The sequence below is a fragment of the Oceanobacillus jordanicus genome (assembly GCF_022095695.1).
In the GTDB taxonomy this organism is placed as follows: Bacteria; Bacillota; Bacilli; order Bacillales; family Amphibacillaceae; genus Oceanobacillus_B; species Oceanobacillus_B jordanicus.
This window is the reverse complement of record NZ_JAIFZM010000005.1, coordinates 57,672-115,342: the sequence shown is the minus strand read 5'-3', so window position 1 is coordinate 115,342 and position 57,671 is coordinate 57,672. Positions and strand designations below refer to the sequence as shown.

The following is a 57,671-nucleotide window of genomic DNA, read 5'->3' as shown; positions in this document are numbered from 1 at the left end:
GGATAAAATAACAGCTTTTTTCACTAAACGCGGAACCAATATGACACCGAATAATCGGAAGCAGGCGCGAGTTTTTGCAGGAGCTAGCGTATTGGAAAACCATGCTGGGATGGCACCTGGTATGATTGTCACTTATGAAGAGAAAACGTGGGTTTTTCTTCCAGGAGTTCCAAGAGAGATGAAGCATTTGGCCAGTACTTCTGTTTTCCCTTATTTGCAGAATTTGACTGGTGAAAAGCAAGTTATCAAATCAATGATCTTAAAGTTTATCGGAATCGGAGAGTCCCAGCTTGAGCATGAATTATATGATTTAATTCAAAATCAAAGCAACCCTACTCTCGCACCGCTAGCGCAAGAAAGTGGTGTTGTAATCAGGCTGACTGCCAGACATAACTCCGAAACAGAAGCCAATTCTTTACTAGAACAAACAAAAGCACAAGTAGAGGATCGACTCGGGGAATATCTTTTTGGTGTCGATGAGCAAACGATCGAGCAACAAATAATAGATTTACTCAAATCTAGTGGTAAGACGATCGCTGCAGCGGAAAGCCTGACGGGCGGAATGTTTACTGATAAACTCGTCTCTATTTCTGGTGCTTCAGCTGCCTGTAAGGGTTCAATTGTATGCTATGACACGGATGTAAAAAGGAAAGTACTTGGAATATCAGAGGAAGTCCTCGTAGAAGACGGGACTGTTTCTGAAGCTTGTGCAGAACAGATGGCTGAGAAGGTCAGTGGTTTGCTGGGTAGTTCATTTGGAATTTCATTTACTGGAGTTGCGGGCCCTATGTCAATTGAGGACCACCAACCAGGTACTGTCTTTGTTTCTATATACGACCACGTAAATAAACGCTCTGAAACCAAAGGTTATCATTTTCATGGTGATCGCAATTCAGTAAGACATCGGGCGACAATTAAGGGATTAGAATTTCTTTTTAATTATTTAAATTCCACTATTGAGTAGGTTGTATGAGGAGTTAATTTAATTCTAGCTTGGCCTTCATACTGTAAAATGCTATTTTTTCCAAAAGAACCATATTAAAAAAAGGGAACATTTATTCGTTTTTTTCTTGGCAAAAGGTAAAAAACAATGTATGATGTAAATAGAAGAACTGAAGGAGGAGTACGTTGTGAGCGATAGAAAACAAGCGTTAGATATGGCGTTGAGACAAATAGAGAAGCAATTTGGTAAAGGATCAATAATGAAACTTGGGGAGCAAGAACAAAGGAAGATAGCAACCATTCCAAGTGGATCACTTGCTTTAGATGTTGCATTAGGAATAGGTGGATACCCGCGCGGACGTGTTATTGAAATATATGGCCCGGAATCTTCAGGTAAAACGACTGTTGCTTTACATGCCATTGCAGAGGCTCAGCAAAAAGGTGGACAGGCTGCTTTTATTGATGCAGAGCATGCACTTGATCCAATCTATGCAAGAGCACTTGGTGTTAACATTGATGAATTGCTGTTATCACAACCAGATACTGGGGAACAAGCACTGGAAATAGCTGAGGCACTTGTGAGAAGTGGTGCAGTAGATATCGTCGTAGTGGACTCAGTTGCTGCCCTTGTACCGAAAGCGGAAATAGAAGGTGAAATGGGTGACGCCCATGTTGGACTTCAAGCTCGTCTTATGTCACAGGCACTCAGAAAGCTATCTGGAGCAATTAACAAGTCAAAAACAACTGCTATCTTTATTAACCAGATTCGTGAAAAAGTAGGTGTTATGTTCGGTAACCCTGAAACTACACCAGGTGGTCGTGCACTAAAATTCTATTCATCTGTAAGACTAGAAGTTCGCCGTGCAGAGACATTGAAGCAAGGCAACGATATCATGGGGAATAAAGCTAGAATTAAAGTAGTGAAAAATAAAGTAGCTCCACCTTTCAAACAGGCGGAAGTAGATATTATGTATGGTGAAGGTATATCCAGAGAAGGGGAGATCCTTGATATTGGTTCAGATCTGGACATTGTACTGAAAAGCGGTGCTTGGTATTCCTATAATGAAGAAAGGTTAGGCCAAGGTCGCGAAAATGCGAAGCAATTCCTAAAGGAAAACACAGACATAACGACTGAAATCCACGAAGCAATCCGTCAACATTATAAGTTGGATGAAGAGCCTGAAGAAGCTGAAGAGGTTAGCCAGGAAAGTTTTGATGTGTAAGCAGGAAATGAAAAATTTAGTAGTGTTCTATTAAACTAATGCCGGACGATATTTCGAAGCTAATTCGAATATGTCCGGTTTTCTTTATAAGGTTTAAGCTTGAGTATTACAGTTTAGTATTTTCTCTATATGGCTATATTTTAGTTATGAGAGTGGTAAAAAGAGGTCCTATCGAGCTAATTACTTCCTATTAAGTAAGAGAAATAAAAGCGTTTCTTTTATTTCCTATTAGGGTAAGGAAATAGTTTGTGACGTTTCCTTGACATTCCTTATATAGACAATTAAAATTAAATATGTATAAATTTATAATTTATATTATATGAATTATTGTTCTTTTGCATTTGAAAACGGTACATGCCGACAATAATGATTTGTAAAACTTAATAGCAATAGGAGGTGAAATTATGGACAATCCTATCTTTATAATCATCTCCATTTTGCTCCTAATCGTCGGTATTGTTGTTGGTTATCTGATTCGTAAATCTATTGCTGAAGCTAAGATCTCCAGTGCAGAAACCTTAGCTAAACAAATAGTGGATGAGGCACATCGAAATGCAGATGCCGCTAAAAAAGAGGCACTTCTTGAAGCGAAGGATGAAAATCACAAGCTTCGTCAGCAGACAGAAGACGAGTTACGAGAACGTCGTTTAGATGTACAAAAGCAAGAAAATCGTCTGATGCAAAAAGAAGAAAATCTGGACAGAAAAAGTGATACAGTAGACAAGCGTGAGCTCATGTTAGAGAAAAGAGAACAGTCACTAACAGAAAAACAACAACAAATTGAAGAAATGGAAAGCAAAGTGGAAGCTATGAAGCAGGAGCAGCAAACAGAGCTTGAGCGCATTTCAGGATACACGACCGACCAGGCAAAACAGGTTATCTTAGAGCGTATTGAAAAAGATGTTGCGCATGAATCCGCACTAATGATCAAGGAAGCTGAGAATCGTGCGAAGGAAGAAGCAGACAAAAAGGCGAAGAATATTCTTTCCCTTGCCCTGCAACGCTGTGCAGCAGACCACGTTGCGGAAACAACCGTTTCTGTAGTGAATCTTCCAAACGATGAAATGAAGGGGCGTATAATTGGTAGAGAAGGACGTAATATACGTACACTGGAAACATTAACTGGAATTGATCTTATTATAGATGACACCCCTGAGGCGGTAATTCTATCTGGATTTGATCCAATTCGTCGTGAGACTGCCCGTTTGGCACTTGAAAAACTTGTACAGGATGGTAGAATTCACCCTGCAAGAATTGAGGAAATGGTTGATAAATCCAGACGTGAAGTGGACGAATATATTAGAGAGATCGGTGAGGAAACAACATTTGAAGTTGGTGTGCATGGTCTTCACCCGGATCTGGTTAAAATACTTGGTCGACTGAAATACCGGACAAGTTATGGACAAAATGTCCTTAAGCATTCAACAGAAGTTGCTTACTTATCTGGATTGCTTGCAGCTGAATTAGGAGAAGATGAAACATTGGCTAGAAGAGCCGGATTACTTCATGATATCGGAAAGGCAATTGACCATGAAGTAGAAGGTAGCCATGTTGAGATTGGAAAAGAATTAGCGATGAAATACAAAGAGCACGAAGTTGTCATTAACTCAATTGCCTCCCACCATGGTGACGAGGAACCTACCTCCATTATTTCTGTCCTGGTTGCTGCTGCGGATGCACTATCTGCTGCTAGACCTGGTGCAAGAAGTGAAACACTTGAGAATTACATTAAGAGGCTGGAGAAACTGGAAGAGATATCTGAATCCTTTACGGGAGTAGAAAAATCTTTTGCTATCCAGGCAGGAAGAGAAATAAGAATCATGGTTAAACCTGACGAAATTGATGACATCGAATCGGTTCGTATCGCTAGAGACATTCGAAAACGAATTGAAGGTGAACTTGATTATCCTGGACACATAAAAGTTACGGTAATCAGAGAAACCAGGGCAGTTGAATATGCAAAATAATGCATAGCCAAACAAAAAAAGCGGTCATTGACCGCTTTTTTTGTTTGGTAAAAAGTTATCTGGTTGGGTTGTGGCCAATTAAAGTTGCCTTTCATACCAAAGGGATTAGAAAATGGCTACGTTTTGACAATAGAAAGTTTATATGAAAAACTAAATATAACTAATAGAGATGGGATGAACTATTTATGAAGATATTATTTATTGGTGATGTAGTAGGTTCACCGGGAAGAGACATGGTACAGGATTACTTACCGAAATTAAAAGAGAAATATCGCCCGACCGTGACAATTATCAATGGTGAAAATGCTGCCTCCGGAAAGGGCATTACAGAAAAAATTTACAAGCAATTTCTAGAATGGGGCGCACAAGTCGTTACCATGGGTAACCACACATGGGATAAGAAAGAAATCTTTGAGTTTATTGATGACGCAAAATATATGATACGTCCTGCGAATTTTCCTGAAAATAATCCAGGGAAGGGTATTGTTTATTTGAATGTAAATGGTACGGAAATAGCAGTTATTAATATGCAGGGCCGCACTTTTCTACCTGTTATAGATGATCCATTTCAAAAAATGGACCTTTTAATTGAAGAGGCAAAGCAACGTACGAATATTATTTTTGTTGATTTTCACGGTGAAGCTACAAGTGAAAAGCAAGCGATGGGATGGTATGTGGATGGAAGGGTAAGTGCTATAGTTGGTACGCATACACATACACAAACAGCAGATGAACGTATTTTACCAGGGGGAACAGCATATATTTCAGATGTTGGGATGACAGGGCCATATGATGGAATCCTTGGAGTAAATAGAGAAGCTGTTATGAAAAGATTTCTTACATCTATGCCGGTGCGTTTTGAAATTACGAAAGAGGGAAGAACACAATTAAATGGATTCGTTGTTTCAATTGATAAGAATAGTGGGAAAGCAACTAAAGTAGAACGGATCATGATTAATGAGGATCACCCATTTTTTGGCTAGTCTTTGAATCTGTGAATTATTTGTCCATACTGTAATAAGCTAACATCTCCAAGAATATAGTAGAAATAGAACTACAATAGCAAATAAAGGAGGTACTAGTAATGGAAGTATTAAAAGTTTCAGCTAAATCAAGTCCAAATTCAGTAGCGGGCGCACTCGCGAATGTCCTAAGAGAACGTGGCACAGCGGAAATCCAGGCAATTGGTGCTGGTGCACTAAACCAATCGGTAAAAGCTGTAGCTATTGCAAGAGGGTTCGTAGCTCCAAGTGGAGTGGATTTAATCTGTATACCAGCATTTACGGATATTATGATTGATAATGAAGAAAGAACAGCCATTAAACTTATTGTAGAACCGAGATAAATAGAATAACCGATATTACCTCCCGCAATTTAGGGAGGTTTTTATTATGGTAGAAATAAGCTTAAAAGAGATAGTTTAAGGGAGAAAGTATGGGGTGGGACAATTTTAATACAAGCACTTTGCCAAAAAGATGAAAAAGTGCTCCATGCTTTTGATCCTCTAGCTTCGATCGCCAAAAACTAGTCTACTTCGCAAATCGCCATAAGATAAAGAAGACTTGCCGACTGGTGTAAACTAGAGGCCTAGTCGCACTTATACCCGGAGGGTGAAAGTCATTATCGATTTTTAAATTAAAGTAGGTCGGACTAAAATCGGCCTTGCCGGCCAACGCCGACATACCCCTTTTGCAGGGGCATAATTCCTTTATCTCAGTTGATTTACTACAGTCGCTCTACGCTTTTGTTCAATAATATTGTATATTTTGCTTGTAGCATTTATACTGTAATATTGTATAGGTATAGTTTGGTGTGGAAACATGAAAGGGGTCTTTTAAATGAACGAACAGCAACGAAAAGAACAGTCGCAAATAGTCAATCAGGCAGATGCCGCGGACAGAAAATCCGGACTGGAAAAACCTTTACATGAAAAAACAAGTGCTGATTTTGCAAAATACTTTGAAACTACTTATGAACCACCTAATTTAAATAAAGCTCGAAAGCGTGGCCGGGATAAAGTAAACGTTCACTATGATTTTGCTATTCCTGAGGACATGGAGCGAATTGGTGAAGGAAAGAAATTTTTAATACGTACATATGGATGTCAGATGAATGAACACGATACAGAAGTGATGGCGGGTATCTTAACCGAAATGGGATATGAGTCAACTTCTGATACAAATGAAGCAGACATTATTCTACTAAACACTTGTGCCATCAGAGAAAATGCTGAAAACAAAGTGTTCGGTGAGATTGGCCATTTAAAACCTTTAAAAGTAGAAAAGCCTGATCTTATCCTAGGTGTTTGCGGTTGCATGTCCCAGGAAGAATCTGTTGTAAACCGTATACTGAAGAAGCATCAGCATGTGGATCTCATCTTTGGAACGCACAACATTCATCGCTTGCCACATTTAGTGAAAGAAGCAATGTTTGGCAAAGAAAAGATCGTAGAAGTGTGGTCAAAAGAAGGCGATGTTATAGAGAATCTTCCTAAAGCAAGGAAAGGAAAAATCAAAGCATGGGTAAATATCATGTATGGTTGCGATAAATTCTGTACCTACTGTATCGTTCCCATGACCCGAGGAAAAGAAAGAAGTCGACGACCTGAGGATATTATACAAGAGGTACGTCACCTTGCTGCCCAAGGCTATCAGGAGGTAACATTGCTGGGGCAAAATGTTAACGCCTACGGTAAAGATTTTGAAGATTTAACCTATGGTCTTGGTGACTTAATGGATGACATGCACAAAATTAATATTCCGCGGGTACGCTTTACGACTTCCCATCCACGCGATTTTGACGACCGTCTAATTGAAGTATTGGCCAAAGGTGGTAATTTACTAGATCATATTCACTTGCCAGTACAATCAGGAAGCAGTGAGATCTTAAAGAAAATGAATCGAAAGTATACGAGAGAGGAATACCTTGAACTTGTAAGGAAAATACGTGAAGCAATGCCAAATGCGACATTAACAACTGACATAATCGTTGGGTTCCCAAATGAAACAGATGAACAATTTGAGGAAACAATGACGTTAGTTGAAGAGGTTGGATTTGAGGCAGCGTATACGTTTATCTACTCACCTCGTGAAGGTACACCTGCTGCAAGAAAAAAAGACGATGTACCAGAAGAAGTGAAAAAACAGCGCCTATATCGTTTAAATGATCTTGTTAATAAGCAGTCGGCAGAGTCAATGAAAACCTATACAAATAATAAAGTTAAAGTGCTTGTAGAAGGGGAAAGTAAGAAAGACCCTGACGTACTAGCAGGATATACAGAAAAAAATAAATTAGTCAATTTTAAAGGGCCGAAGTCTTCGATTGGCAGTATTGTAGAAGTTGAAATTACAGAAGCAAAAACATGGTCTTTAAACGGTGTGATGGTAGAAAATACAGTAGAGGTGAACTAATATGGCAGAATATACACGTACACAAGTATTAGAAGAAGCAAAAAGACTTGCATCAATGCTTGCAAATACAGAAGAAATTGATCGCTTTAAGCAAGTAGAAGCAAAAATAAATGAAAATCAAAAAGTGCAAAAATTAATCACAAAGATTAAAGCATTGCAGAAACAAGCAGTAAACTTTCAGGCTTATGAGAAAAGAGAAGCGTTAAAACGTATCGAGGAAGAAATTGATCGTCTGCAAAATGAAATTGACGAAATTCCAGTAGTTCAGGAATTTAAAGAAACACAAATTGTGGTAAATGATGTATTACAACTCGTTTCTGGAACGATAGCCAGAGAAGTTACCAATAATGTCATTGAATCAACAGGCGGTGACCTTTTAGCAGGAGAAACTGGGTCAAAAGCAAAAAAGAATCATAGTTGCAGTAACTAATTACGATGAAAGAGACGAAGCAGTCTCTTTCTTTTTTTATTTCCAAACCGCATCCTGACACTTCTCAATCACCCTAAAATTGGTTTCTTTTCTTTTTTCACAAATAGCTATGCACTTTAGGTATTTGTCTTGCATAAAATGAGAATGAAAAAAGAGGAGGTAAAAGTAATTATGACTTTTCTTGAAAAAGACTATAGAGAAATCATTACAAAAGCCGTTTGTGGAAAAGGAAAAAAATTCACGCAAGCTTCTCATTCCATTACGCCATCTCATAGACCATCAAGCATCCTAGGGTGCTGGGTGATCAATCATTTATACAATGCTAAGAAGAAGTCCGAAGACACTGTTGAAATTAATGGGAGCTATGACATCAATGTATGGTATTCCTATAATGATAATACTAAAACAGAGGTCGTAACGGAGAGGGTTACCTATACGGACATAATCCCGCTTTCTGTTAAAGATGATAAATGTATCAATGATGAGTTTGACGTAATCGCAAAAGTTACACAGCAACCAAACTGCCTGGAATGTAAAATTGCAAGTAAGGGACACAAAATTGTTGTCGAGATTGAAAGAGAATTTGTTGTTCAAATTATCGGTGAAACAAAAATCGCTGTCCGTGTTGATCCTTCTGAGAACAACTATGATGACGATGAAGACAATTGGGATTTTGAATTAACTGATGATGAACTGGAAGAAGTTGAACCAGATTTCCTTCATCATAAAGACTAATAAAAATTACGAGGGATAGTCTCTCTCGTAATTTTTTGTTTTTAAATAAGTTTTCTAATTAGCCAAATATAATATTTTATCCCGGTGCAGTCGTCCGTAAGTCTCCCCCTTCAAAACATGAAGTAAAACCGTTAAGTTTTAAGTGGGTGTAACGGACGCTAACACCCCGATTCGTTTCAACTAACAAGTGGGGGAAGGACGAAAACCCCCACTGATTGAAGTTTCACTTTATCTAGTTAGAAGCTTCTTGGAAATTCGTATGAGTAAGGGGATGTATGCTATACTATAGCTAGTATAAGATACGTTTTGGAGGATGAAACATGGCAAAATATACACCCATGATGGAGCAATACTTACAAATAAAAGCAGCTTATAAAGATGCCTTTTTATTTTTTAGATTAGGTGATTTTTATGAGATGTTTTTTAATGATGCAATAGAAGCTGCAAGAGAGTTAGAGATAACCTTGACCAAAAGGGATCCTGGGCAGAAAGAGCCCATCCCCATGTGTGGTATCCCATACCATGCAGCAGCTAATTATATAAAAATTCTTGTGGAAAAAGGTTATAAAGTTGCCATCTGTGAACAGGTGGAAGATCCTAAGACGGCTAAAGGTGTTGTGAAAAGGGAAGTTGTTCAACTTATAACTCCTGGAACAGTCATGGAAAGCACTATGCTTACCGAGGGAGAAAATAATTATATTGCCAGCCTCTCTCACTTTGAAGATGGCTCTTTTGTGATAGCTTACAATGACTTATCTACAGGAGAGAATCGACTTGCCCTTATCGAGGAAGGGTTTGAAGCGGTCATCCATGAATTTTACAACCAGCCGATCAGAGAAGTAGTAATTCCATCTACACTGCCCGAAGGCTTACAAAGTCAATTGCGAACACGCCTGCAGGTCACATTATCCTATCAGGACGAAGTCAAATTTAGTGCGGAGTATCGCGACCTTAGTGAGAATCTCAATGATGAACGGTTAATGACAGCATTCAGCAGACTGCTCAATTATGTGCAAGACACGCAAAAACGGTCCCTTGATCATTTAAAACAAGCAGAAATCATTAATCGAAAAAATTATCTCTCGTTGGATATGTACTCGAAACGAAATTTGGAATTAACCGAAACGATAATGAAAAAGGGAAAACAAGGAAGCTTGCTCTGGGTTTTAGATAAGACCGTAACGGCAATGGGATCCCGCATGTTGAAGAAATGGCTTGAACGCCCATTACTACACAAGGAGAAAATTGAGGAAAGACTTGATGCAGTATCGGCATTTTATGAGCATTTTCTAGAAAGAGATACATTAAGGGAAACATTGAAATCCGTCTATGACCTTGAAAGACTAGCTGGTAGAATCGCTTTTGGTAATGTCAATGCCAGAGATCTCCAACAGTTAAAGCTGTCCCTAGAAAAGATTCCAGGTATAAGAGAATCCCTAAATCAAATAGATCAAAAAGAGGTTGTAAACCTTGCAAATGATCTTCATTATCCGGAACATTTAGTAACGTTATTGAATGAAAGCTTGGTAGACGATCCGCCCGTTTCCATAAAAGAAGGATCTATCATTAAAGATGGATACAATGAACAGCTTGATACGTATCGTTATGCGTCAAGAAATGGAAAACAGTGGATTGCTGAACTGGAACAGAGAGAGAAGCAAGAGACGAATATTAAATCACTTAAAATCGGCTATAATCGTGTATTTGGTTATTATATTGAAGTGACACGGGCGAATCTTCACCTCCTACCGGAAAATAAATATGAACGGAAACAGACTCTAACCAATGCAGAGAGATTTATCACACCAGAATTAAAAGAAAAAGAACAACTTATATTAGAAGCAGAAGAGAAAAGCGTTGAACTTGAATATCAGCTCTTTTTAGAAATTCGGGAAAAAATCAAGGGACATATTCCAGAGATACAATATTTGGCTGACATAGTCAGCAGGATAGATGTTCTTCAAACCTTTGCTACAGTTAGTGAAGTAAATAATTTCAAACGACCAAGTTTTAGCACAGAAAAGCTTGCTATCAAAAATGGCCGTCATCCTGTCATTGAGCAGGTCATGCGTGACGGGAATTTTGTACCAAATGATGTGGAATTGGATGCTGAGAAAAATGTGCTACTTATTACTGGTCCAAACATGTCAGGTAAAAGTACGTATATGCGGCAACTTGCCTTGACGGTCATCATGGGACAAATTGGTTGCTTTGTTCCTTGTGATGAAGCTGAATTATTATTATTTGACCAGATATTTACTAGGATTGGAGCTGCTGATGACCTAGTCTCAGGACAAAGCACGTTTATGGTAGAGATGCTTGAAGCAAACCATGCCATCTCGCATGCAACAGATAAAAGTTTGATTTTACTAGATGAAATAGGTCGGGGAACAAGTACATACGATGGAATGGCGCTTGCCCAGGCGATTGTCGAGTATATCCATGATAATATTCATGCTAAAACATTATTCTCCACCCATTATCATGAGCTCACTTCATTAGAAAACTCACTGGATCGCTTGAAGAACATTCATGTACGTGCAGAGGAGTATGAAGGAAATGTTGTCTTTCTCCATCAAATTAAAGAAGGTGCAGCAGACGAAAGTTATGGAATTCATGTAGCAAAGCTTGCTAATCTTCCGGAAACTTTAATTGAACGTGCAAATCTTATATTGCAACAGCTAGAAGGGGAGCAAAAGGAAACGAAAGCGATAGAAGATTTACCAGCGTCTGATCAACTGTCCTTTTTCGTAGAAGAAAAGCGTGAAACTTCGAACTCCCGTAGTGAAAATAAGCCGATAGATGCGAAGCTGTTAAAACAATTACAAGAGCTTGACTTATTTGACATGACACCAATGGATGCCATGAATACTTTGTATCAGTTACAGAAAGAAGCAAAAAGCACGAAGTAGAAAGGAATGTTAGTATGAGCATTGTGCAAATGCCCGATGTGTTAGCGAATAAGATTGCTGCTGGTGAAGTAGTAGAACGTCCTGCTTCTGTCGTAAAAGAGCTGGTAGAAAACAGCATCGATGCAAATAGCACATGGATAAAAATAGATATATTGGAGGCAGGGCTTCAGCAAATTAAAATTACCGATAATGGGGATGGAATGGCAGAGGATGATTGTGAGCGCGCCTTCCTCCGCCATGCAACAAGTAAGATAAAAGATGAGAACGATCTTTTTCATGTAAGGACATTAGGATTTCGTGGCGAGGCGCTAGCTAGTATTGCCTCTGTTAGCAGACTTACCATTCAAACGTCGCAGGGTGAGGAGGCGGGCACACTTCTCCAACTAGAAGGTGGCAAGGTTACACGTAAAGCGAAAAGTGATGCACGCAAAGGCTCGGAGATTCTTGTTGAAGATCTATTCTTTAATACGCCAGCTAGATTAAAGTATATGAAAACAATCCATACAGAACTTGGTCATATAACAGACCTACTAAACCGGTTATCGCTTTCCCATCCTGAAATTCGTTTTGAAGCCACCCATAATGGGAAAGGCCTGTTTAAATCCCCTGGCACAGGTGACCATTTACAGGTCATTTCAAATGTATATGGTATGGGAATTGCCAAGCAAATGCTTTGGATAGAACGGGAGACACTGGATTTTTCAATTAAAGGCTACATTGCCAAGCCTGAAGTGACTAGGGCATCAAGAAGTTATATATCTACCATGATCAATGGTCGCTATATTAGAAGTATTCCACTGTCTCAATCAATTCTAAGAGCCTATCATACTTTATTGCCAATTGGAAAATATCCTATCGTTGTACTAGATATTAAAATGGATCCAATCCTTGTCGATGTGAACGTTCATCCAACGAAGCTTGAAGTACGTTTTAGTAAAGAAAAAGAATTGTTCCAGCTTATAGAAGAGACCATACGGGAAAGATTTAGACAACTAACGTTGATTCCGGAATTACAATCAAAGCCTATTGCAAGAGAAAAAACAGTTCAAAATACGATGGATTTTGAACAGAAAAAAGCAGAATCAGTATCAGACCAAACTTGGAACAACATGGATACAGTTCGAGAAAACATTTTTAATCAAGAGCAAGCAGCGGTTAAAACAGAACCTCTGACAAGCAAGCCTTTCGAAGAAGCCGAAGAGCAAAAGAACCGAAACGTGTATACAGAGGAATTGCCAGATAAAAAACTGTCCGAAACCGAAATCGACAGCACGGAACCTAAACAACAAGCACAACGAGTGCCGATGATGTATCCAATTGGACAACTCCACGGTACCTACATTATGGCACAAAATGAAAACGGGCTTTATATGGTGGACCAGCATGCCGCCCAAGAACGCATTAAATATGAATTTTTTAAAGCAAAACTTGGAAGTACGAACAACGAGGCCCAAGAGCTCTTGTTGCCATTAACCTTTGATTTCTCTAAACAGGAAGCGATATTTATTGAGCAATATAAAGCAGATTTAGAAAAGGTTGGCCTGTTTTTTGAGTCCTTTGGACAGCATACTTATGTGATTCGCTCACACCCTAATTGGTTTCCGAAAGGGTTTGAAGAAGAGGTTATCAGGGAAATGATGGAGCAAATAATGGCGGATGAACGTATCAATATCGAGTCGATTAGAGAAGAGGCCGCTATTATGATGTCTTGTAAGCGATCGATTAAAGCAAACCATTATTTAAATCAGGAAGATATGTTTCGCCTCCTTGAAGACTTAAGAGGAACCACGGATCCATTTACCTGCCCTCATGGACGGCCAATTATTGTGCACTTTTCTTCTTATGAGCTTGAAAAAATGTTCAAAAGAGTTATGTAAAAATGAATAAACCGAATCCGCCTCGCAGATGATAGAAAAAAACGATCACCGAGGTGGATTTAATGGAAAATCAAAGACTTATTAATTTTCTCAATCAATTATTGTCCAATCATTTTGTCCTATATGTCAAATTACACCGATATCATTGGTATGTGCAAGGAAGACATTTCTTTACATTGCACGAGAAATTTGAAGAAATGTACACAGATGTTGCGGAAGATTCGGATGAAATTGCCGAGAGAATTTTAATGATAGAGGGAAAACCGCTTGCTACTATGAGTATGTATCTTAAAGAAGCGACATTGGTGGAAGCCAGTGCAGATGACAAAGAAAGCGAATTAATAAGTCAGTTGTATGATGATCTTACACAACTTAATAAGGAAATCCGCTCAAGTGGCCTTAAACTTGCAAGAGAATTGGAGGATGGCCCCACAGAGGATTTACTTTTAACGATCCAAGCAAAAACGGAGAAAAGATGCTGGATGCTTAGAGCGTACATGGCATATGATTAAACATTTAGGATTTAGGGGATAATAATGGAACAAACAGTAATCGCGATAATAGGTCCAACAGCAGTTGGTAAAACGAAACTCAGCATTGAGGTAGCAAAACGATTTGACGGAGAAATTATTAGCGGGGATTCGATGCAAGTTTATAAGGGTATGGATATTGGGACTGCCAAGGTGTCAAAAGAAGAGATGGAAGGTATCCCCCATCACATGATAGACATTAAGGAGCCTTGGGAATCTTTTTCTGTTGCTGAATTCCAAGCAAGTGTTAAAAAGCACATAGAGGAAATTAGCTCAAGACATAAATTACCCATTCTCGTAGGAGGAAGCGGTCTGTATGTACAGGCTGCTTTATATGATTACAATTTTGCCAATGTAAAGCGAGACATTACCATCTCAAGGAAGCTGGAAAAACAAATGGAAGAAGATGGAGCGAATGTCCTGTACAATAGGTTAAAAGAATTGGATCCAGTTCAGGCTGCAAAGACGCACCCAAACAACGCTAGACGCGTTATTCGAGCGCTTGAAATCTATGAAACAACGGGAATGACTATGTCAGAGTGGCAAGAAACACAGCAGCTAACTTCTCCATATCAGCTGCATTTAATTGGGTTGGAGATGGATAGAGAGCTCTTATACGACCGAATTAATCATCGGGTAGATCTCATGGTGCAACAGGGATTGGTAAAAGAGGTTCAAACTTTGTATCAAAGGGGATATACAGATAAGCCTTCAATGAAGGGGATTGGTTACAAAGAGTTTATTCCTTATTTTGAAAATCACCAGTCTCTTGAGGAAGCAATCGAAACGCTAAAGCAGAATTCTCGCAGGTTTGCAAAACGACAGTATACATGGTTTAGAAACAAGATGGATGTCAATTGGTATTCGATTAAACCCGAAGAGGCTAGGGAAAATTCTAGACTTATTTTACGCGATATTGCAGGATTTCTTCAAGAAAGATAGAAATGAATATATAGATAGAAAAGAGGAGGAAGGAAAATGGCGCAAACAGTAAATATTCAGGACCAATATTTAAACCAATTGAGAAAGAACCATATTGCGGTGACTGTGTTTCTGACAAACGGTTTTCAATTACGTGGAGTAGTGAAAGCATTCGATAATTTCACCGTTCTTTTAGAAACCGACGGAAAACAGCAGCTGATATTTAAGCATGCAATTTCCACATTCGCTCCTGTCAAAAATGTAACGTTGGAAAAAGAATAAGTAAATTTGTGGCTGGGACATAACGTCCCAGCCTTTTTAAAACACGAACAATACTAAACTAACTGCTTAATTACCGCTCTGGAAAATACTTCGCTTTCCGTGGGCACGGCCTTAGTCTCCTCAGAAGCAAAAATCGCTTCTTGCGGGGCCTTCGGACTCGTGCTGTTCCCACTGGAGTCTCCGCATTTTTCCTTCGCTAAAGTGTGATTCAGATATAGAAAAATTAGGGGCTATCCAGATGTATTCGAACTTTTTCTGCAATAACTCGTTTGAACATCAGTTTTTTCTTGTTTAATATTCTTATGTCCCAGCCTCTCTTCATTTGCTCTTTTATTAGCTGCGTTCCTAAGATTATTGGGCTAATGTCACAACTTTTATGCCTCCGCGTATAATGAAATGACGGAGGGGTGAAGGCATGGAAACACAGTTAATGCGTAGTAAAAGCAACCAAATCAACATTATTCTTCAGGATAGAAAAGAGGAAATTAAGGCAATACCAAATAAGCAAAATCGAATGGCTGAGAGTAATTCTTTTAAACACATTGACAGTGAGTTTTCCTCATTTGTGGGGTTGCATGAACTAAAGCAGAAGATAAAAGAAGTCTATGCTACGGTAGTAATCAATGAAAAACGAAAGCAAGCAGGTTTATCGTGTTCTAAACAAGTACTTCATATGCTTTTCAAAGGCAATCCGGGAACAGGAAAAACAACCGTTGCTCGCAAGCTCGCCAAAATTTATTTTGATATGGGCCAATTATCAAAAGGTCATTTTATTGAAGCAGAAAGAGCAGATTTGGTTGGGGAATACATCGGGCAGACTGCTCAAAAAACAAGGGCGCTTATTCAAAAAGCAATGGGCGGGATCCTATTTATTGATGAAGCCTATTCGCTAGCGCGCGGTGGTGAAAAAGATTTTGGGAAAGAAGCAATCGATACGTTAGTTAAGCATATGGAGGACTATCAAAACGACTTTGTTCTTATTCTTGCGGGCTATCCTTCTGAGATGGAACGATTTCTTTCTTTAAATCCAGGACTCAAATCACGTTTTCCGTTCATTCTGGATTTTCAAAACTATGAAGTTTCCCAGTTGATGGAGATTGCAACCCAAATGGCGGCTGAACGTGAATATAGATTTACAAAGGAAGCAAGATATGAACTAAGGGAACGGCTTACGAGAAAGATGCAAGAGGAGGAGCGGAACTTCTCCAATGCACGTTATGTTAGAAATGTGATAGAGCATGCTATCCGTATGCATGCTGTAAGGCTTCTTACAGAAGAACATTTTACAACGCACGATTTAATTCATCTAACGCGAGAAGATCTTTCAAGCAATAACTAGCTAGTCTCAATTTTGTACTCGATTGCCAATTTTGGTAAGATAAAACTAGCGAGAACACTGAAAACAATACACTCATCGAAAGAAAGGATGCAGTTATGTCCGAAAAAATTCTTATAATTGCCGTAAATAAAAAGCAACAAAATGAAGCAAAATTCCAGTCCTCTTTAGATGAGCTTATTTCCTTAAGTGAAACAGCGGGTGGGAATGTAGAGTCTATAATGACTCAAAATAGAGATCGAATCGACCCTGCTCACTATATTGGTACAGGGAAAGTACAAGAAATTAAGGAAGCCATCACAGAATTTGGTATAGATTTAGTTATTTCCAATGATGAATTGTCAGCTGGCCAATTGCGGAACCTAGGGGCAGAATTTGGTGTGCGGATAATTGACAGAAGTCAGCTAATTCTTGATATTTTTGCCCAGCGGGCGAGGACCAAGGAAGGTAAGCTTCAAGTTGAATTAGCGCAACATGAATACACTTTGCCAAGACTTCGAGGTCAGGGGATTGAAATGTCCCGTCTGGGAGCGGGTATTGGTACGAGAGGGCCAGGTGAAACCAAACTTGAATCCGATCAACGTCACATAAGAAGAAGAATCTATGATATTAAAAGAAGACTAGAAACGATTGTTCGTCAACGGGAGCAATACAGAAAACGGAGAAAATCAAATGAAGCTTTTCAAATTGCCATTGTCGGGTATACCAACGCAGGGAAATCAACGTTGTTTAATCGTTTGACAAATAGTTCATCGCTTGAGGAGAATCAATTGTTTGCTACATTGGATCCACTAACACGGCAAATTCAATTACCTTCTGGTTTTCAAGCGCTTATTACCGATACAGTGGGCTTTATGCAAGACTTACCAACGGCCTTGATTGCCGCCTTTCGTTCCACGTTAGAAGAAGTGAAAGAAGCGGACTTTTTATTACATGTCGTGGATGTTTCCCATCCTGATCAGGAACAGCAACAAGATACGGTTATCAAGCTTTTAGATGAATTGGATGCTGGTTCCATTCCCATGCTTACTATCTACAATAAAGAAGACCGTCTGAATGGGGAAGAAGTTATCCCCATGCAGCATCCTTACTTCTTCATGAGCGCTTATCAACAAAAAGATATTGATAATATGCTCTCTAAAGTAGAAACGATTTTGCAAGAAATATGGAAACCATACAATGTCCAACTAGGTCCTGAGGAAGGAAAACAATTAAACAGACTAGAGCAAGAAACACTTATCATACGAAAAGAGTTTGAGGAAACAACAAACCGGTATGTATTACAAGGCTATATCAAACAAGATCACCCTTTAAGGGGCTTTTTAGAGGAGTAAAGACATTACATGATTAGAGATATAATACAAAAGACAGAAGAAGATTGTGCTATTCACCATAAGAGTATTGAAGAAGTTCGAGAAACAAATCAGAAACGAGTACTAGATGCCTTTAAAAAACACCGGGTTAGTGACAGCCATTTTCATTCAACAAGTGGTTACGGGTACGACGACATAGGAAGAGAGACACTCGAAGCTGTCTATGCAGATGTATTTGGTGGCGAGGATGCGCTTGTAAGGCCGCAAATTGTATCAGGTACCCATGCTATTACAACAGCATTATTTGGACTCTTAAGACCAGAAGATGAATTACTTTACATTACGGGCAAACCTTACGACACGTTGGAAGAGGTTATTGGCATTCGTGGTGAAAATACAGGTTCACTAAAAGAGTTCCGTATCCAATACAACCAAGTTAATTTAAGGGAAAATGGAACGGTGAACTACCAGGGTATAAAAGAAGCTATTTCTAATCAAACAAAGGTTATAGGTATTCAACGGTCAAAAGGATATGATGATCGCCCCTCCTTTACGATTGATGAAATAAAAGAAATGATTTCTTTTGTTAAAGAGATAAATGAAAATCTTATTGTATTTGTTGATAATTGCTACGGGGAATTTGTAGAGAGAAGAGAGCCATTGCATGTGGGGGCAGATATTATTGCTGGCTCTCTTATAAAGAACCCAGGCGGGGGGATTGTAAGGGCTGGTGGCTACCTTGCGGGAAATAAAGAACTAATTGAACAGTGTGCTAACCGTTTAACAGCACCTGGTCTAGGAAAAGAGACGGGGGCGACTCTTCATACGCTTCAAGAAATGTTCCAAGGTTTCTTTCTCGCTCCGCATATTGTGGGAGAAGCGTTGAAAGGTGCAGTTTTCACTTCTCGCTTTTTAGAACTGGCTGGTTTTGAGACAAGCCCGCACTACCAAGAGAAAAGAACAGACCTTATTCAATCCGTCACCTTCAGGGAAGAGCAGCCGATGGTACGCTTTTGCCAGGAAATACAGCGGAACTCGCCAGTGAATTCTTATGTCACTCCATACCCTAGTGAAATGCCCGGTTATGAAGATAAAGTGATTATGGCAGCAGGTACATTTATTCAAGGGGCAAGTATTGAATTGTCAGCTGACGGCCCATTAAGACAACCATTTACAGCCTTTGTTCAAGGAGGCTTAACGTATTCACATGTTAAGCTAGCGCTAGTAGCAGCTGTGGAGACATTGACAAAAGAAGGTTTGATAAAGAAAAGTTAGGGTATTAAAAAGAAGTAGAAGTTTAATTGTGTGAGAAAACCTAACATCAGGTTGACATATTACCTGACATCTCATATAATATAACTAATTCGTTACAAGGGGGTCATGAATTGAATGATCAAGATAGACGTTCCATGCCCTTATTTGCAATTGGTATTGTAATGAAGCTTACAGAACTAACTGCAAGACAAATAAGGTATTATGAAGAGCATGATCTAATCCATCCAGAAAGAACAGGTGGAAATCAACGGTTATTTTCTTTTAATGATGTAGACAGATTACTTGAGATCAAAGACCTCTTAGATAAAGGCCTAAATATCGCAGGGATCAAGCTCATGCTTCAAGAGGAAATGGTCGAGACAAAAGAAGTGTTGCCAAAGCCAACATCAAACGAATTGTCAGACAAGGAACTTCGGAAAATTTTACGAACAGAACTTACTGATGCGGGCAGACATGGTAAAACAAACCTGCGCCAAGGTGAATTATCCAGATTCTTTACCAATCATTAATATTAATAATGTATAGAAAATATGGATACATAGCTTAGCTTATATAACCATATTTTTTATTCAAATATATAAATTATTAGGAGGAGAAGGAATGGGAAAGAAATTATCAAAAGATGAAATCATGAAACAAATTAAAGAAGAGAACGTGAGGTTTATCCGTCTTCAATTTACAGACATGCTAGGGACAATCAAAAACGTTGAAATCCCACTAAGTCAATTAGATAAAGCATTAGATAATAAAATGATGTTTGACGGTTCTTCTATCGAAGGATTTGTTCGCATTGAAGAATCTGATATGTATTTATATCCTGACCTGGATACCTTCGTTGTATTCCCATGGACTTCAGAAAAAGGTAAAGTTGCCCGTTTTATCTGCGATATTTACAAGCCAGACGGCACGCCATTTGAAGGGGACCCACGCTATAATCTAAAGCGTAACCTTAAGAAAATGGAAGAGCTAGGGTTTGATGCTTTTAATATTGGTACAGAGCCAGAATTTTTCCTTTTCAAATTAGATGAAAAAGGAGACCCTTCCCTTGAACTAAATGATAGAGGTGGCTATTTTGACTTGGCTCCTACTGATTTAGGGGAAAACTGTCGTCGTGATATCGTACTTGAACTTGAAGAAATGGGCTTTGAAATCGAAGCATCCCATCATGAAGTTGCACCTGGACAGCATGAGATCGATTTTAAATATTCTGATGCTGTGAAACATGCTGATGATATTCAAACTTTTAAACTAGTAGTTAAAACAATTGCTAGAAAGCATAATTTACACGCTACATTTATGCCGAAGCCATTATTCGGCGTTAACGGATCTGGGATGCATGTTAATATGTCTCTATTCAAAGACGGTAAAAATGCCTTCTTCGATGAAAAAGGAGATATGCAACTAAGCGAAACGGCTTATCAGTTTATTGCAGGCACAATCAGTCATGCGAAAAGCTTTACTGCTGTTACGAATCCTACAGTGAACTCATATAAAAGATTAGTTCCTGGCTATGAAGCTCCTAGTTATATTGCATGGTCCGGTTCTAACAGAAGTTGTCTAATGCGTATTCCAAGTTCACGTGGAATTAGCACACGGGTAGAAGCGCGTAGTGTTGACCCATCTGCTAATCCGTACTTGGCATTATCATCCTTACTAGCAGCAGGCCTAGACGGAATTGAGAAGAAAATGAAAACACCAACTGCCGTAGACCGCAATATTTATGTTCTTACAAAAGAAGAGCGTGAAGAAGCTGGAATCGAGGATCTACCTAGCACATTAGCTGGTGCACTTGAAGAACTTAAAAAAGATGAGGTTATCGTAAACTCACTTGGTGAACACTTATTCGAACATTTTGTTGAAGCAAAAGAAATCGAATGGGAGATGTTCAAAACGCAAGTGCATCCATGGGAAAGAGAACAATATTTAAGCACGTACTAAGCTTTTACGGCTTTTAAGTATGCAACTATTTTAAATGTATATTAAAAATACCGTCCATCCATGGGCGGTATTTTTTAAAATAAATTTTTGTAGAAATTACACTTGAATTCTTGATTGATTTAGAGATTAAAGGGAGATAGAGCAGGTGTCCCATAATGCAGGCACTCTATCCTTTCGTTTAAAATGTCAAAACATTCCTATGCTTCTAACGATTTCATTTGTCTAATATTTTAGACTTATGGTAAAATAAATCTACATTTCTCGACTTAAATTGCGAGATGAAAATTCAGAATGTTATTAATCATGTCGTTAATCAATCTTTAAGTCCAACAAAGGGGGAACTAACATGAATAAATTTGTTGCAAACTATTTATCTACCAATCGGAATACTTTTGAACAGGTGAGTAGCTTTATTTACTACCATCCAGAAACAAGATTTGAAGAATATGAATCAGCTTCCTATTTTGCTAAGGCTTGCGAAGAACAAGGCTTTCTTGTTGAACGTAATGTTGCTGGGATAGAAACGGCATTTATTGCTACATATGGCGAGGGTAAGCCTGTAATAGGATATCTAGGAGAGTTTGATGCACTTTCAGGCTTAAGTCAGAAGCCTAATGAAACGAGTTATCAACCTTTAGAGAAAGATATTGGACATGGCTGTGGTCACAATTTGTTAGGTACAGGGGCGTTTGCTGCTGCATGTGCTGCAAAAAAATACTTAGAAGAAAATAACCTGCCAGGTACTGTGAAATTTTTTGGCTGTCCAGGAGAAGAAGGCGGTTCAGGAAAGACATTTATGGTAAGAGAAGGTGTGTTTGATGGCGTCGATGCTGCGCTTACATGGCACCCCTCTCCTGCAAATGCGATTATGAGTTTATCAAGCTTGGCAAACTATCAAGTTTCATTTAAATTCAAAGGCATTTCATCTCACGCTGCAAACACGCCACATTTGGGTCGAAGTGCATTGGATGCTGTGGAACTAATGAACGTGGGCGTTAACTATTTGCGAGAGCATATTGTGCCAGAGGCACGTATTCATTATGCTGTGACAAACACAGGGGGGATATCCCCAAATGTGGTTCAAGCAAATGCCGAGGTACTATACCTGGTAAGAGCTCCAAAGGTGGCACAAGTGGATAGCATTTTTCAAAGAGTAAAGAAAATTGCTGAAGGTGCTGCACTCATGACAGAAACTGAAGTAACAATTGATTTTGATAAGGCATGTTCTAATTATATTCCCAATCGTTCACTTGAGAAAATTTTATATAAAAAATTTACCGAGGTGGGGGTACAAAAGCCAACAGATGAAGAGAATGCTTTTGCAGAGAAATTATGGAATACCTTTACAGACGGTGAGAAAGAAAATTTCCTAGATCCAATGAAAGGTTTTGGTTATGTTGGAGATGGTAGTGAGTTTGCTGGTAAGTATTATTCTGACTCTATTTCGCCTTATCATGAATCCAAGGAAATTCTTGCTGGTTCTACAGATGTTTCAGATGTAAGCTGGGTCGTCCCAACAGCTCAATTATCAGCATCCACTTCTGTGCTGGGTACTGCTTTACACACATGGCAAATGACAACACAAGGATTAAGAAACTATGCATTAAACGGTATGTTCCGCGCCGCAGAAACAATGGCCTTAGCTGGTATTCAGCTGTTTAACAGCCCAGAAGACCTACAAAACATAAAAGAAGAATTCAAGGCATTTAAGAAAGCCAATCCATACAGCAATCCTATTCCTGAGGGTGTAAATCCTTCAAAGTTGCATGAGAAATAGGCTTTCAGGCTTTCCAAATAATTAGATCGTAATATTAGTGTAGAATGCGAGGGATATTATGGAAAAGAGGCGTGGTTTATTTCAAAGATTTTTAGATTTGGTGGAAAAGGTAGGGAATAAGCTACCGGATCCGTTTATTTTATTTATTGGCTTATCATTATTAATGATCGTTGTTTCCTATATATTTAGTTTGTTTAATGCTTCTGTTGTGCATCCAGGTACAGGGGAAGAGCTAGAAATTCAAAATTTGCTATCAGGTGAAGGGTTGCAGTTTATCTTAACTTCCATGCTCGATAACTTTACTGGTTTTGCTCCACTGGGACTTGTTCTTGTCATGATGCTAGGAATTGGTCTAGCTGAGAAGGTTGGACTGATGGATTATGCCATCAGAAAAACTATCTTGAGTTCACCTCCAAGTTTAGTTACTTATACGGTGGTATTTGTGGGGATTCTTGGAAACCTAGCCTCTGATGCTGCAGTTGTATTGATACCACCACTTGCTGCGATGGTGTTTTATAAAGTTGGACGGCATCCATTAGCTGGATTAGCTGCAGGCTTTGCCGGGGCAGGAGCTGGATTTACGGCAAATATCTTTATCGCCGGGACAGATGTATTGTTAGCAGGAATCTCCACGGAAGCAGCAGCCATCCTTGACGATTCTCTGGTGATCACACCTGTAGATAACTGGTACTTTAATATTGTATCTGTATTTATTATGACAATTGTTGGGGGACTCGTTACTACTAAATTTGTTGAACCACGTTTGGGGGAATACAAAGGAGGAGCCGTTGAAGAAGAGAACAGTGAAGAATTAAAAAATGGCGGGAAAGGGTTCCGTAATGCGCTTATTGCTGGCCTAGCATACATAGCGATTATTTTGACGATCATACTTTTACCAAATAGCCCGTTAAGGGGTGAGGATGGTAGTATTGTTCCTTCTCCTTTCTTAGATGGTATTGTTCCAATCGTTTTAATATTCTTTGTGGTAATTGGTGTTACGTTTGGTATAACAGTAGGTAAAATTAGATCTGGTAAGGATGTAGGAGACTACATGGCCGACTCTATTAAAGACATGTCGGGTTATATCGTTTTAGTGTTTGCCATTGCCCAGTTTATTGCATATTTTAATTGGTCAAATCTAGGTACATGGGTAGCAGTTAATGGCGCTGATTATCTAAAGGATATTAATTTTACAGGTATTTGGTTGATTATTGGCTATATCATATTTACAGCATTAATGAACTTCCTGATCACTTCAGGGTCTGCCAAGTGGGCAATTGAAGCTCCAGTATTTATTCCGATGTTTATGCAACTCGGTTATCATCCGGCCTTTACGCAAGTTGCGTACAGGGTGGCAGATTCTTCAACAAATATTATTACACCATTGTTCCCGTATATGGTTATTATTCTGGCGTTTATAAAAAAATACGATAAAAAAGCAAGTATAGGTACTTATATTTCATTAATGCTACCGTATAGTATTGCGTTTTTAACTACTTGGATTATATTAATTCTAGTATTTTACTATTCAGGACTACCATTTGGTCCAGGAATATACCCGTTCTTATAGAAGGAGGAGAGCAGTATGCAACAATTAGGAGATAAATTAATTAAGTGGCGCCGAGATTTCCACCAATATCCAGAGACAGGTTTTTTGGAAATGAGAACAGCATCTATTGTAGCCTCTATTTTAGATGAGCTTGGTTTCCAATTGAAAATGGGAAAGGAAGTTATGTCTGAGGCAGACTGTATGGGAAAACCAACTGAGGAGGAAACAAAGAAACATTATCAATGGGCACAAAAAAATGGGGCGATTGGTGATTATCTTCATCTCTTTTCTGAAGGCTATACAGGAATAGTTGCCACACTAGATACAGGTAAGAAAGGTTCTGTCATTGCATTTCGATTTGATATGGATGCATTGGATATTTTAGAGTCAAACAGTAACGAGCATTTCCCGCGCAATGAAGAATTTAGCTCAAAAGTTCACGGGAAAATGCATGCCTGCGGTCATGACTCCCACACCGCGATGGGTTTAGGCCTCGCCACCCTGCTTATTGAAAATAAGGACCAACTTAAGGGGAAAATAAAATTAATATTTCAACCAGCTGAGGAAGGCACACGAGGAGCAAAAGCTATGGCGGCAGCAAATGTAGTGGAAGATGTTGATTATTTCGTCGCTACCCATATTGGGGTCGGTGTTCCGCATAAGCAGTTCGTTGCTGCCAATAGTGGTTTTCTTGCGACCTCCAAGTTAGATATCAGCTATACTGGTAAAGCAGCTCATGCCGGAGGAAGTCCTGAACAAGGGAAGAATGCACTCTTGGCAGCAGCCGCTAGTGTGCTAAGCCTTCATGGTATATCACGCCATTCAGGAGGAGCTACCAGGATAAATGTTGGGCAGCTTGAAGCCGGTGCAGGTAGAAATATTATTGCCAACCATGCTAGCATGAAAGTAGAAACACGAGGAGAGACTTCTGAAATAAATGAGTATGTGAAAGAACAGGTCACATCCATCGTCAGTGGAGCGGCTACCATGTACCAAGTAGAACATAAGATCAAAACAGTAGGAGAGGCACTAAGCTGTAAATGTTCGTTGGACCTAGCAGGTATCCTCCATCAATGTGCCGAAGCATCCCCAGATATTGAAAAAAGTCGACTGGAGGATAACACACCAGGAGGGTCAGAGGATGCGACCTATTTTATGAACGAAGTGCAGAAAAATGGCGGAAAGGCAACCTACTGTGTATTCGGAACAGAACTGGCTGCAGGCCATCATAATGAAAAATTTGATATTAAAGAAGACACGTTATTACCTGCTGTTAACATTCTTTTCCAATCAGCCAAAGTAATAATGGAACAATAAAAAACAGCTGCCCTCGAGGTAGCTGTTTTTTTATTAATAGAAAAAGATAAGTTGGTGTTGTTGAGATGCGAGTACCAGGTACTACGCGTTGCTCGATTTAATGGATATTGCGATATAAACCAATTACTTTACCTAGTATTGTTACATTATCATATAAAAGCGGATCCATCGTTGCATTCTCAGGCTGGAGGCGAATGTGGTCTTTTTCTTTAAAGAACCTTTTCACTGTTGCTTCATTTTCATCTGTCATCGCAACAACTATATCACTGTTTTGTGCTGTGTTCTGCTGTTTTACGATAACCATATCCCCATCAAGTATTCCTGCTTCGATCATACTTTCCCCTTCGATAACCAATACGAAAAGATTATCATCAGGTCCGGCACTTGTGGTTGGTAGAGGAATAAATTCCTCGATGTTTTCAACTGCTGTAATAGGTAGGCCTGCTGTTACTTTCCCAATTACAGGAGCATAGCGAGCTTCTTCTCTAGGGATATTGTTTCCTTCCGACAAATCCAGTATTTCAATTGCTCTTGGCTTAGTCGGATCTCGTCGAATGTATCCTTTGCTTTCAATTCTAGATAAATGTCCATGCACTGTAGAACTTGAGGCAAGTCCAACAGCTTCGGCTATTTCCCGGACGGAAGGCGGATATCCTTTTTTTGTTACTTCGTCTTTAATATAGTCTAAAATCATTTGCTGACGTTTTGATAGTTTTGACATAAATTTTTCACCTCGCCCATAAGATTAATTATTAATAGTTTACCATTTGATTCCACATAAAGCAAACATTCGTTCGAGAAAAAGCCTTGACAGGATCATATGTTCTGCTATAATTAAAATTACAAATAAGCGAACAAAGGTTCCTATTTAGAAAAGGAGGGAATGAGACTATGTTTAGTAAACTTACAAAAACGGATTTGTTTTATATAGTTGCCTTTGCCTTGACGCTGGGATTCCTGTACTTTACTATGATTACGAGTTAATTGGTTTAAGAAGGAGTAAGCGTGTTGAATGCAATTATCTACTGTCGCGTGAGTACCGACAAACATACCCAAGAGACCTCTCTTGCTAGACAAAAAATAGAGCTAACGGGATTAGCAGAACGCTATAATTTTAATGTAATAGCTTGTATAGAAGAACAGAAGAGTGGCTATGAGATAGAGCGAAATGGCATATTTGAGATGCTCGATATATTTGCAGCTAAAGATGCTGACTGCTTACTGATCCAGGATGAAACTAGACTAGGGCGTGGGAATACCAAAATTGCGTTGTTCCATCAACTTCAAAAGCTCCATATAGATGTATATACAGCAATGCATGATGGGAAGCTTGAACTATCAGAATCAGACTCTATGGTTTTGCAAATTGTTGGGATAGTGGAAGAATACCAACGCAAAATTCACAATGCAAAGATTAAAAGAGGAATGAGACGCGCAGTAGAACAAGGGTATAATCCTGCTGAAAATCTCAAAAACCAGCATCATGCGCCAGGGCGTGATAGAGTTGACTTTCCTATAGAAGAAGTGGTTAGACTTAGAGAGAAAAAACTTACATTTGAAGAGATTACGAGTACATTAAATGGAATGGGTTACCCTGTTTCAAAAGCGACGGTCCATCGGAGGTATAAGGAACTGCAAGATACTTGAATATAAGCCTTAATAGGCGTAAAATAACTAAGCAGGAGCTAATGGCTCTTGTTTTTTGTTGTATTCAGACGTAAAATAGTTTTTTAAAAGATAAAGCTTAATAAGATCTTAGACAGCCGAAAACATTGGCACAATTACGACGATGAAGTTTGTAAAATCCCAGGGGTATTCAGACTTGTGTAATAGATAATTGAAAAGGAGGTAAAGCCATGTTATCTCAGGATAAAATTGAGCGAATTAATTCACTGGCGAAAAAGGCTAAAGATACAGGTTTAACTGAGAAAGAGAAGCAGGAACAAAAAGAGCTCCGTGAAGAATATCTAAACAATGTAAGAAGCTCTTTTAAAAACCAGTTTAAATCCATGACAGTTGTGGATCCTAAAGGAAACGATGTTACACCAAAAAAAGTGAAAGACTTGCAAGAGAGAAATAAGAAACACTAATTTTGTACCATACTACGACAAAAATCAGCCCTTTTATAAGGAAGCCTATCCGTTTTAACTTGTTCCTGGATGGGTTTCGTTATAGAATGAGGAGGAAACAACCAGTAGTTATCTTTGAAAGGGGCTAAACAATATGTCAAACAACATAGAACAAAATTCAATTACTACAATCCGTACATTATCTATTGATGCAATCGAAAAAGCGAACTCTGGTCATCCTGGACTTCCAATGGGAGCAGCTCCAATGGCCTACACGCTATGGACTGATTTCATGAACCACAATCCTAAAAACTCAAAATGGTTTAATAGAGACCGTTTTGTTCTTTCAGCAGGCCATGGATCTATGCTTCTATATAGTTTGCTTCATTTATCTGGTTATAACGTGTCGATGAATGACTTGAAAGAATTTCGTCAATGGGATTCTAAGACACCAGGCCATCCAGAAGTACATCACACAGACGGTGTAGAAGCAACAACTGGTCCACTAGGTCAGGGGATTGCCATGTCAGTTGGGATGGCGATGGCTGAAGCACATCTATCTGCGAAATTTAACCAGGAAGATCTACAGATCGTCGATCACAACACTTATGCACTTGTAAGTGATGGAGATTTAATGGAAGGTATTTCACATGAAGCTGCTTCACTTGCTGGCCATTTAGGTCTAGGTAAGCTAATTGCACTATATGATTCCAACGATATATCTTTGGATGGCGATCTTAACCAATCTTTCTCTGAAAATACGGAAGAACGCTTTAAAGCATATGGATGGCAAGTAATTCGCGTTGAAGACGGCAACGATGTAAATGAATTAAGAAAAGCGATTAAACAAGCACAGGAGAATACTGATCAACCAACACTTATTGAAGTGAAAACAATTATTGGCTATGGTTCTCCTAATAAATCAGCATCAGCTTCTTCTCACGGTGCTCCTTTAGGTGCAGACGAAGTGAAACTAACTAAAGATTATTATAAATGGACCTATGAACAAGACTTCCATGTGCCAGAAGAAGTGTATGAAGATTTCCAAGAAAAAATTGGGAAACAAGGTGCTGAAGCAGAAGATAAATGGAACGCTTTATTGGCAACATACAATGAAAAGTATCCAGAATTGGCAAAGCAATTTGAATTAGCTATGAAAGGTGAACTGCCTGTTGATTGGGAAAAATCTCTACCTGTCTTTGAAGCAGGAAAAGACACCCTTGCAACTCGTGCTTCTTCTGGAAAAGTATTGAACGCTATTGCTAAAGCTGTTCCTAATTTCTTTGGTGGAAGTGCGGATTTAGCAGGATCAAATAAAACAACCATGAATGACGAAGAAGACTTCACGCGAAAAAATTATGCAGGTCGTAATGTTTGGTTTGGTGTACGGGAGCATGCTATGGGCGCAGCATTAAATGGAATGGCTCTTCATGGTGGATTGAAGGTTTATGCGGGTACTTTCTTTGTATTTAGTGATTACCTTCGTCCAGCAGTTCGTCTTTCTTCCATTATGAATGCACCTGTGACGTATGTATTCACACATGATTCCATCGCAGTAGGAGAAGATGGTCCGACGCACGAACCAGTTGAGCAATTAGCAGCTTTACGTGCTATGCCTGGCTTGTCATTAATTCGCCCAGCGGATGCTAATGAGACACAAGCGGCTTGGAGATTAGCAATTGAATCAACCAATCAACCTACCGCACTTGTGCTTACACGTCAAAACCTTCCTACTCTTGAAGGGACAAAAGAGTATGCATATGAAGGTGTTAAGAAAGGGGCATACGTTGTAAGTGATGCTACCAAAGAAACCCCAGATGCATTGCTCTTAGCGACAGGTTCTGAGGTACAGTTGGCTGTCTCTGCACAAACAGCCCTTAAAGAAAAAGGCATTGACGTTCGCGTTGTAAGCATGCCATCCTGGGATCGTTTTAATGCCCAAGATGCAGCATATAAAGAAAAAGTTATACCTTCTTCTGTCAAAAACAGAGTAGCAATTGAAATGGCAGCATCATTCGGTTGGGATCGTTATGTAGGTGACCATGGAAAAATTATTGCCATTGACCGATTCGGTGCATCAGCTAATGGTGATAGAGTTATAAAAGAATATGGTTTTACTGTAGAGAATGTCGTAGAACATGTAGAATCACTAACAAAATAGCTTGATTTTTTAGGATGAATAATCCATTTTAAGTCGAGAAAAACTAAATGAAATAGCATACCAATTCGCATTAGGATTGGTATGCTGTTTTTTTGTTTGAGATAGTTCACAGAATAAGACTACCATACGTTCAGTCGATCTAAAATTACTCTAATTTTTAATATATAAATTACGAATCTTAACTCTTTTAAGAGCTTTAAAAAGAGAACTTTCTAGTGGTATTAGGGCTTTTGTATATTTATAAACTTTTCTCGACAAAACAAGTTAAAATATCTCCGATGAACCGACATTATTTTAAAGCTTCTTTCCGTATAATAGAAGGAAAAGGGGGAAGTTTAGTATGTATGAATATACTGTATTCCGGATGAAGGAAGAGTTTTCTTGGCATTACTTCCATAAAAGTGATATTCTTTATCGTTTTATAAAACATTATCAGAAAGAATGTCAGCAAAGACCGGAGCTACAAATGCAATATGACTATAGTACCTATCCTTTTCCTGGAACACAGTTCTGTAAGATCGTAGAAGAGAAGCTGGATAAAACGATGTTTTCATACGAAACAAGAGATTTTTTACGATTATATAAAAATTCGACTAATATTCCTTTACATATAAGTGAAAAACATTTAAAATTTCGTTGTGAAACAATACTGGAAGCTGAAGAGATATTGTTTCCAATATTACGGGAGATTGACTCTACCTTCTTTATCATTGGAGAAAATACAGCGCAATATGGCTGGGTATCACCAGTTATTCGTATACGTGAACCAAAAAGTGGACAAGTATTGTATTCTTATCATTAATTCGATAACAGCCGTTAAAACCCTTATGCTACAAGGGTTGAGGGGCTAACCTAAGTTAATTAGCCCCAGTTTTAGCCCCAAATAGACGATTGGTGAATGCACTAACTGCTATTTCCTCGACTTCCTGGGTAGAATGCGAATAAACTTTGTATATCATATCTACATTATTTCCAAGACGTTTAGCGACAGTTTTTGGTGGCGTACCATTGTTTATTAAGATCGTTGCATGTGTGTGCCTTAATCCGTGAGGTGTTATGTGATTAATTTTAATTTCATCTTTGTCTAGTTGTTTGTATATTGATTTAAAGGCATGTTGCAAAACCATGTAACTACAAGGGGCTCCACTTTGGTTTGATATAAATACATAATCATTCTTCTTATCAAGCTTCATACCATATTGGAATTTTGTTTCTAAACACCACTTTTGGTATGCTAGGAGTTGGTCTATAATAAGATCATCGACTTTAATAGTTCGATAACTGTTTTTAGTTTTAGGGGTTCTCAGGCCATGATTATCTCTAGTACAATCTACAGTTATCGTTTTCTTTTTTAGATCAATATTTCCCCAATTTAATCCAAAAGCTTCCCCCTGACGTAACCCAGTAAAAGCCAACAACAAAATCATTGAATGAGCAGTTATGTTATTTCGCTTCTTAGAAGTTTCGAGAAAAATACTTAACTCTTCAGGAGTGAGGAAGTTTTCAAGAATTTCATCCTTCTCAATTCCCATCTTTTTAAATTTGTTGTGGGAAAGTATTTCATCATCAACTGCTGCGTTAACAACTCCCATGAACACATTATGGTGCCATTGAACAGAACTGGGTTTGTGAGTTTTAAGCAGACCATTTATAAAAACTCTTTTATACGTAGTCCTGTCTAACTTCTGAAGGGTATATTTTCCAATACGCGGTTTGATCTGTTTATCTATAGATTTCTTTCGTTGGACCCTTGTCGTTATCTCCCAATCTTTACTATAAGTTTCATACCAAATATCAATCCATTCTGATACAGTCATTCGATCATACTGAACTTGACGAGTGTTTCCTTTAATAGTTTCAGACTTGACTTCTAATAGTGCTTTAATTGCTTCCTTTTCAGATTTAAAGCTGCTTTTTTTCTTCTCTTTACGCTTTCCGGAATCATCATAATACTTATGTCGATACATCCATAACTTTTCTTTATCTTTACCGATATAAAAGTATACTTCTGGATCCTTTTTTGACTTGTTTAATTTCAATTTAATCATCCCTTTTTCTAACGTGGGTAGACGTTTTTTGGGGGACAAACGGTTTGCATCACCTCCTAAAATAAGAATGCTTGTTCTGTTTTAAGGGTAAATTTTTTTATAAAGAAGTTGTTTAGGTATACGATAAGACTCAATTGCATCTTGAACCGTTATAGGATTAACAACCTCTTTAGACAGCAATAATTCTATTGCAAACTCATTGGCTTCTTTTTCAATTTTTTCATTTGAAAAATAGGTACTAGATTTTAAAAATGGTGTGCTAACTTCTGGATGTAAAATGGCGTGTCCCATTTCATGAGAACAAGTAAATATTTGTTGCTCAGTAGATAATGACTCGTTTACATGAATAAGAGAAACACGACACTGTCTAGTATGGAATCCTAAAATATTACCAAGTGGGACATGTCTAACCACTATACCCATTGCTTCAGCTATCACGTATGGGTTATTGGTGTTGTGTGTCCTAACTAGTTGATCAACCTTCTTTTTAATATCCACAAGCCCACTCCTAGTCTCTATATTTATTAGGGGTGAATTTCTTCTTCGCAATTCTCTTTGCTATACGAAGTGATTGTTCTAAGGATGCTAATAATAGTTCTCTATCTTCTGGATCCAGTTCATCAGGCGTACTTCCATCTGCCATGGCGAAACCACTGTTGTTAAAATCATTTAAAATGTTTTCTAATTCTTTCTGTATGTCTCTTTCGTCCTTATCAGTAAGTTCATAATATCTTTTCTTATCTGTACGACCAAGTAGGTAATCAGTGGATACGTCAAAGTAGTCGGCTACCCTGATTAGGTTTGTTCCTTTAGGAATATTTTTCTTCCAAGAATATAAAGAATTTTTACCAATTCCAAGTTTTTCTTCTAGATTATTTACTGAAATACCTTGTTCATCGCAAAGTTTTTTTAAGCGGTCAAAAGCCGTCATATCAATGTTTCCTTTCCTTGGCACTCCTAAAGTTAAAACTAGATTTTATTTTGATGTTGACTTTTAAAACTAGATTTAATATACTCTAGGTAAGCTATTTGATTAGCAAAAAGACAATAAAAAATTCGACCTATCTAAATACATTTTCAATGCTGGGGAGCAGGTAAAATGTGATGTTGCAGGCTTTTTAAAGTCTTATTTAGCTATGGCTTTATATTAAAACTAGTTTTAATATTTGTCAATGGTTTTTGCTAATTATTTAGCCATAAGTTTAATTATGCGCTGTGACACCTAGCCAACGAAGGTGTAACTAAATAAAAGTGGGGTGAAATCATGTCAGAGGACTTAAGTATTCGAGTTCGTTCAGAACTTTATAAGAAGAAAATGAAGCACGCTGAATTAGCAAAAGTATTAGGGATATCCGGACCTTATTTATCCGATATTCTTAACGGAAAGAGAACTGGTCCAAAAGCACAAGAACATATTAAACACATTAAAAAGATCCTGGGTATCTAGGAGGAATGTAGCGTGATTCCCGCACAAGTACAAGTAAGTATTGATGAAAAAGCAGTTCAAAAGTTTATCGAAGGTGAATTGGAGAAGCAAATTAATCAGCAATTGCTATTGGTAGACATTAACAAGCTTTCCGAATTAACTTGCATGTCAGTCAGGTATTTAGAAGAAGAAATTCTACGTGATCCAAGAATCAGAGTTCATGAACGCAAGAAAAATCGAAAACGGTGGTGGCTTGCACAACCTACCTTTAAAGCAATCGAGGAAATTGTATCTGAGTGGTGAAAAATAAAACGTGGGTAGACGTTACGATAACTCATTTTCAAAAGAGAAACAAATTATCGAATGAGAGGAGCTGCAGACGAATGAAGCATGAAGAACTAGAAAGCTTCCGTGAACGTTTCAAGGAAATAAAGAAAGGCAAAGAACCAGTTCGTACAACACGCCTAGCAGTATTAATGACAGACATGGAACAGTGCTATAACATTCCAATGCGTTACTCAACTGCTTATGCATATCACAATCCAGAAGTTATGAAGCTCTATCGAGAAATAAGCTATGCAAGGGATATATAAGGGAGGGAAACTAAATGGCTTTACTAGATCATTACAAGATGGAGGACATGCCTAAGGTCTTAGATCATATTGAAAATCTAATGAATGCAGGCCTTGATGGATTAAAAGCTGCAGAGACTGCCAATCAAGACTTAAAGAAGAATGCAGTATTTCAAATAGAACATTCATTTAATGAGCTCTTTGCACTTCATGAGAAGAAGATAAAGAGCGAACAAATTGCTTCTGCAGAATACACTCAAAGGCATTGGTTCTGATGAAAAAGCTAACGGCTGCTGATTGGTTCTATAACGTGTTGTTCGTAATTGTTCTTATCTGGATTAGACATTTATTAGTTACTTACTGAAAGGGGGTGAGAATCTATGAAACGATCAAGCTTAATCGGAGCAATAGCAGTCGGATTGTTCCTGGCATTAATCATTTAAGGGGAGGTGAGTTAATTGGATTTAGGAGTAGCTGGAAGCATTGGAGTCAAGCAAATATCAGGTGAAATTATAGATGCAAAAATTAATGAATGGCTTGTAATAAATGCAGATGTTGAGGTCATTGACATTAAATTTAGCGCAAGTGCTAATGAAGAAGAAATGGTAGCAGATGCATTAATCATTTATCGAAGGGAGTCTTAATGAATGGATATAAAATTTAAATCTCTTACTCTACAAAATTTTAAAAGCCACCAGGAACTAACCGTAAACTTTGGCGAGCGCACGGTAATCACTGGTGACAACACAAAAGGTAAAAGCTCCATTGGAGAAGCTGTTACATGGTTATTATACGGTACAGACTTAATGGGGTCTACCAAATTCGACCCATTTCCTAGTAATTACGAAGCAGAAGAAACATTGGTTTCACTATTGCTAAGCGTTGATGGGATGGAAACTTTGCTAGGACGATCTCTAAATAAAGGTAAGGCAACTTACTACATTAACGAGGTTCCAAGCAAAGCAACGGATTATAACGAGTTACTGGATAAACTATTTGATAAAGATCTTTTCTTGTCACTGTACAATCCAAATTACTTTTTTACGCTGCACCCAACTAAGGAGCAAAGACCAATGCTTTTAAAGTATGTATCAGCTCCAGCAAATAAAGAAGTGTTTAAGGAGTTGCCTAGAGCACAAGCAGAAAAACTTGCTGAACTGGTTAAGAAACATTCTATGACCGACCTAGAAAAAATACATCGTGAGAACAAGACCAAGTTAGAAAAAATGTATATTGCTGCACAGAGTCGCACCAAAACGCTTAAAGAGCAATATGAGAACAACGCTCCAACCGTGCCTTTAGAATCTCTGCAGGTGGAAGATAGTCAGCTGCTTAAACAGATTAAAGAAATTGAAAAGGTTACGGACTCTGCAGGTGATAGCAACCGAGAATATAACAATCTTCAATCACAAGTGAAGGCTCTTACGGATCAGGTTGCTATGTCTAAGGAACGCTGGCCAAAGCTTAAGAATGAAGTAATTGAAGATACTTGCCGTACTTGTAAACGTCCGTTAGATGATGAAGCTGTGCAGGCTGTAGAAAAAGATAAAGAAAAACGCACACAAGAGTATAAACAACAGCATGCAAATTTAGTTGCAAAGCGCAACGCATTAAGAGAGCAGCTAAAAGAACTGGAATACATTGACGTTACGGAACAGATTAACCAGGTTCGCGATTTGGAAGACAAACGTTTTCCAATCCAACAGGAGATCATTAAGCATAAACAGATCGAAGCACTTAAAGAACAGTTGGAAGAAGCTCAAACAGCTGAGAAAGATACACTTGATTCGCTCAATGAGTCCATCTTCATTATTGACAGCATTAAAGCATTCTATGCCCAAGAAGCAGAGCTGCAAGCTGAAAAGGTACAAGCCTTGTTTGACATCTTATCTATTAATCTATTTAAAGAGCAGAAGAACGGGGACATTAAGCCAGACTTTGAGATTGAAATGGATGGCAAAGGTTATCGCAAGCTTTCTTTATCGGAAGGCATTAGAGCAGGGTTAGAACTTAGAGAAGTGCTATCCGAACAAAGTGATCTAGTTGCTCCAGTATTTGTAGATAACGCTGAATCCATTACCAAGTTCAAAGAACCAACTGGTCAGCTGATCATTAGTCGAGTAGTGGCAGGTCAGGAATTGACAATTGAGGTTGAAGAGTAATGAAACACGGAAAAAAGCCCACCCGCAGACACAAGGACATTCTAACATCCAAAAAGCTTAACCCGAACAACTGGCTTATAGTAAAGGATCTTGCGCATCTCGAGCAACGGTTAGTAGTTGTTCATAGGGAAACTGGCAACAGCAAAAATATTCATTTAGGAGGAAATCAGTAATGGCAAATAACCAATTACAAGCACATATCACACCAGAAATTCAGGAAGCATTCAAACCAGAAGTCTTAGAAGTAATAAGGGGTTCAATTGCTCCAACAGCAAACGATCAGGAGTTTCTACTCTTTGCACATAAGGCTGCATCTTATGGACTTGATCCATTTAAAAATGAAATCTTTTTTATCAAGTATGGCAACACAGCACGCATCCAGTTTGCTGCAGAAGCTTACCTTTCTAAGGCTCGAGAAAAAGAAGGATTCCAGCCACCAGATACGCAGATGGTTCATGAGAATGACGAATTTAAAATTGCTATGAACAAAGAAACCAAAGAAATGGAAGTTGTGCAGCATGAAATTGGTTTCCCTCGAGGGAAGATCATTGGCGCATACTCTATTGCTTATAGAGATGACCACAGACCAGTTACAGTGATTATGGATATTACGGAAGTGGATCATATGTTTACTGGCCAAAACAAAGATAACTGGAAGAAATGGACAGCAGATATGTTTGGAAAGCATGTTCAGCAACGTGCTCTTAAGAAGCAATACGGTCTAGAGTTTGACGATGAAACGATTAACAACGGGGAAGGGCAAGGTGCTCAGGGATACAAACCAAAGGAGCGCAAAGATATTACTCCAAACCCAGATACAATTGATCAACCAGAAGACAATCCTAAAGAAGAAGATCCGCTCCAAAAGTTGAGAAAAGAAATGAAACAGAAATTCAAACAGCTTGGAATAACAACTAATGCCAAGATCGGTAAATACGTTGAAGACAACAACGTCAAGATGAGTGATCCGGCAACTGAGGCTGAACTAGTTGGCTTAATCGAATTACTGGACGTACACCTAGAAATGCAAGAAGCACAAGCGCAGGCTTCTGATGATGAAACACTCGACTAAGTACTTGCCACAAGTAATTGTTTTTGAACGCAGGCCGGACTGTGAGCTATGCGGTAAAGAAATGAATCCTGGTAAAGAAGAATACTATCGCGGGCTTAAAATTTGCCCACGATGCCAGGAGGAAATGAGGGGTACGAAATGAAAGTTGACATTTTAGCTTCCGGATCGGCTGGTAACTGCATTGCCCTAACAAGTGGAGAATCTACCATTCTAGTAGATGCTGGAATAACTAAAACAAAGATAGAGAAAAGGCTTCTGGAAGTTGGTATCACACCAAACAAGATTGAGGCTATCTTTATAACTCACGCTCACAAGGACCATACAAAAGGGTTGCCGTTGGCTAATAAATATAAAATACCAGTCTTTGCTGGCGAAAAAGAATGGAAGGATATTGATTTAGTGAATGAGGACTTATGTTATATAGCTGATCAAGAGTCGGTGTTAGTACCTTTCTCGGATGAGGATTGGGTATTCGAAGTATCAGCTTTTGATGTTCATCATGATGCATACGAACCTAAAGGCTATGTGATTGAAAATGTTGACGGGAACTTTAAAGCTTCTATCTGTCTAGATACAGGAAAAGTAGACGAGCTTATGCTATTTCAGATGAGACACAGCGATATTTACATCATAGAGAGCAACCACGAACCAAGAATGGTAGAAGCTTCTGATTATCCCAACATCGTAAAGGCTAGGGTCCTCTCTCATGTAGGGCATCTATCAAATGAGCAGACAGCTGCAGCACTTGCGGAATTAGTCCAGGGCAACGGAGAGCAAATCTATTTAACTCACTTATCTAGCAATAACAACATGACTGCCCTGGCTGAAATGACTACCGTTAGAGCGTTGATGAAAAAAGGATTAAAAAGAGACACACATTATAAATTGGAGGTTGTTTGAATGGAGCCAGTAAAACTTCCCAAAGATGTTGCGAATGCTTTGGATTTTCATTATAACCAGTGGAAAACCATGTCGAGGGATTCTATTAATCTAATGCTTATGGCTATTCCGGTGTCTATGGTGCACGGACCGGCACAAATTATAAAGGAATATGCTAAAGATAATCCAACAACGTATTTAAGAGCAATCCTCCATGGTTATATTCCTGAAATCGACCTTTCAAGTGAATTGGAGAAGATGATCAAAGTTTGGCTAGACAAGCCATATGTAGATAACGAGCAACGAGATATAAGTAACTTCGCGAAAATGGTCACCAAACTATTTCAACAATGAACGGATGATTAACTATGGCAAATCCACAAAGAGAAAATGGATATACAGGGATTGCCAATGAAATTCTGGACGAAATCATGAAGGCCAATCTCAATGGGACACAGTTTCGACTCGTGATAGCTATATGGAGAAATACATATGGCTATCAGAGAAAACATAGAGAACTTTCCGTTACCTACCTTGCAGAAGTTATTAATTCTAGTCGTAGTGCTGTTGATCGGGAGCTTAAAGTATTAATCGCAAGGAACGTTATTAATTCCATAGAGATTGGTCAGAAAGGGGCGAGAGTTTTGACATTCAACAAGAATTATAAAGAATGGGACAAGAAAGAAAGTAGCAAGGAACCTGGTCCTGAGATAAAAACGAATAAAAAACCTAAACAAAAGAAAACGAAATACACCGAAGACAACACCTATTATAAAATGGCCGTTTATTTTCATACACTTATCACTGCTGTAGCAAAAGAAGCAGGTGTGGAGCACTTAGTTAAGAAAGCGAACCTACAAAACTATGCTGATGAATTTAGGAAGCTTGTCGAACTGGACGGAGTAACCAAAAAGCAAGCAAAAGAAGTCATGGATTGGGTTACGCAGCATTCTTTCTGGAAGACTAATATCCTATCAGCTAAGAAGTTACGGGATAAGTTTATGGATCTTGCCATTAGAATGAACGAAGAGAAAAAGCCTTCTCAGCCGAAGCAACATCCAGACCATCGCGATATGGAAATCGCACTTCAACAATGGATAGCAGAAGGGAAGGATCCGGATGAATTCAAATGGACTAATTGAAGACTTATCAGCTGAACAATCTGTGCTCGGTGCAGTGTTTTTGGATCCCAATGTACTTGATGACATTATCTTTCTTGAGGATCGAGACTTTAAAGATCTAAGACACCAACAAATCTACCGTGTTATGAGGTGGCTAGAAGATAAAGAACAGCCAGTAGATGTAGTAACTGTTACAGAAATGTACGTGAAGAACAATCGCGCAAATGAGGTAAGTGTATCTTACTTCACTCAACTAGCAGAATCATGTCCGACTACAGCCAATGTAATGCAACACGCTAATATAGTTCGGTCTAAGGCTGTGCGTAGACGAGGTGCAGAGATAGGAAACAAGATAGCTGAAACGTCTAGAGAAGACTTTGATAGTGATGATGAATACTTTGCTGCAGTAGAAGCACTTGCTACAGAGATACGACCAAAAGAGAAGGGACGGATGAAAAGCATGGCTGAAACAAGACAGACCTATTTCCAGCACCTTACTAACAAGGAAGTTAATTATATTGAGACAGGATTTCCTCAGTTTGATACATGGGCAAAAGGCGTTTATAGAGGAGACTTATTTGTCTCAGCTGGTCGACCTTCTGTAGGTAAAACCGCAAAGCTTTTACAAAGGACTATGGGAGTGGCTTATTCGGGGCCAGTCCTTATCTGGTCACAAGAAATGGATGATGCACAGCTTAAGGATAGAATGGTTTCCAATATGACTGATATTCCTTATAACAAGATACGGAATAAAGAACTTAGCCCGCGCCAGTATGGAGAGATTGAAGAAGCATACAACCGATTGGAAAAACTACCAATCTACATTCAAGACAGCAGCGGTGTGACTATTGAAGAAGTTAGAGCCACAGCTAGAAGGTTTAAAAGGCAACTTGGCGATATTGCCATGATAGCTGTAGATTACCTGCAGATTATGAAAATACCACAGAAGAATGGCGAAAACAGGTCCACTGCAATAGGTAATGTTACGGGAGCCGCTAAACAAATAGCGCGTGAAATAAATTGTGTGTTCATGATGTTATCTCAAATGACAAGAGATAGTGACAAAAATCCAAAGAAGCCCACTCTATCAGAATTAAAGGAATCAGGGTCCATCGAACAAGATGCAGATGTAGTTGAGTTCCTTTGGCTGGATCCACGCGACACCGAACCTAACGGCAAGGTAGTGCAGCAGTTTATTGCTAAAGGGCGTAACACAGGCTTGAATGAGTTCCGCCTCTTATTTAGAGGATGGAAACAGCAATTTGTGGAGCTGGACAAGAAGAGGTGAATAATCAAATGAAACCAGTAGACGTTCAACACAAACGCATGGAAGCCCATGTTATTGAGCAATTAAAAAAGCATGGTTATACAGATATTGAAGGAAAGACTTTTCGGGAGTTAAAAACCAAACTAGCAACCATTAGAGCTATGAAAGGCGTAGATAGATAATGAGATTCGTAGGAATTGACCCAGCTTCTAAAACAGGTTTCGTTGCACTTGATGAAAACGGAAATGTGTTAAAAGCAAAGGAATTAACAGGCATAAGTGATAAGGATCCAAAGCGAATGATCACTTTAATAAGTGAAGTAGTTGATCATGTGCAATCAGGTGACATTATCACCATTGAAGGTTTCCCTTTCAGTACGCAGAAAGCTATGTTTGCAGGTGGATTACATCACGGGATCCGGAATGAACTCTATAAGCGTAAATTGAGATATTACGAAGTTGCTCCTAACGCAGTTAAAAAGTTTGTAAATGAAACTGGCTGGACAGGTGAACCAGGTAATAAGAAACGGTTAAAAGGAGCAGCTAAGAAAAGAGCTGTAATGAATGCAGTAGAAAAACACTTTGGCTTTATTCATCCTAGCGACAACGTGGTAGACGCTTATATTATGGCTCAAATAGCTAGATCACTAGTGTTAAAAAAGGTTCAGTTTAACTATCAAGCTGAAGTATTAACCAAAGTACAACTAGGATAATTATAAAAAGCACTTAGAGCCATTTTGAGAGATTCTAAGGTTTACGAATATAAATTGTTCGCATTAGGTGTTAAAAATCAAATGTCGCTTAGAATAGTGGCTAAATTAATAGGAGGAATAAGTTCATGTCTAAAATGGAAGTGAAAGTGTTATTTAAGAAGATCCAGAAGGACGATAAAAAGGAAGTATTGGAGTTTCATATACAAGGGGGCGGGCTAGAACATTCAGATGAGCTGGTCACACTTGCCGGTAATATTGCTGTACTAGAAGTAGAGGGTAGTGAGGCTGGGCAATTATCTACAGAGTTTAAGTCAATCCAGCGAGATAGCAAAAAGACTGTCCTAAAATTTAATGTAAAAGGTGACAATGAAAACAAAGTGCTGCAGCTGTACAAATTCGCGGGGAGTACCGTAACACTTTTCCTTGAACCGTCTCAGCTAAGTATTGAAGAATTTGAAGAGGGCGCAGAGGATCACCAAGGCATTGACTACAGTGTGGGTAGTGATGAAACTGTAGAAGTAGCAGAAGGACAAGTAAGCATGGACGATATACCAAATGTGGAAGATGATGACGTGAGCTTTGACCATCCAGACATTCAATTTGATGATGATGAAGTATTAAATTAATAGATTCGGTCCTGGGAAACTGGGACCACTCCTATTTAAAGGGGGATGCTACTATATGAGTTTCGAATTGCCAGAGTTAGATAGAAAAGCAACACAACAGGAAGTAGAAGCAGCGTTGGAAAAGTATCGACTCTTTAAATACTTAACATTCGAGGAAAGAGAGACATCCATTACAGTGAGTTATGATGACGTAGGTGGTGGTAAAGCGAATACTATTAGTGATCAAACAGGTATGGCTGCTACCCATAATGTCGATGAGAAAGAGTACAGAAAAAAATACTGTGATCGGATTGAACGTGCTGTGAGACGATTACCAAAAATGGAAAGGTTTTTGATCGAGGAGCGATATTTGAGTGAGGACGCTGAATATTTATCAGATTATAAGGTATACTGCTTTACATTCCAACCACCAATAAGTGAGAAAACATATGCCAAGATACGTTGGAAAGCTTTTTACAAGCTAGCTTTGAACCTGAATATTGCAGTAACAAAAGAATACACGAATAACTAACTCGCTGAAATGTAAGTTTCTGCTTCGGTGGAGAAACATACAAAACAACATACTAATTAACAGACCAAATCGAATATGATTTGGTCTTCTTATTTTTCTTTATATTCTTCGAAATACAGTATTCTTATAAACCAAGGAAGTAATTTGTAATTTTGTGTTAAAGTATTGATATGATGTTTCGAATTAAAAGTTATTCAACTAACGGGGCAGGATAGTGCAAGAGTCAGTTATTATCTTAAAATGATGAGGTGATTTAATGAAAACTAATAAAATAAAAAGTTCTTTAATTGTCGCTAAAAAGCTTATCCCATTTATAGCAACAAAAACTGAGGATGAACTATCGTCAGAACTTGTTGCACGTTTCGAACTTTATCCAGAAAATACACGACGACCTGTCAACAAAATATTATTTAGAAACGATTATTTTCAATTGACATATAGTATGAAGAAAAAAGATTTGGTTATATCATCCAGAGGAGATATTGTCTATTCAGCCATTCCTTATGATACAGCTAGGAATTATATCCAACGTGCAACTATTCAGTACTTACTCCATCCAGAAGAGGTACGCGAGTATATTAAAATGCATAAAGGTAATTTAGAAAAATACATTATGCTTAGTATTTTTCAAGCTACAAAAAAACGTGTTGATAAAAACTCTTTTGAAGTTAAACAAGCATATAATGCAATATTTCAAAATCCATTATTTGAGATTCAAATTCTTGGGCGACTACTGCAGCATGATGAAACTGGACCTATTTCTGCAAATTTAGCAGGTAAGTTCTTGTTTAGTGAGAATGTAAACACAGGAATATCCGAGTATATTTTCGAATATCATAACTTTGTCGTTCAACTTACTAAATCTTTACCCATAACAACTGATGGAAAGAGTGTTAAATTGTTAGAAACAAATCTTCTAAAGCGATCTCTTGCTAATAATAGAAATAAGGATAAGTTTTTAACCTATAAATCAGATATAAAACCAGCATTGAGTTTAGTACCTCAAGCAGAAAAGGTAAATACAGAAAATCCAATCATCATTGCCAAACAGTCCTTGAATTTAAATGATAAGCCGATTTTACGATCAAGATCAGGGAAAGAAATCTCTGAAGTTAGAAAAAATTATATTCCGCATAGTGTTCATCCTAAAGAATCAGAAAAATATTTTGAAAATGTTCTTTCGACAGAGAATACAAATTTACTGAATGTTGTCTCTGATGTCCACACTATTGACGGGAATCTTCCATTTATTAACAGGAATTTCAATATATTGGTAGGGGATATTTCAGATTCTCGTGCAACAAACGGAGATATTAAAGGTATCTATGTAATTGGAAATCATGAATTAGTAGATGTATTGCCGGATAATAATAATATAGACGAACTGCAAGGAAAAAAATGGAGTCTATTTTGGAATAGTAAATGGTTTAAACAACTCTTAGAAAATCCTGATGAGTCATGGCACATGTTGCCTGTGGGTAACCATAGATTTTACGAGGTAGTAAAGGTTGAACTTGAAAAACGATTTCCACAATTAAACGTATTACATAATAATCATATAGTTCATGAAGGAATCCGGTATATTGGGCTCACAATACCTGTTGCTTTAGTTAAGAGAAAGGATGAGCAACAAAAGTTTATTCTTAAATCATTAAAGGAATTACTAAACAACGATTATGATATTCCAACAATAATAGTTTCACATGCACCACTGTTTAATGAACTGAGTATGCTTTCAATAAAAAGCAAGGCGTATAATAAGGATTACAATTTGTCTGAACCGAAAATTGAAAAATTATTTAAGGAATATAATATAATCGGAGCCATACATGGTCATCATCATATACCAGCATCATCTGGCCAAAGCAAAATTGTGAAATTTGCAAGCAAAGAGCTCTTTGTGGTGTGCTCAATTTATTCTAAAATGAATACAGGATTTGAGTTAATGAATCTGATAAATCCCAAGCTAACAAACTAAGAGAATCAATCAAAAAAGTTTTAAGCTATAGGTATTCCATCCTTTGATGTTTTGTTAGATTCTTTATTTGATTAAAAGTATATGGTCTGTTATCTATTCATTAGTTCTTATTATAGTAATTTTGTTTTTACTTTTTAAATATGTAATTGAAAATGGATGATGTCACATTTTAGTTAGTCGATTCTACACTAACGGGTGCTTTAATTGAATAAGAAAATTGTAAAAACAAAACGCTTGGATATTAAAATTCAAGCGTTTTGTATATATTTATGTTGCTAAAAATAGTGCGTTTAGTTTGTCTAATTAGATTGCTTTTTAAATCTTCTCCACAGTATCGGAACTACTTAGATTAAATGGCGGGTTTTTTACGAAAAAAAATCGAAATAATTCCAGTTTATTTACCGTTAATTTACAAGAAACTTTGTTGAAAAGGTGATAAATTTATATTATCGGAAAACCAATTAGACATAACCAAATCACAAGCGAATATTTGTTTGTACCCTAATTAGGGACACCTTTTGCTATACCCTAACTAGAGTACAGTGTTGTACCCTACGTAGAGTACAGTGCTATACCCTAACTCGGGTACAGTGAAAATTTTTCCTTCATATAATGTCAAAACGCTAAAGAAAGAATTAAAGAAAGATATAAAGAAAGATACTAGCAAATGATTCTTTTATTATTTTAATAATCTTCTTCTTATGTCGATATAAAAATTATTATGAAGGGGGAGATAATTTGAATATCGATGTTTTCTTTAAAAATGATTTGCAAACAAGTAAAACAGTAGAATTGAGTATGTATCCAAACATTCCAGGAATTGACGAAGTGATACAACATAAGTTATTGGGTCATCAATTAATTGAAACAAAAAATGGTTATCTATTATTATTGGATCTGGAGAATCCGGATACAGAAGAAAAATATACCTATAGCTTTGCAGACATCAAAGAGGTTGACCCACAAAATTTCTCTCAAGATTTCTCTAAATATTATCTGTATTGTTATAATAGAGCAATTGAAATCAAAAAAAACGGGCTAAGAGAATTACTAGAATCCGGAGTGAAATTGACTGAAGATCAACATGATTTACTAAATTCTAGTGAAGAAATTGATACTTACCGTATTTTGTTCAAGAAATAACAACAATATTATTCTATTCAAGTTTCAAGACATCTCATTGAGATGTCTTTTTGTTATATATGTTACTTTTAGGAAACTTTTTCCACATTATTTATATTTGTATTCAATATAATTAACAACAAACCGATAATAGAATTAAATTATATAGGGGGTTTTATTTATGAAGAAATATCTTTTTACTTTGATAGTCGGATTAATTCTAATTTTAGCTGCGTGCGGTGATTCAGATCAGAGTGAAGATTCTACAGCAGAGGCTAGTGATGGAAACAGTAATGAATCTACTGAATCAAATTCTAACAAAGAGGAAGAAACAGAAGAAGAGTCAAAAGAAGATACAGATGTATATTTTAAAGACAACGAAGCTAAGATTAATGATTTGAAAATTAATATCACTGAAACAAAAGTTATCCCTGTTGGAGAACCAGGTAATGAATATGGAGAAAAACCGGTATTTGCTATCTGGTATGAAACTACTAATCTTACCGAGAAAGAATTAGATCCTACTACAGCGTGGATGGCAGTATTTACTGCAATACAAGACAATGACCCCAATGCAGTAAATGAATTAGAAGTAGGAATGCTACCAGATGAAGCCCATCAAGATTCACAATTAGAAACCATTAAGAAAGATGGAACAGTAGAAAACTCTGTTTCCTATGAGTTAGATGATTTAGAAACACCAGTTACATTGGTGGCCACTCAAGGAATCATGGGAGACGAGATAGGAAGTCAAGATTACGAAATAAAATAAAGTTAATTCAAGTGAAGACATCTCATAGAAGGTGTCTTTTTATTATGGGGTGATTCCTATTCCTGAATACATTACTAAAGAACAGAAGCGTAAGTTCTACCGGTCTAGAGCTTGGGAAGAATTAAGATTAGAAGCATTAAAGCGTGACAACTATGAATGTCAGCATTGTAAAGCTGAGGGTATTGTAACTGTCGATTCTATTAAGCAAGAAGGTAAACGTAAAGAGACTGTACTTAATGTGGATCATAAGTATCCGATAGAAGATTATCCTAAGCTGGCGCTTGTGTTAGATAACCTACAGACATTATGTATTAACCATCACAACATTAAAGAAGGCAGGACGTTCGATAAGATAGGCAAGTCGAAGAAGAAGCGTATATGGGATGATGAATGGTGGTGATTAGGTGAAGAAATCAGTTGATGAAGCGAAGATTTGTTCCGACTGCAAACAACTTCATTACGATAATGGTATTCATCGTTGTAGTTTATATGACAATGCAATCATAGAAGACACTAGCGAAAAACATTGTAAAGACAGTATTAAATAGTCCCCCCGTCCAAAAAGTTTGGCGAATTTTTATTCCCAGGGGACCGGGGAGGGGGCTCTGCTGTCCAAAAAATATATGAAAATCCACACTCGTATTAGGGGGGATAAAAATAGAGGGGGGGTGTTTTTGTGAGTCGAACTGTCAAAATTACCGAATTGGAAAAACAATTATTGCTTCGGATCGATTCTAGCGATTTAGTAGAAATTGATAAAGTAAAGCGGTATGTCGCGCTTGTGAAGCAAACGAGAAAACTTCAAACTGAGATCAACAAACATGGTGTGCTGACCAAAACAGTAAACGGCAGTCAGGAATTTATGAAAGCAAATCCTGCAATAAAAGACTTAAATAGTCTCACAAAAACATTAATTTCTCTTGAAAAATCTATAAAATTTGAAATGATCAATCCCCCTGTACTAAATGAGGACAAGAAGGATAATGACGAACCAGAAGTCAGTGACTTATACTGATCAAACAAAAGTATGTAGATGACTATATAAAAATGTGGCGAACAGGAAAGATCTTATTTAATCAAGAGAGAATAGATCTGGTTAGGCAGCTTGAGTCAGAAGTCCTCGTTCGAGATGATATATATTTTGATGAAGAACAAATTGAGCAATGTATAAGTTATATTGAAAAATGGTATTTCAAGTTGGAACCATTCCAGAAGTTCATCATTCCTTTTATATTTCTTAAGTATAAGAAGCGCGATAAACTGTTCTACAAAGATATTGTTATCGTGATACCGCGGGGGAATGGGAAAAACGGTCTTATTTCGGGATTGGGTGACTATTTCATTAGTCCAGCTCATGGTATTGACGGATATAACGTTGATGTAGTAGCTAACAGTGAAGAGCAAGCGGAAACGTCCATCAAAGAAGTTTACAACATGAAAGAAAAGCATAAGAACTTCATGAAAAAGTTTTTTACCTGGACTAAGACAAAAGTCACTGGAAAAAAATCTTTAGCTGAATTTCGCTTCAGGACATCTAACGCTGATACAAAAGATGGTGGCCGTCCGGGTTGCTTAATCTTTGATGAGTGGCATATCTACGAGGGCATGAAATTGATTAACACACTAAGCTCTGGTTTAGGAAAAGTAAAACATAGAAGGCGTATATTCATATCCACCAACGGCCATGTCCGTGGTGGTTTTTTTGATAAATTCATTGAGCAATGTATGGAAGTATTGAAAGGCGGAAGTAAGCGACAAAATCGCTTTGTTTTCATTTGTAAGATGGATAAGAAAGAAGAAGTAGAAGAACCGGAGTTGTGGGAAAAGGCAAATCCAATGTTTAGCAAGCCTTTGAGTCCGTATGCAGAAGAATTGTATGACACCGTTATGGACGAATTTCTAGACCTGCAGGAGGATCCTTCTGGTCGCTCCGAGTTCATGGCTAAAAGAATGAATCTACCACAAGAGGACACAGCAACCAGGATCGCTTCATGGAAAGACATTATGGCCACAAATAAGCCCATACCATATGAAAAGTTAAAGCACCAAACATGTGTAGGAGCCATTGATTTCTCCTTTATAAAAGACTTTACAGCTTGTGGAGTGTTGTTTAAAGACGGAGAAAATTATATTTGGGATAGTCACCAATTTGCTAGACGAGATTTTGTGAAAGAGGCAAACCTAAAACCACCGATTGAAGAATGGGAAGAGCAAGGGCTGCTAACTTTACTAGATGAGCCAGTAATTAATATTCAGCACATGGTCAATTACTTTTGCAATATGCGGGAGAAATATGGGTTAGAAATTATAGTAGGAGATACTTTCCGGCTGGATATAGTGAAAACCGCATTAGAAGCTGAAGGTTTTCATGTTTTATACGTTCGAAACCCTCACGCCATTTATGCAAAGCTTGCTCCAAGAATTGAAATGCTCTTTGCTCAAAACAGAATAATATTTGGGGACAATCCTTTAATGCGTTGGAACACTAATAACATTGCAGTAAAGATAAAAAATGATGGAAATAAAGATTTCTTGAAGAAAGATGAAGTGAGAAGGAAAACAGATGGTTTTACAGCCTTCGTTTATGCACTATGGCAAGCAGATAATTACCTGGAAGATGAAATAGATATAGACGATTCTCTAGATGCACTTGAAGCATTAAATTTCTAAGAGGGAGGTGAGTATAAAGGTGGGATGGTTAGACAAAGTTTTAAGACGTAATAGTGAGCTAGAATCCTTATTTGATCTGGATTTAATCGATGAAACAAATCACAGGGTCTATTTAAAACAAATGGCCTTAGAAACCAACTTTAACTTTATAGCACGAACAATAAGCCAGTCAGATTTTAGAATTATGAAAAATGGCAAGCGTCAATTTGATGACTGGCATTATCTATTAAATGTCAGGCCTAACACAGATCAGACAGCTGCAAAGTTCTGGCAAGATTTTATCTACAAGTTGCTGGATGAAAATGAAGTTTTGGTAGTTCTAACAGACAATAATGATCTTTTAATAGCAGATGACTTTGAGAGAATCGAATACGCTGTCTATCCAGACATATTTAGGAATGTCACGGTAAAAGATTACACATTCCAGCGTACCTTCCAAATGGATGAGGTTCTCTATCTCACATACAACAATAAAAAGCTTACCAAGTTTATGAATGGTATGTTTAAAGACTTTGGTGATTTGTTTAGTCGTATGATTGAAATCAGTATGAGGAATCATCAAATAAGAGGAACGGTGGATGTTGACGCTACAGGGAAACTCGATGAGAAGAACCAGAACCGATTGCAAGCCTTCATCGATAAACTTTTTCAATCCTTTAAGAAAAACACGGTTGCTCTTGTACCAAAATTAAAAGGCTTTAGTTATAACGAAGTTTCTAAAGGAGAGGGAAAGGGGCAATCAATTGATGAAATAACAAAACTCAAAAAAACTTTAGTTGATGAGGTGGCAAATATACTTGGTATACCAACTGCTTTAGTCCACGGAGATTTAGCAGAGTATGAAACAAGTCTAAAAGCTTATATAAAGTTTTGTATTGGACCGTTAATAAAAAAAATAGCTGATGAGCTAAACGCAAAGCTAGTTGAGAAAGCTGATTACTTAAAAGGTGACAAGGTTGAAGTTAAAGGTGTTACTGAAAAGAGTGCTATAGAAAATGCAAATAATGCAGACAAAATGGTTGCTAGTGGTGCTTGGAGCAGAAATGATGTTAGAGAAAAGTTTGGAGATGAACGTGTTGACGATCCGCGAATGGATGAATATGTTATCACGAAAAACTATCAAACTTTAGATGAACTTGAAGGAGGTGAGAATGAGTGAAAGTAATGACCAAAGAGGATTTTTTTAAAGCATTTAAAAATCAGTCATACGTTGAACAACTAAAAGAAATCCCACAAAAATTTAATGTTGTTCATGATGAAGAGAGCAAAACAACAAACATTACTATCTACGGGATAATTGGATATTCATGGATGGGCGAAAGCTTTTCTGCAACAGATATTGATAATGCGTTAAATGAAGCCGGAGCTAATGATATTGTTATCAATTTAAATAGTCCAGGCGGAGATGCATTTGCAGGAATCGCTATTTACAATCGTTTGAAACGACATGAAGGTAAAGTAACAGTTCATGTAGATGGCTGGGCATGTTCAGCAGCATCCTTATTTCCAGCTGCAGCAGATGAAACAATAATGGGTCTCGGGTCAATGTTAATGATTCATCAAGCTTCTTCAATTGCTTTCGGAACTAAAGTGGACATGCGTAAAGAAGCCGATGTTTTAGAAGAACTTGAAGAAGGTATTATCGACATCTATATGACAAAAGCAAACGTCAGTCGTGAAGAAATTCGTGGAAAAGTAGATGCTGAGACTTGGTTCAGTTCTAAGAAGGCAGTTGAAATTGGTTTTGCAACCAGGTCAGAAAGTGCTAAGGAAGAGGAACCTGGAGAAACAAGTGATGTAACTAATTCAGCTTTAAATAGTAATCAAAAACAAGAAATCATTAACGAATTAAAAGATATCTTGAAGCCGAATAATCAACAAACTGAAGCGCCGGTAAATAAGAAACCGAAGCGCTTTTTATAATGCAAAAAATAGGGAGGAATAAAGCATGACAATTAAATTAAAAGGTAAATTGGAGAACTTTGAAAACAAAAAGCAAGCGTATATGGATGTTGTGAAAAATGAAGAAGCTACAACAGAGCAACACGAAACAGCATTTAATGAGATGTTCACAGCTCTACAGACTGATTTAACAGAGAAAATTTCAAACGAGGCACGTAATGAGGTGCACGACGCCCAAGTACTATCAGCACGCGGTCAAAATGTCTTAACTTCTAAAGAACGTAAATTTTTTAACGAAGTAATTGCAAGTGAGGGCTTTGCCGAAGATACTATTCTGCCAATCACCACTCAAGAGCGTGTTTTCGAGGATTTAAAAACCGAACACCCTCTACTTGAAGCCATTGGCTTAAAAGATCTGGGTGCGATAACTCGTTATATTTACTCTGATGCAACTAAAGCCTACGCTTGGGGTGCTCTGTTCGGTGAAATTAAAGGACAAATTTCAGCAGCATTCCGTGAAGAAAAAGTTGAACAATTGAAACTAACAGCTTTTGCGGTTATTCCAAAAGATATGTTAGTTCTTGGACCTGAATATGTAGAACGTTATGTCCGTACCGTCCTTGTTGAATCATATTCAGTTGGCTTAGAGTACGGTCTTGTAAGTGGCCGTGGTCCATCCCAAAATGAACCGATCGGGCTAATGAAAGATGTTGCTGAAAACGGAGCTGTTACAACTAAAACTTCTTCTGGAACACTAACCTTTGCTCGCTCTGAAAAAGGGGAAGTTGTTGCAAAGGAATTAGGTGGCGTAGTAGTGACTCTATCAAAAGATGCAAAAGGCAAAGCTCGAAAAGTAGCTAATAAAATTATTATGCTAGCTAGTCCAATAGATAAAATTAAAATCGAAGCCGGAAATACGATTCAAACAGATAATGGTCAATGGGTATTAAACCTGCCTTATAACATTAAGCCAGTTGAATCCGAAGAAGTTCCTGAAGGTAAAGTACTGTTCTTTGTCCAAGATGCATACTTAGCAGCCATCGCAGGAGGATATAAAATCAATAAATTTGATGAAACACTAGCCATTGAAGATGCACGTTTATACACAATGAAGCAGTTTGCAAATGGTAAACCGAAGGATAATAACACTGCTAAAGTTTATGATTTGGATATTGACTTTACTGTTCCAACAGAAGAACCAACAGAACCAGCAGGAGCATAGTGGAGGTGATCTAGTTGGTCACTGATGAACTATTAAAAGCATTTAAAGAACGAATGCATATATCTCATAGTGGAGAGGATGACAATCTCAAACGGTTGTTATCCTTTTCTCTTGCATTCGTTAAAGACAAATGTGGTGATTTCAATATATCTGGAGAAACCAATCTTGATATCAGAGCCAAAGAACTCGTCTTTGAGCGCACCAGATATGCTTACAATGATGCAGTCGAGTATTTTGACGATAACTTTTTAAGTGACATTGTTGGTCTTAGTCTGGACATTCTATTCATCCAGGAGGTTGAGACGGATGAGGGAATTTAAATACAAACCACCACGGTTGCATAGTGGGGAATTACGTACTCCTGTTACTTTCTATGAATACGCACCTAACCCTGGTCCAGAACCTGGGGAGAGCGAGAAGAAAACTCTTTACACTTGTATGGCCAAGATTGATGAAGTTTGGTTAAAAGACGTGGAGCTCGCAAAGTCAAACGGAACATTATCTGACATTACGATAACTATCCGGGATCCGTTACAGGACTATGTACCAACGGACAAGCATTATATATCAATTGATCATCCGCAATATAAAGACAATCGCTACAACGTAAAACACGTTCAGCCAGATCCGCAAAATAACAGATTCATTAATGTTATTGGGGAGCTGGTAACGTGAGCGTAAAAGTAAAAGGATTATCAAAATTATTAGCTGGATTAGAAAACAAACTTGGACAACAAGCAATGCAACATGTCAGCGATAAGGCTTTACTAGATGCTGCTAATGAGTTTGTCAAAGTGCTTAAACAAGAGTTTGAAAGTTTTAAAGACACTGGTGCCAGTATAGATGAGATCACTATTACGGGGCCTCTTTGGGAGAATGGTGTACGCACAATTAAAATACACTGGCGTGGTCCTGATGGTAGATATCGGATTATACACCTAAATGAGTGGGGAACCATTAACAATCCAAACCCAGCTGGTAAAGGTGCCATTGCAAGAGCATTGAAAAATAGTGAAAAGGCATATCGGGATGCTGTAAAGAAAGCATTAAAAGGTGGATTGTGATGGATATCTTAACAGAAGTTTATAATGCGCTGGTTGCTGACGATTACATCAAAGAACAAGCATTAGATAGAATTAAATTCTACGAATATCCGGCGACTGGCGATGTAATTAACCCACATATTGTGATAGATCCTATTGACCCACCTACTCCCAAAGACTTTGCAGATAACAACTGGACTAAGTTAGATTATCTTTTACAGATTGATGTATGGACGCGAGATAGAAAGACTACTAATCAAGTAGCAGATAAGATACGAGATATCATGTGGAATAAATTTGGATTTGCTCAAAAAGCTGGACCAAAAGAATATGCTGAAGGTGTTTTTCGTGACGCAAGACGTTACCGTGGAACTTTATATCGAGAGGACTTTGACAGCTTATAGGCTGTCTATTTTTATTTTATAAGGAGTGAGTTTAATGAATAAAGCAAACTTGTTAAAAATGAACCTGCAGCACTTTGCAGATGAAAAGAATTACCGCGCTTCAACAGGTGTAGATGAGTTTTACTACGGCGTTGTGGGCGATGGAACCATTGCAGAAGCAATTGAACGGGTGAAGTTCTTGCAAACTATTACGGTTGAAATGCCCCAGGAGCCAGTTAGAGCTTATGGTGATAATCAGACTGCAGAAATTGCCGTATCGGGCGGAGATGTTTCGGTTACTGCAGGTTTTCATAAGATTCCAATTGAAGATAAAGAAACACTTCTTGGCTGGGAAACTGTTGACGGAATAACCGCAACTGGTAGCAATGACAATCCACCATATGTTGCTGCTATATTTGCAAAAACCTATGAAGATGGATCCAAAGAATATGTAGGATTGCCAAAGGGGATGTTCACGCGTCCTTCTGTAACAGGGAACACGAAAGGGGAAAGTACAGAGTTTACAACGGAAGAAATTACTGCAAGTTTTATGGACCGTGAAGTCGAAGGATTTGATGATGAGAAATCTGCATTGTTTGCCCGTGATACAAAAGGCGTAACTACCAATCGTGACGCATTGTTTATGAAAGTCTTTGGCGTGTCACACCCTGAAGCAGGAACACCAACAGAACCGGAGGGAGTTTAATATGAGTAAACTAACAATTCCAGAAATCAAAAAGCAGTTGGACGAAAAAGGTATTGAGTATAAAAGCAACATGAAACAGGAAGAACTTCTGGATCTTCTGAATGGAGAGCAGGAAAAAGAGACAAGCAAACCAGACGCAGCTGCAGAAGAGAAAAACACCGAAACAAAAGAAGAGCCTAAACCTAAGCAATATGTTGTGGTCCGGGACTTTAAAGATTTGGAAGACAATAGCTTCGTATATTTTAAAGGCGATTCTTTCCCACGTAAAGAGAATAAAGATGTTGATGAAGCACGAATTCAAGAATTAAAATCTACCAAAAATAAACAAAATAAAGTACTAATCAAAGAGCAGGAGTAATCCCTGCTCTTTTTACTTAGGAGGAAATTAACAATGGCAAATTTAAAACGAAACATGTTAGAACTTATTAAGAATCCGGAAAGAGTTGCTAAAGGCGACGAGCCGGAGATCGAGAAAGTATGGACTCCAAGTTTTATTCCTCTCCGAGTAGCACGAGATGCAATTGAACTTTGGCATGAGATTGACACAGGTTCCGATATGTCCGAAGGTGATAAATTCGATAAGCTTGCAGACTTTGTAGCTAATGACATTTACGGAGGAAAGATAACATCAGATGACATTTATAACCGTCTCCATGCACCAGGAGGAAAAAATGTGTTAAATCAGCAGATAATATTCGTGGCTCAAGGACAGCAATCTGATGAAACAAAAAACTCATTGGCGAGGAAAGATTAGAGGATGAGGATTTTTCTATCGCAAAGCAAGCCGAGTACATGGACAAACTCATCCTTAAGTTAATGAAGAGTGGAAAGGACATCAACGAAATACTAGATATGCCAATCCACTACGTTGTCCAGCTCATGCAAGATAAGAATAAACCTAGAAAAGAAACATCCCTAATAGCTGCATTTGGCGGTTAAAGAAAGGAGGTATATAACATGGCTGAAAAAATAGAAGGCCTTTCCATTGAGCTAGATTTAGAGACTATGAAAATAAATTCCGGTCTAAAAGATTTGAAGTCTCAACTTACCGTTGTTAATAGCGAAATGAAAGCCAATATGTCTGCGTTTGATCGTAGCGATAAATCTGTTGAAAAATATGAAACTAGGTTGCAAGGTCTTAATAAGAAGTTAGAAGTGCAAAAAGCTGTAACAGAGAGTGCGCGAAAAACGTATGAGAAGATGGTCAAAGAACACGGAGAAGGTACCGAGGAAGCAAAGAAGGCAGCTAAAGAATATAACAACCAGGTCGCTTCCTTGAATAACTTAAGCCGTTATGTTGGCCGAGTAGAAGATGATCTTGCAAAACTGAGAGAAGAACAGCGTATTGCCAACTCCAACTGGACAAAGATGGGCGACAAATTAGATAACGCTGGTAATAAAATGAAAGCCTTTGGCGATAAAGCGTCTGACGCTGGAAAGGCTATGTCTACCACGGTCACCCCTGCTATCTTGGGCATCGGGACAGCTGCAGGTTTAGTCGCAGGCAGTTATGAAGATTCAGCAACAAGGATCCAAAATTCTTTAGGTCTAACTGCAGAAGAAGCTAAGGAATTAACGGATATATCCCGCAACATTTACAATAATGGTTTTGGCGAGAGCGCTGAGGAAATTGACCATGCTTTATTACAGACTAGGCAAAACATAAAGGATCTAAACAACGAAGAACTAGAACGTATCACCGAGAAAGCAGTTATCCTCGCCGATACCTTCGAAGCAGACGTAAACGAGGTCACGCGAGCCGGAAACAATCTTATGAAGGGCTTTGGTCTTGAATCAGATGAAGCCTTTGATTTGATGGCTAAAGGGGCTCAAAATGGATTAAACTTCTCTAATGAGATGTTTGACAACCTAAGTGAGTATTCAGGGCTGTTTGCTAGAATGGGCTTTTCTGCTGAAGAATACTTTGAATTGCTACAAAAAGGTTCCGAGGCTGGTGTTTATAATCTCGATTACATTAACGATGTAATGAAAGAGTTTCAGATTCGTGTGAAAGATGGTTCGGACGCAACCACTGATGCAATGGGCCAAATGTCAAAAGACACCCAAGATGTGTGGAAGGAATTCAAAAAAGGCGACAAGACTGTAAAAGACGTATCAAATGCGGTGTTGAAAGACCTTAAAGGTATGGATGATCAAGTTGAAGCTAACCAGATAGGTGTAGAGCTCTTCGGTAGTAAGTGGGAAGATCTTGAAGCAGAAGCCATGTACTCCCTTGGCGGGATTGGTGACGGGATAGAAGACGTAGACGGCACTATGGACGATATGACAAAAAATGCTGAAAAGAATATTTCACAACAATGGAAATCCACTTGGCGCGAAGCGAAGGAAGTCTTGTTGCCCGTTGGTGAAACCCTGCTTGATTTTACGAGGGAAGTCCTACCTGATGTCAAAGAAGGCATTGAGGATGTTACACAATGGTTTTCAGAACTTGACGAAGAAGGCAAAAAGAACATTGTTATGCTTGGTGGAATGGCAGCAGCTGCAGGGCCTGTTTTAACTGTAGTTGGTGGTTTAAGTTCTGGAATTGGCGGGCTAATGAAAGTAACTGGTGGGTTAACTACGGCCATAGGAAAATCTGGTGGGAAAGGTGCAGCCGGAGCCTTATCATTGCTAAGTAAAGGCGGTGTAGCAGGACTAGCCATTGCTGGTGTTGCTGGGGTCACCCTTACCGTTGCTGATTTAATTAAAAAATCAAAGGAATCCGAAGAAGTTAACTTGGATCTTGCACAGTCTTTAAGTGATCAAGCGGTACAACTTGAAACCAGCGCTGAGACATTTGATAAGCTTTCTTCCAAGGCTAAAATCAGTAATGATGAACTAGCAGAACTTAACGACTTAAACCAGAGAATCCGTGAATCTAGTAACCCGGGTGAAATAGAAGCTTTGCAAAAACAATATGACAAGCTCGCGAAAAAAAGCGGATTGTCGAAGGACGAACTTGGTTATTTATTTGATGCAAATAAAGATATTATGGATCAGGCACCTAATGTTCAACATTCAGTATCAGAAACTGGTAATGCTTTTGTGTCTAACACGGACTCTGTAAACGAATATATAGACTCTCTATATAATGCTTCTAGAGCAGAATTAGAAGGTCAGCGCATAAAGCAGCTCCAACAAGAAAAGGAACTTCGTGATGAATTGGTTGGACAACAAGAGGTTTATAATTTTAAAAATAAAGAACTTGAAGAAATGATAAAGCTTCAGAACATAAGTAGACAAGAAGCTTTGGATAGGCAATGGGAAATCAACGAAGCCTTGCAAGATGAAACTTTGTCAGAAGAGAAGAAGAAGGAACTAAGAGCAGAACATTACGCTATTGATGATTTATTGAGTGGGAATTTGGAAGAAAGGATTGTAAAGCAAACAGAAGAAACGGAAAAGGCTAGGGAAAGCAAAGAAGAAACCGAGCAGAAACTTGAAAAGTTTAAAGCTATGGATCTGCAAATGGCCAACATCATCCTAAAGCAAAATGGAATTAATGCCGAGGGT

General features: G+C 38.1%; 63 protein-coding genes (2 of these 63 cut by a window edge). 59 read left to right on the top strand and 4 right to left on the bottom strand.

What is annotated here, in order from left to right:
• From K3T81_RS07695 to K3T81_RS07595, 21 genes are all read left to right on the top strand, one after another.
• A protein-coding gene (locus tag K3T81_RS07695; protein ID WP_238019196.1) for a competence/damage-inducible protein A crosses the window boundary here: on the top strand, nucleotides 1–964 show its 3' portion. Its footprint begins 296 nt before the window's first position; 964 of the gene's 1,260 nt are visible here — the last part of the coding sequence; its start codon lies beyond the left edge, outside the window; it ends in the stop codon at nucleotides 962–964.
• 166 nt (nucleotides 965–1,130) lie between these two features.
• Nucleotides 1,131–2,165: a recombinase RecA gene (gene recA / locus K3T81_RS07690; protein WP_106896710.1), complete on the top strand. Its 1,035-nt coding sequence runs from the start codon at nucleotides 1,131–1,133 to the stop codon at nucleotides 2,163–2,165.
• A gap of 404 nt (nucleotides 2,166–2,569) precedes the next feature.
• Entirely contained in the window at nucleotides 2,570–4,132 is a 1,563-nt protein-coding gene (gene rny / locus K3T81_RS07685; protein WP_106896711.1) for a ribonuclease Y, read from the top strand.
• Nucleotides 4,133–4,317: 185 nt separating this feature from the next.
• The gene (locus K3T81_RS07680; RefSeq protein ID WP_036572980.1) at nucleotides 4,318–5,115 is read left to right on the top strand and encodes a TIGR00282 family metallophosphoesterase; all 798 of its coding nucleotides are present in this window, start codon (nucleotides 4,318–4,320) and stop codon (nucleotides 5,113–5,115) included.
• A gap of 101 nt (nucleotides 5,116–5,216) precedes the next feature.
• Complete coding sequence (locus K3T81_RS07675; RefSeq protein WP_036572979.1) at nucleotides 5,217–5,477, top strand: stage V sporulation protein S; 261 nt, start codon at nucleotides 5,217–5,219, stop codon at nucleotides 5,475–5,477.
• Between the two features lie 493 nt (nucleotides 5,478–5,970).
• The gene (miaB, locus tag K3T81_RS07670; RefSeq protein WP_238019194.1) at nucleotides 5,971–7,542 is read left to right on the top strand and encodes a tRNA (N6-isopentenyl adenosine(37)-C2)-methylthiotransferase MiaB; all 1,572 of its coding nucleotides are present in this window, start codon (nucleotides 5,971–5,973) and stop codon (nucleotides 7,540–7,542) included.
• Nucleotide 7,543: 1 nt separating this feature from the next.
• On the top strand, nucleotides 7,544–7,972 hold the full coding sequence (locus K3T81_RS07665) for a YlbF/YmcA family competence regulator (protein ID WP_106896713.1): 429 nt from the start codon (nucleotides 7,544–7,546) through the stop codon (nucleotides 7,970–7,972).
• Between the two features lie 171 nt (nucleotides 7,973–8,143).
• Nucleotides 8,144–8,707, top strand: a complete 564-nt coding sequence (locus K3T81_RS07660; protein WP_106896714.1) for an outer spore coat protein CotE — start codon at nucleotides 8,144–8,146, stop codon at nucleotides 8,705–8,707.
• Between the two features lie 320 nt (nucleotides 8,708–9,027).
• Nucleotides 9,028–11,619 carry a DNA mismatch repair protein MutS gene (mutS, locus tag K3T81_RS07655; RefSeq protein ID WP_238019192.1) on the top strand — a complete coding sequence of 864 codons (2,592 nt, stop codon included), beginning with the start codon at nucleotides 9,028–9,030 and terminating at the stop codon, nucleotides 11,617–11,619.
• A gap of 14 nt (nucleotides 11,620–11,633) precedes the next feature.
• Nucleotides 11,634–13,496 carry a DNA mismatch repair endonuclease MutL gene (gene mutL / locus K3T81_RS07650; protein ID WP_238019190.1) on the top strand — a complete coding sequence of 621 codons (1,863 nt, stop codon included), beginning with the start codon at nucleotides 11,634–11,636 and terminating at the stop codon, nucleotides 13,494–13,496.
• A 62-nt stretch (nucleotides 13,497–13,558) separates the two neighbouring features.
• Nucleotides 13,559–14,008: a Dps family protein gene (locus K3T81_RS07645; protein WP_238019188.1), complete on the top strand. Its 450-nt coding sequence runs from the start codon at nucleotides 13,559–13,561 to the stop codon at nucleotides 14,006–14,008.
• Between the two features lie 24 nt (nucleotides 14,009–14,032).
• A complete protein-coding gene (gene miaA, locus K3T81_RS07640; protein ID WP_106896717.1) occupies nucleotides 14,033–14,968 on the top strand; it encodes a tRNA (adenosine(37)-N6)-dimethylallyltransferase MiaA in 936 nt (311 codons plus the stop codon).
• Nucleotides 14,969–15,004: 36 nt separating this feature from the next.
• Nucleotides 15,005–15,229 carry an RNA chaperone Hfq gene (gene hfq, locus K3T81_RS07635; RefSeq protein WP_036572969.1) on the top strand — a complete coding sequence of 75 codons (225 nt, stop codon included), beginning with the start codon at nucleotides 15,005–15,007 and terminating at the stop codon, nucleotides 15,227–15,229.
• Nucleotides 15,230–15,644: 415 nt separating this feature from the next.
• On the top strand, nucleotides 15,645–16,568 hold the full coding sequence (gene spoVK / locus K3T81_RS07630; RefSeq protein WP_106896718.1) for a stage V sporulation protein K: 924 nt from the start codon (nucleotides 15,645–15,647) through the stop codon (nucleotides 16,566–16,568).
• 95 nt (nucleotides 16,569–16,663) lie between these two features.
• Nucleotides 16,664–17,899, top strand: coding sequence for a GTPase HflX (gene hflX, locus K3T81_RS07625; protein WP_238019186.1), 1,236 nt, complete (start codon nucleotides 16,664–16,666; stop codon nucleotides 17,897–17,899).
• 9 nt (nucleotides 17,900–17,908) lie between these two features.
• A complete protein-coding gene (locus K3T81_RS07620; RefSeq protein WP_238019183.1) occupies nucleotides 17,909–19,153 on the top strand; it encodes a methionine gamma-lyase family protein in 1,245 nt (414 codons plus the stop codon).
• Between the two features lie 134 nt (nucleotides 19,154–19,287).
• Nucleotides 19,288–19,662, top strand: a complete 375-nt coding sequence (locus K3T81_RS07615) for a MerR family transcriptional regulator (RefSeq protein WP_036576294.1) — start codon at nucleotides 19,288–19,290, stop codon at nucleotides 19,660–19,662.
• 91 nt (nucleotides 19,663–19,753) lie between these two features.
• Nucleotides 19,754–21,091 (top strand): type I glutamate--ammonia ligase, encoded by a 1,338-nt coding sequence (glnA, locus tag K3T81_RS07610; protein ID WP_238019181.1) that lies wholly within the window; start codon nucleotides 19,754–19,756, stop codon nucleotides 21,089–21,091.
• A gap of 346 nt (nucleotides 21,092–21,437) precedes the next feature.
• Nucleotides 21,438–22,868: a M20 family metallopeptidase gene (locus K3T81_RS07605; RefSeq protein WP_238019179.1), complete on the top strand. Its 1,431-nt coding sequence runs from the start codon at nucleotides 21,438–21,440 to the stop codon at nucleotides 22,866–22,868.
• Between the two features lie 58 nt (nucleotides 22,869–22,926).
• Nucleotides 22,927–24,438 carry an AbgT family transporter gene (locus K3T81_RS07600; RefSeq protein WP_238019177.1) on the top strand — a complete coding sequence of 504 codons (1,512 nt, stop codon included), beginning with the start codon at nucleotides 22,927–22,929 and terminating at the stop codon, nucleotides 24,436–24,438.
• Between the two features lie 15 nt (nucleotides 24,439–24,453).
• Nucleotides 24,454–25,734, top strand: coding sequence for an amidohydrolase (locus K3T81_RS07595; protein WP_238019176.1), 1,281 nt, complete (start codon nucleotides 24,454–24,456; stop codon nucleotides 25,732–25,734).
• A gap of 97 nt (nucleotides 25,735–25,831) precedes the next feature.
• Here K3T81_RS07595 and lexA read toward each other — a convergent pair whose 3' ends face one another.
• On the bottom strand, nucleotides 25,832–26,455 hold the full coding sequence (gene lexA, locus K3T81_RS07590; protein WP_036572960.1) for a transcriptional repressor LexA: 624 nt from the start codon (nucleotides 26,453–26,455) through the stop codon (nucleotides 25,832–25,834).
• 287 nt (nucleotides 26,456–26,742) lie between these two features.
• On the opposite strand from lexA, the gene K3T81_RS07585 reads away from it, so the two are divergent.
• From K3T81_RS07585 to sirA, 4 genes are all read left to right on the top strand, one after another.
• The gene (locus K3T81_RS07585) at nucleotides 26,743–27,381 is read left to right on the top strand and encodes a YneB family resolvase-like protein (RefSeq protein ID WP_238019174.1); all 639 of its coding nucleotides are present in this window, start codon (nucleotides 26,743–26,745) and stop codon (nucleotides 27,379–27,381) included.
• A 209-nt stretch (nucleotides 27,382–27,590) separates the two neighbouring features.
• Nucleotides 27,591–27,824: a DUF896 domain-containing protein gene (locus K3T81_RS07580; protein ID WP_036572956.1), complete on the top strand. Its 234-nt coding sequence runs from the start codon at nucleotides 27,591–27,593 to the stop codon at nucleotides 27,822–27,824.
• Between the two features lie 133 nt (nucleotides 27,825–27,957).
• Nucleotides 27,958–29,964: a transketolase gene (tkt, locus tag K3T81_RS07575; RefSeq protein WP_106896725.1), complete on the top strand. Its 2,007-nt coding sequence runs from the start codon at nucleotides 27,958–27,960 to the stop codon at nucleotides 29,962–29,964.
• A 340-nt stretch (nucleotides 29,965–30,304) separates the two neighbouring features.
• The gene (gene sirA / locus K3T81_RS07570) at nucleotides 30,305–30,766 is read left to right on the top strand and encodes a sporulation inhibitor of replication protein SirA (protein ID WP_238019172.1); all 462 of its coding nucleotides are present in this window, start codon (nucleotides 30,305–30,307) and stop codon (nucleotides 30,764–30,766) included.
• 55 nt (nucleotides 30,767–30,821) lie between these two features.
• On the opposite strand, the gene K3T81_RS07565 is transcribed toward sirA, so the two are convergent.
• The 3 genes from K3T81_RS07565 to K3T81_RS07555 all read right to left on the bottom strand — a co-directional run bounded on the left by K3T81_RS07565 (nucleotide 30,822) and on the right by K3T81_RS07555 (nucleotide 32,943).
• Nucleotides 30,822–32,003 carry a tyrosine-type recombinase/integrase gene (locus tag K3T81_RS07565; protein WP_476703940.1) on the bottom strand — a complete coding sequence of 394 codons (1,182 nt, stop codon included), beginning with the start codon at nucleotides 32,001–32,003 and terminating at the stop codon, nucleotides 30,822–30,824.
• Between the two features lie 90 nt (nucleotides 32,004–32,093).
• Complete coding sequence (locus tag K3T81_RS07560) at nucleotides 32,094–32,510, bottom strand: ImmA/IrrE family metallo-endopeptidase (RefSeq protein WP_238019170.1); 417 nt, start codon at nucleotides 32,508–32,510, stop codon at nucleotides 32,094–32,096.
• Nucleotides 32,511–32,520: 10 nt separating this feature from the next.
• Nucleotides 32,521–32,943 (bottom strand): helix-turn-helix domain-containing protein, encoded by a 423-nt coding sequence (locus tag K3T81_RS07555; RefSeq protein ID WP_238019168.1) that lies wholly within the window; start codon nucleotides 32,941–32,943, stop codon nucleotides 32,521–32,523.
• A gap of 333 nt (nucleotides 32,944–33,276) precedes the next feature.
• On the opposite strand from K3T81_RS07555, the gene K3T81_RS07550 reads away from it, so the two are divergent.
• The 34 genes from K3T81_RS07550 to K3T81_RS07390 all read left to right on the top strand — a co-directional run.
• Entirely contained in the window at nucleotides 33,277–33,459 is a 183-nt protein-coding gene (locus K3T81_RS07550) for a helix-turn-helix domain-containing protein (RefSeq protein WP_238019166.1), read from the top strand.
• A 12-nt stretch (nucleotides 33,460–33,471) separates the two neighbouring features.
• Entirely contained in the window at nucleotides 33,472–33,741 is a 270-nt protein-coding gene (locus K3T81_RS07545; RefSeq protein WP_238019164.1) for a hypothetical protein, read from the top strand.
• A gap of 80 nt (nucleotides 33,742–33,821) precedes the next feature.
• Nucleotides 33,822–34,031 carry a hypothetical protein gene (locus tag K3T81_RS07540; RefSeq protein ID WP_238019163.1) on the top strand — a complete coding sequence of 70 codons (210 nt, stop codon included), beginning with the start codon at nucleotides 33,822–33,824 and terminating at the stop codon, nucleotides 34,029–34,031.
• Nucleotides 34,032–34,045: 14 nt separating this feature from the next.
• The gene (locus K3T81_RS07535; protein WP_238019162.1) at nucleotides 34,046–34,285 is read left to right on the top strand and encodes a hypothetical protein; all 240 of its coding nucleotides are present in this window, start codon (nucleotides 34,046–34,048) and stop codon (nucleotides 34,283–34,285) included.
• Nucleotides 34,286–34,468: 183 nt separating this feature from the next.
• Nucleotides 34,469–34,654 carry a hypothetical protein gene (locus K3T81_RS07530; RefSeq protein ID WP_238019161.1) on the top strand — a complete coding sequence of 62 codons (186 nt, stop codon included), beginning with the start codon at nucleotides 34,469–34,471 and terminating at the stop codon, nucleotides 34,652–34,654.
• Between the two features lie 3 nt (nucleotides 34,655–34,657).
• Nucleotides 34,658–36,172, top strand: a complete 1,515-nt coding sequence (locus tag K3T81_RS07525; protein ID WP_238019160.1) for an ATPase — start codon at nucleotides 34,658–34,660, stop codon at nucleotides 36,170–36,172.
• Complete coding sequence (locus K3T81_RS19645) at nucleotides 36,172–36,345, top strand: DUF6906 family protein (RefSeq protein WP_420830800.1); 174 nt, start codon at nucleotides 36,172–36,174, stop codon at nucleotides 36,343–36,345. The genes K3T81_RS07525 and K3T81_RS19645 overlap by 1 nt, the downstream gene beginning before the upstream one ends.
• Nucleotides 36,345–37,244 carry a RecT family recombinase gene (locus K3T81_RS07520; RefSeq protein WP_238019159.1) on the top strand — a complete coding sequence of 300 codons (900 nt, stop codon included), beginning with the start codon at nucleotides 36,345–36,347 and terminating at the stop codon, nucleotides 37,242–37,244. Before K3T81_RS19645 ends, K3T81_RS07520 begins: the two co-directional genes overlap by 1 nt.
• Nucleotides 37,245–37,382: 138 nt before the next feature.
• Nucleotides 37,383–38,144 (top strand): MBL fold metallo-hydrolase, encoded by a 762-nt coding sequence (locus tag K3T81_RS07515; RefSeq protein WP_238019158.1) that lies wholly within the window; start codon nucleotides 37,383–37,385, stop codon nucleotides 38,142–38,144.
• Nucleotides 38,145–38,477 carry a hypothetical protein gene (locus tag K3T81_RS07510; protein WP_238019157.1) on the top strand — a complete coding sequence of 111 codons (333 nt, stop codon included), beginning with the start codon at nucleotides 38,145–38,147 and terminating at the stop codon, nucleotides 38,475–38,477.
• 14 nt (nucleotides 38,478–38,491) lie between these two features.
• Complete coding sequence (locus tag K3T81_RS07505) at nucleotides 38,492–39,265, top strand: replication protein (RefSeq protein WP_238019155.1); 774 nt, start codon at nucleotides 38,492–38,494, stop codon at nucleotides 39,263–39,265.
• Nucleotides 39,243–40,532 (top strand): replicative DNA helicase, encoded by a 1,290-nt coding sequence (locus K3T81_RS07500; RefSeq protein ID WP_238019153.1) that lies wholly within the window; start codon nucleotides 39,243–39,245, stop codon nucleotides 40,530–40,532. The genes K3T81_RS07505 and K3T81_RS07500 overlap by 23 nt, the downstream gene beginning before the upstream one ends.
• Before the next feature lie 8 nt (nucleotides 40,533–40,540).
• On the top strand, nucleotides 40,541–40,693 hold the full coding sequence (locus K3T81_RS07495; RefSeq protein ID WP_238019151.1) for a hypothetical protein: 153 nt from the start codon (nucleotides 40,541–40,543) through the stop codon (nucleotides 40,691–40,693).
• Nucleotides 40,693–41,223, top strand: coding sequence for a RuvC family protein (locus K3T81_RS07490; RefSeq protein ID WP_238019149.1), 531 nt, complete (start codon nucleotides 40,693–40,695; stop codon nucleotides 41,221–41,223). The genes K3T81_RS07495 and K3T81_RS07490 overlap by 1 nt, the downstream gene beginning before the upstream one ends.
• A 125-nt stretch (nucleotides 41,224–41,348) precedes the next feature.
• A complete protein-coding gene (locus K3T81_RS07485) occupies nucleotides 41,349–41,849 on the top strand; it encodes a hypothetical protein (protein ID WP_238019147.1) in 501 nt (166 codons plus the stop codon).
• Between the two features lie 55 nt (nucleotides 41,850–41,904).
• Nucleotides 41,905–42,360: an ArpU family phage packaging/lysis transcriptional regulator gene (locus tag K3T81_RS07480; protein ID WP_238019145.1), complete on the top strand. Its 456-nt coding sequence runs from the start codon at nucleotides 41,905–41,907 to the stop codon at nucleotides 42,358–42,360.
• A 256-nt stretch (nucleotides 42,361–42,616) separates the two neighbouring features.
• On the top strand, nucleotides 42,617–44,338 hold the full coding sequence (locus K3T81_RS07475) for a metallophosphoesterase family protein (protein WP_238019144.1): 1,722 nt from the start codon (nucleotides 42,617–42,619) through the stop codon (nucleotides 44,336–44,338).
• Nucleotides 44,339–45,076: 738 nt separating this feature from the next.
• Nucleotides 45,077–45,481, top strand: coding sequence for a hypothetical protein (locus tag K3T81_RS07470; protein ID WP_238019142.1), 405 nt, complete (start codon nucleotides 45,077–45,079; stop codon nucleotides 45,479–45,481).
• A gap of 160 nt (nucleotides 45,482–45,641) precedes the next feature.
• Entirely contained in the window at nucleotides 45,642–46,232 is a 591-nt protein-coding gene (locus K3T81_RS07465) for a DUF5067 domain-containing protein (RefSeq protein WP_238019140.1), read from the top strand.
• A gap of 49 nt (nucleotides 46,233–46,281) precedes the next feature.
• Nucleotides 46,282–46,632 carry an HNH endonuclease gene (locus K3T81_RS19410; protein WP_338044620.1) on the top strand — a complete coding sequence of 117 codons (351 nt, stop codon included), beginning with the start codon at nucleotides 46,282–46,284 and terminating at the stop codon, nucleotides 46,630–46,632.
• Between the two features lie 276 nt (nucleotides 46,633–46,908).
• On the top strand, nucleotides 46,909–47,247 hold the full coding sequence (locus tag K3T81_RS07455) for a P27 family phage terminase small subunit (protein WP_238019138.1): 339 nt from the start codon (nucleotides 46,909–46,911) through the stop codon (nucleotides 47,245–47,247).
• Nucleotides 47,244–48,902: a terminase TerL endonuclease subunit gene (locus K3T81_RS07450; protein ID WP_238019333.1), complete on the top strand. Its 1,659-nt coding sequence runs from the start codon at nucleotides 47,244–47,246 to the stop codon at nucleotides 48,900–48,902. Before K3T81_RS07455 ends, K3T81_RS07450 begins: the two co-directional genes overlap by 4 nt.
• Before the next feature lie 19 nt (nucleotides 48,903–48,921).
• Nucleotides 48,922–50,061 carry a phage portal protein gene (locus K3T81_RS07445; RefSeq protein ID WP_238019135.1) on the top strand — a complete coding sequence of 380 codons (1,140 nt, stop codon included), beginning with the start codon at nucleotides 48,922–48,924 and terminating at the stop codon, nucleotides 50,059–50,061.
• Between the two features lie 5 nt (nucleotides 50,062–50,066).
• The gene (locus K3T81_RS07440) at nucleotides 50,067–50,825 is read left to right on the top strand and encodes a head maturation protease, ClpP-related (RefSeq protein ID WP_238019331.1); all 759 of its coding nucleotides are present in this window, start codon (nucleotides 50,067–50,069) and stop codon (nucleotides 50,823–50,825) included.
• 25 nt (nucleotides 50,826–50,850) lie between these two features.
• Entirely contained in the window at nucleotides 50,851–52,026 is a 1,176-nt protein-coding gene (locus K3T81_RS07435; protein ID WP_238019133.1) for a phage major capsid family protein, read from the top strand.
• A gap of 53 nt (nucleotides 52,027–52,079) precedes the next feature.
• Nucleotides 52,080–52,346, top strand: coding sequence for a phage gp6-like head-tail connector protein (locus K3T81_RS07430; RefSeq protein WP_238019329.1), 267 nt, complete (start codon nucleotides 52,080–52,082; stop codon nucleotides 52,344–52,346).
• The gene (locus tag K3T81_RS07425; protein ID WP_238019131.1) at nucleotides 52,333–52,701 is read left to right on the top strand and encodes a head-tail adaptor protein; all 369 of its coding nucleotides are present in this window, start codon (nucleotides 52,333–52,335) and stop codon (nucleotides 52,699–52,701) included. Before K3T81_RS07430 ends, K3T81_RS07425 begins: the two co-directional genes overlap by 14 nt.
• The gene (locus K3T81_RS07420) at nucleotides 52,698–53,090 is read left to right on the top strand and encodes a hypothetical protein (RefSeq protein WP_238019129.1); all 393 of its coding nucleotides are present in this window, start codon (nucleotides 52,698–52,700) and stop codon (nucleotides 53,088–53,090) included. Before K3T81_RS07425 ends, K3T81_RS07420 begins: the two co-directional genes overlap by 4 nt.
• Nucleotides 53,090–53,473, top strand: coding sequence for a hypothetical protein (locus tag K3T81_RS07415; RefSeq protein ID WP_238019127.1), 384 nt, complete (start codon nucleotides 53,090–53,092; stop codon nucleotides 53,471–53,473). The genes K3T81_RS07420 and K3T81_RS07415 overlap by 1 nt, the downstream gene beginning before the upstream one ends.
• A gap of 34 nt (nucleotides 53,474–53,507) precedes the next feature.
• Entirely contained in the window at nucleotides 53,508–54,158 is a 651-nt protein-coding gene (locus tag K3T81_RS07410) for a major tail protein (protein WP_238019125.1), read from the top strand.
• A gap of 1 nt (nucleotide 54,159) precedes the next feature.
• A complete protein-coding gene (locus K3T81_RS07405) occupies nucleotides 54,160–54,516 on the top strand; it encodes a HeH/LEM domain-containing protein (RefSeq protein ID WP_238019123.1) in 357 nt (118 codons plus the stop codon).
• 33 nt (nucleotides 54,517–54,549) lie between these two features.
• Nucleotides 54,550–54,912 carry a phage tail assembly chaperone G gene (gpG, locus tag K3T81_RS07400; RefSeq protein ID WP_238019121.1) on the top strand — a complete coding sequence of 121 codons (363 nt, stop codon included), beginning with the start codon at nucleotides 54,550–54,552 and terminating at the stop codon, nucleotides 54,910–54,912.
• Between the two features lie 38 nt (nucleotides 54,913–54,950).
• On the top strand, nucleotides 54,951–55,097 hold the full coding sequence (gene gpGT / locus K3T81_RS07395; protein ID WP_238019119.1) for a phage tail assembly chaperone GT: 147 nt from the start codon (nucleotides 54,951–54,953) through the stop codon (nucleotides 55,095–55,097).
• Between the two features lie 18 nt (nucleotides 55,098–55,115).
• Nucleotides 55,116–57,671 carry the 5' portion of a phage tail tape measure protein gene (locus K3T81_RS07390; RefSeq protein ID WP_238019118.1) on the top strand. It continues 1,311 nt past the right edge of the window, so only the first 2,556 of its 3,867 coding nucleotides appear in the window; its start codon is at nucleotides 55,116–55,118; its stop codon lies beyond the right edge, outside the window.

What these genes read in the sequence shown, in the direction of transcription:
- K3T81_RS07425 (WP_238019131.1), top strand. Translation starts at nt 52,333, where the DNA reads ATGAGGGAATTTAAATACAAACCACCACGGTTGCATAGTGGGGAATTA.
- miaB (WP_238019194.1), top strand. Translation starts at nt 5,971, where the DNA reads ATGAACGAACAGCAACGAAAAGAACAGTCGCAAATAGTCAATCAGGCA.
- K3T81_RS07440 (WP_238019331.1), top strand. Translation starts at nt 50,067, where the DNA reads ATGACCAAAGAGGATTTTTTTAAAGCATTTAAAAATCAGTCATACGTT.
- K3T81_RS07660 (WP_106896714.1), top strand. Translation starts at nt 8,144, where the DNA reads ATGACTTTTCTTGAAAAAGACTATAGAGAAATCATTACAAAAGCCGTT.
- gpG (WP_238019121.1), top strand. Translation starts at nt 54,550, where the DNA reads ATGGCAAATTTAAAACGAAACATGTTAGAACTTATTAAGAATCCGGAA.
- rny (WP_106896711.1), top strand. Translation starts at nt 2,570, where the DNA reads ATGGACAATCCTATCTTTATAATCATCTCCATTTTGCTCCTAATCGTC.
- K3T81_RS19645 (WP_420830800.1), top strand. Translation starts at nt 36,172, where the DNA reads ATGAAACACGGAAAAAAGCCCACCCGCAGACACAAGGACATTCTAACA.
- hfq (WP_036572969.1), top strand. Translation starts at nt 15,005, where the DNA reads ATGGCGCAAACAGTAAATATTCAGGACCAATATTTAAACCAATTGAGA.
- K3T81_RS07505 (WP_238019155.1), top strand. Translation starts at nt 38,492, where the DNA reads ATGGCAAATCCACAAAGAGAAAATGGATATACAGGGATTGCCAATGAA.
- K3T81_RS07430 (WP_238019329.1), top strand. Translation starts at nt 52,080, where the DNA reads ATGCATATATCTCATAGTGGAGAGGATGACAATCTCAAACGGTTGTTA.
- K3T81_RS07485 (WP_238019147.1), top strand. Translation starts at nt 41,349, where the DNA reads ATGTCTAAAATGGAAGTGAAAGTGTTATTTAAGAAGATCCAGAAGGAC.
- K3T81_RS07605 (WP_238019179.1), top strand. Translation starts at nt 21,438, where the DNA reads ATGAATAAATTTGTTGCAAACTATTTATCTACCAATCGGAATACTTTT.
- K3T81_RS07515 (WP_238019158.1), top strand. Translation starts at nt 37,383, where the DNA reads ATGAAAGTTGACATTTTAGCTTCCGGATCGGCTGGTAACTGCATTGCC.
- K3T81_RS07550 (WP_238019166.1), top strand. Translation starts at nt 33,277, where the DNA reads ATGTCAGAGGACTTAAGTATTCGAGTTCGTTCAGAACTTTATAAGAAG.
- K3T81_RS07465 (WP_238019140.1), top strand. Translation starts at nt 45,642, where the DNA reads ATGAAGAAATATCTTTTTACTTTGATAGTCGGATTAATTCTAATTTTA.
- K3T81_RS07475 (WP_238019144.1), top strand. Translation starts at nt 42,617, where the DNA reads ATGAAAACTAATAAAATAAAAAGTTCTTTAATTGTCGCTAAAAAGCTT.
- K3T81_RS07675 (WP_036572979.1), top strand. Translation starts at nt 5,217, where the DNA reads ATGGAAGTATTAAAAGTTTCAGCTAAATCAAGTCCAAATTCAGTAGCG.
- glnA (WP_238019181.1), top strand. Translation starts at nt 19,754, where the DNA reads ATGGGAAAGAAATTATCAAAAGATGAAATCATGAAACAAATTAAAGAA.
- K3T81_RS07510 (WP_238019157.1), top strand. Translation starts at nt 38,145, where the DNA reads ATGGAGCCAGTAAAACTTCCCAAAGATGTTGCGAATGCTTTGGATTTT.
- K3T81_RS07525 (WP_238019160.1), top strand. Translation starts at nt 34,658, where the DNA reads ATGGATATAAAATTTAAATCTCTTACTCTACAAAATTTTAAAAGCCAC.
- K3T81_RS07520 (WP_238019159.1), top strand. Translation starts at nt 36,345, where the DNA reads ATGGCAAATAACCAATTACAAGCACATATCACACCAGAAATTCAGGAA.
- K3T81_RS07495 (WP_238019151.1), top strand. Translation starts at nt 40,541, where the DNA reads ATGAAACCAGTAGACGTTCAACACAAACGCATGGAAGCCCATGTTATT.
- K3T81_RS07615 (WP_036576294.1), top strand. Translation starts at nt 19,288, where the DNA reads ATGCCCTTATTTGCAATTGGTATTGTAATGAAGCTTACAGAACTAACT.
- gpGT (WP_238019119.1), top strand. Translation starts at nt 54,951, where the DNA reads ATGGACAAACTCATCCTTAAGTTAATGAAGAGTGGAAAGGACATCAAC.
- K3T81_RS07600 (WP_238019177.1), top strand. Translation starts at nt 22,927, where the DNA reads ATGGAAAAGAGGCGTGGTTTATTTCAAAGATTTTTAGATTTGGTGGAA.
- K3T81_RS07490 (WP_238019149.1), top strand. Translation starts at nt 40,693, where the DNA reads ATGAGATTCGTAGGAATTGACCCAGCTTCTAAAACAGGTTTCGTTGCA.
- K3T81_RS07535 (WP_238019162.1), top strand. Translation starts at nt 34,046, where the DNA reads ATGGCTTTACTAGATCATTACAAGATGGAGGACATGCCTAAGGTCTTA.
- spoVK (WP_106896718.1), top strand. Translation starts at nt 15,645, where the DNA reads ATGGAAACACAGTTAATGCGTAGTAAAAGCAACCAAATCAACATTATT.
- mutS (WP_238019192.1), top strand. Translation starts at nt 9,028, where the DNA reads ATGGCAAAATATACACCCATGATGGAGCAATACTTACAAATAAAAGCA.
- K3T81_RS07410 (WP_238019125.1), top strand. Translation starts at nt 53,508, where the DNA reads ATGAATAAAGCAAACTTGTTAAAAATGAACCTGCAGCACTTTGCAGAT.
- hflX (WP_238019186.1), top strand. Translation starts at nt 16,664, where the DNA reads ATGTCCGAAAAAATTCTTATAATTGCCGTAAATAAAAAGCAACAAAAT.
- K3T81_RS07595 (WP_238019176.1), top strand. Translation starts at nt 24,454, where the DNA reads ATGCAACAATTAGGAGATAAATTAATTAAGTGGCGCCGAGATTTCCAC.
- K3T81_RS07555 (WP_238019168.1), bottom strand. Translation starts at nt 32,943, where the DNA reads ATGACGGCTTTTGACCGCTTAAAAAAACTTTGCGATGAACAAGGTATT.
- K3T81_RS07540 (WP_238019163.1), top strand. Translation starts at nt 33,822, where the DNA reads ATGAAGCATGAAGAACTAGAAAGCTTCCGTGAACGTTTCAAGGAAATA.
- K3T81_RS07435 (WP_238019133.1), top strand. Translation starts at nt 50,851, where the DNA reads ATGACAATTAAATTAAAAGGTAAATTGGAGAACTTTGAAAACAAAAAG.
- tkt (WP_106896725.1), top strand. Translation starts at nt 27,958, where the DNA reads ATGTCAAACAACATAGAACAAAATTCAATTACTACAATCCGTACATTA.
- K3T81_RS07680 (WP_036572980.1), top strand. Translation starts at nt 4,318, where the DNA reads ATGAAGATATTATTTATTGGTGATGTAGTAGGTTCACCGGGAAGAGAC.
- lexA (WP_036572960.1), bottom strand. Translation starts at nt 26,455, where the DNA reads ATGTCAAAACTATCAAAACGTCAGCAAATGATTTTAGACTATATTAAA.
- mutL (WP_238019190.1), top strand. Translation starts at nt 11,634, where the DNA reads ATGAGCATTGTGCAAATGCCCGATGTGTTAGCGAATAAGATTGCTGCT.
- K3T81_RS07415 (WP_238019127.1), top strand. Translation starts at nt 53,090, where the DNA reads ATGGATATCTTAACAGAAGTTTATAATGCGCTGGTTGCTGACGATTAC.
- K3T81_RS07580 (WP_036572956.1), top strand. Translation starts at nt 27,591, where the DNA reads ATGTTATCTCAGGATAAAATTGAGCGAATTAATTCACTGGCGAAAAAG.
- K3T81_RS07500 (WP_238019153.1), top strand. Translation starts at nt 39,243, where the DNA reads ATGAATTCAAATGGACTAATTGAAGACTTATCAGCTGAACAATCTGTG.
- K3T81_RS07620 (WP_238019183.1), top strand. Translation starts at nt 17,909, where the DNA reads ATGATTAGAGATATAATACAAAAGACAGAAGAAGATTGTGCTATTCAC.
- K3T81_RS07645 (WP_238019188.1), top strand. Translation starts at nt 13,559, where the DNA reads ATGGAAAATCAAAGACTTATTAATTTTCTCAATCAATTATTGTCCAAT.
- K3T81_RS07480 (WP_238019145.1), top strand. Translation starts at nt 41,905, where the DNA reads ATGAGTTTCGAATTGCCAGAGTTAGATAGAAAAGCAACACAACAGGAA.
- miaA (WP_106896717.1), top strand. Translation starts at nt 14,033, where the DNA reads ATGGAACAAACAGTAATCGCGATAATAGGTCCAACAGCAGTTGGTAAA.
- sirA (WP_238019172.1), top strand. Translation starts at nt 30,305, where the DNA reads ATGTATGAATATACTGTATTCCGGATGAAGGAAGAGTTTTCTTGGCAT.
- K3T81_RS07405 (WP_238019123.1), top strand. Translation starts at nt 54,160, where the DNA reads ATGAGTAAACTAACAATTCCAGAAATCAAAAAGCAGTTGGACGAAAAA.
- K3T81_RS07665 (WP_106896713.1), top strand. Translation starts at nt 7,544, where the DNA reads ATGGCAGAATATACACGTACACAAGTATTAGAAGAAGCAAAAAGACTT.